The organism is Sphingobacterium sp. xlx-96 (genome assembly GCF_011007365.1).
GTDB lineage: Bacteria > Bacteroidota > Bacteroidia > Sphingobacteriales > Sphingobacteriaceae > Sphingobacterium > Sphingobacterium luzhongxinii.
Genome location: NZ_WFKM01000016.1, coordinates 57,672 through 115,342 on the forward strand (window position 1 = coordinate 57,672; position 57,671 = coordinate 115,342).

Consider the following 57,671-nt stretch of genomic DNA (forward strand, 5'->3'; position numbering starts at 1 on the left):
TATAATGCATCTTTGAGTGGAGATTTTGGAGGAGCAAGTGTTAACATCGGATCGAAAGATTTTAAGGGAGATCGCTTGTTTGAAGTTTCCGTAGGATCTTCTGTAAACACCAATGCACTACAGCAGTGGAATAAATTTTATTTGCAGGAAGGGCCTAATTTTTTCGGGTATTCAGATTATAAAGCACCAGAGGATGTAGAAGGAAGTTATCATTTCAAAAATGGTTGGGACCCTAAGAAGAAGACATTGCTTCCAATGAATTTTGCCGTAAAGGCAGGAGATTCCTTCAAAGTCGGTTCTGAGGGAAGAATGAGCCTATTTGCGATGGTGGACTTTGCGAATGGATACAATGCACGCGAGGGCGTGAACTCCAGTTTTAGTGCGCAGGGAGCACCATTAAAAGCCTTGAGCCAGTTCCAACAAAGCTATACGGCCAATACAACTGGAATGTTGAATGCCAACTATCAAATTAATGCCAAGCATAAATTGACGTATAACTTCATGTATGTCAATGCGGGTAATCAATATAGAGATGTGTTTTCTGGCTATATTAGAGATGCTGGAGTCGATGCCGAGGACTATCGTGGAACCATCAATCGTAGTACGTTTTCCAGTACGCAATTGTTTATTAATCAATTGTTAGGTAAACATACGTTGACGGATAAAATAGAATTGGATTGGGGATTAGCATACAATAATGTTAAAGGAGATATGCCAGATCGTTTGCAGAGTATGCATAGTGAGACTATTGGTGGAGACCATTATTTCATTCGAGTTAATGCAGGAGATAATCATCGGTATTCTCATTATCTTAAAGAGAATGAACTTGCTGCTAATATCGCTACATCGTATAAGTTAGGCGATAATAGAGGTAAACTAACCGTAGGTTACAGCGGAAAAATTAAAGAGCTTTCTTTTAACGTCATGCAATTGAACTTTAATATTTTGGACGGACAGCAGAATACCACCAAAATAGATCCTTCTAACCTAGATCAATACCTCGGAGCTTCTGGTTTTGGTTCATTTTATAATCTTATCGGCTTAGCTGGGAATGCTTTTCAATATTATAATGGAGATCAAGATATTCATGCCGGTTTTGCAACAATGGATTATAAGTTGACCGATCGGTTGACAGGAGTATTGGGGATGCGCTATGAAAATATTAAGCAATATGTTGACTTCTATAGCATCGAGTATTCAAGAGATAAAAGCACGTTAACGAAAAATGGATTATTGCCGAGCTTGAATCTAAAGTATGAATTAAATGCTAAGAATAATCTGCGACTTGGAGCAAGTAAGACCTATACATTACCGCAGTTTAAGGAACGAGTGCTATTCTCGTATGATGATGTGACGCAGCGATTCTTTGGTAATCCACATTTGTATGCATCAGACAACTATAATGTTGATCTAAAATGGGAAATGTTTCCTCGTGAAGGAGAACTATATTCTGTAACTGGTTTTGGAAAGTATATTGAAAACCCCATCAATGAGATTGTCGTGTCATCAACATCGAATGATATCTCTTATGCCAATACCGGTGATAAAGGATATGTTTATGGTATAGAACTGGAAGCTAAAAAATATCTGTTGAATTTGACAAATGATAAGCTTTCTATTGGTTTCAATACCGCGATTATGAAGACGGATCAAAAGTTCAATCCAAATAAAGTGCTCACTGAAACTGATGGATTGATCAATATCGATCCGACTAATATTTCATCAAAATTTACTGGAGCGTCGGATTTTATAATTAATGCTGATTTATCATATCTGAAAAGCTTTGATGCTAACCGAAATCTTTCAGCAACCATACTTTATAACTACTATTCGGATAAACTTAATGCCATTGGTACAGGAGGACGTGGCAATCTGGTAGATAAGGGGCTGGGTACGTTAGATTTTGTTTTGAAGTCTAAATTGACTAGGCATTTAGGTGTTGATTTAGCGGCACGTAATATCTTCAACCCATCCTTCGAAAGATGGCAACAAAATGAAACGCCTGTGATGGTAATGTCTTATAAAAGAGGAGCATCGTTTAGCTTGGGTGTAAATTATAAATTTTAAGTGTTAGCTTAACAAAAAGCTAATATAGAGTTAATTATAAGTAAATAACAAACATCTTTCTTTGTACTATCGAAAGAAGAAAAAATTAAAATTAAAGAAATGAAAAGATCTACTTCTACATTGTTAATGCTCGCTTTACTTGCGGCTACTCCAACGGTTTTTACAGCTTGTAGCGATAAAGATGATCCTACTGAAATTATCGATACCGATATTCGTACAAATCTGCAAGGAGAAGTTAAGGACGGTCAACATCTAATATTAGAAAGCGGTACTTACAAATTGAATGGTCCGTTGATTGTGAAAGCTGGAGGAAAGTTGACGATCAAACCTGGCGTAATTGTAGAGGCAACTCCTTTTAAAGGCGGAGAAGAGATTCGTTATATTGCAGTAGCTCAGGGGGGACAGATTTTTGCAGAGGGAACTAAGGAAAAACCAGTAGTTTTTACCGCGGTAAACAAAACACAACAAGCTTGGGGTGGTATTGTATTGTGTGGTAAAGCTCCAATTAATAAGGGCGCTACTGCATCAGCAGAAGTTTCTTCATTAACCTATGGGGGTAACGTGGCTAACGATAATTCTGGTGTGATTAAATATGCTCGTATTGAGTATTCAGGTTATTCTTATAACACAGAAAAGGAGTTTAACGGTTTGTCTATGTTTGGTGTAGGTAATGGTACTACCATTGAGTATGTTCAGGTACACGAGGGTTCTGATGATGGCTTTGAATGGTTCGGTGGTACTGTAAATACAAAATACTTGGTAGCGACTGCTAATGAGGATGATCAGTTTGACTGGACTGAAGGGTGGAACGGTACAAACGAAAACTGGTATGCTAAAGAAGTGGCTACTAAAGGAAATAGAGGTATTGAAGCGGATAATAATTCAAATAACCATACTGCTGGTCCGATCTCTAATCCAACGATAAAAAACTTAACGTTAATTGGTCGTGGTAATGCGGGATCAGAATTTCAAGCAATGAAGCTACGTGTAGGGACTAAAGCCAATATTGATAACGTCGTATTGAGTAACTGGCAAGTTGGGTTTGACGTCGAGCATAATGAAGGTATTGCTTACGTCGGAGATGGTACGTTGAAAGTTACTAATGTTAAGTTCGATAATGTCGTTACGAAGTCAAAAGGAACAACAACTAGTCCTGGAAAAGATCCAGTAACAGGAAAAGATCTTCCAGGTTTACCAGCTGATGTATCAAAAATCTATACTGAGAATGCTAATGCTACAGGTGCTGGTGCCGGAACAGCTACGCCAGAGTGGGCTAAAGGTTGGACTGTTGGTTTGTAATCAATAGTTTCTTAATAAATACAAAAGGTCGATTCATGGAGTCGACCTTTTTGTTTTTATCTTGGCTATAATGAAATCATACCATGAGACATTCATTGAGACTAGTTTTATTGTTTTTGCTTGTTAGTCTACAAGCTGGTAATGCATATGCTCAAGCATTATCTATTTCCAAATACAAAAAGGAACCACTCATCACTGTGCAAAAAGGGTTAGCAATTTTTATGTTGAGTAGTAGGGGGGATCTGCTCTATGTCACCACCAAGGTCGCATCTGATCTTGATTTTTCATACAATTTTGATGGTCATTTATCAAAAGTGGGAGACAAGGATGTCTCTTACAATTTTGATGGACTGTTAGTTCGCTTTGGAGAAATTAGTGTTGACTATAATTTTGAGAGAAAAGTGAGGGAAATCGACGATATACATATCGACTATAATTTAGATGAACAAATAAGAAGTTTTGGAAATGTTGATATAGACTATAATCTAGATAATAAGATACGTCGGATCGGAGAAGTTGAAATAGACTATGACATTCATGATCGCGTTTGGAGATTTGGAAAAGAAGATATAGGGTATAATTTAGATGATAAGGTTCGGCAGTTTGGTGAACAGCATGTGAGTTACGATCTGAATGGACGTATTCGTGAAATCGGAGAGAGTCGTTTTGATTATAATCTTGATGGATCGCTCCGTTCTGTTAAAAAAAGTTCGAGCAACATAGTAGAACAGGATATTATGTGGTATTATAATATGATTCAGCAATTAAATGGGGACTAGGATGAGCGTTGTTTTGGAAATCATTTTGTGTTGATATCATTGATTCTAAAAATTTAGGTAAATCGACTATCTCTTTTTTCTTATTTTTTGTCAACAATCTGTTTTGCTAGGAGCATAGCGTATTGCATATCAGGTATTCCATGCCCATAAGGAAGGATTGGTAAAGAATATCTGTCGGCAGATTTCAGTATCACGTCATACAACTCCCTATTGTTTAATTCTGGGTACGCTTGCCACAAGCAAGCGATCAATCCCGTCATAATTGGAGTACTAAAAGAAGTCCCATAGCGATCGGTAGATATACTTCCATCAGGCTCGACAAGATAAACTGGTGTTCCAAGAGATACCACCTCAGGTTTGATACGCCCGTCTTTTGTCAAACCAAAAGAGGAGAATCCAGCTATTGCGGAGTTATGGCTGACCGCACCCACCGCTAATATAGAGCGTGCATCAGAAGGTGGAGATACCCATCTTGATTTATTTCCGGCCGAGGTGACTATAAATATTCCTTTTTCAAAAGCTATATCTACTGCACGACTAGATATGGCTGTCTTTCCATCCGTATCCTCAAAGGTATATTCCTCGTTAGAACTTTCAAAATAGTCATAACTTAGCGATATATTTACTAGACTGACACCAGCGCTATCTGCGTATTCCAATGCATTCACCAAGTAATCCTCTTCCACCCGAAATTCTGTAGCCTTATCATCTGTGCTGAATAGCCAATAATCAGCCTCTGGTGCGGTACCAATATATACAGAAGGCTTGTTAACTGCCATCAAACTTGCTACATTAACACCGTGCTTATCCAATAGGTAGGGATCAGGTTGTTCAAAGATGAATGATTTGACTTCCTTGATCTTGCTGTTTGAAAATAATGGATTTATATCAAGTTTTTCATACCCTCCATCAATAACACCAATGGAGATTTTGTCCCCCTTAAACCCCTTTTGATGTAATACGCCGCCATTATTCAATACAATATTATTCCAGGATGCCATATATTTCTCTTGATCAAAAGAATATGATTCCGTATTCTGCTGTATGATAGGTCCCGTAGATGTGTGTACGCTAGTAGGCAAATTCTTCTCGCTATATTGGCTCCAGACCACTTCCACATCCTTCACAAACGTAAGTTTACGGTACCTATCCATCAGGAGGACATCGTTGCAATGGACAACTACGGTGTTCAACCATTTACTTTTCGCTACTACGACACCGCCGATCTGCTCCAGTTGTTTCAAATAGTCTGGCGAAATAGGTAGATCAGTCTCTGTAATTGAAATCCCTTGTCGATCCCTTCGCTCAATCGATCGCTTTGAAAGAAACTCTGTAGGCCGTCCTATATTATAGTTAGATTTTCCTTTGTCTCTGAGCGTTATTCGGAATTTGTAGAGTTTCTTGTCCCATACCGTTACCTTACATCTAGTCTCACCTTTACCATCACGCGATTTGGCTATGACGACCGTTTCTCCGGCCCACAATCCTTTCACCCAACCTTCTTTACTCACGGTAGCGATCCGTTCGTCGACCGAAGACCAATCAAACAACGAGGGGTCGAGGATCTTTCCGTGCTGTGATAGCTGTAACTGTGCTCCCGTAAGATAACTTTGCTGTATACTCAGCTCATTGGGAAGGATTTCTATCGCATCTGGGAGAGGTTCTAATTGTTTTGGAGTATCTTTTTTACAAGATATAGTTAGTGTCAGCAAAATAATATTTGTGACTAGGCCCCATAAAATTCTTTGCATATTTATAATTGAATAACGATAATGTCTAAAGGTATATTTATAAGTATTCGCTTGTAAAAATATTTGATCAATGTGTTGTTATCGTTTTATCAAGGTTATCATATGTTTAAGTTAAACAGTCACTAAAAAAAGAACCTGTCCATCCCGTAATATTGAGGTTTGTCCGATATGAAGATCGCACTTTATATTCGCCGATAGCATTACTTGTCGATATTGATCTGTCTTGTTAGTTCACAGTTAGAAATATGCTGACATTTTCCTGTATGACTTCTCTTTTACAACGGTCTTATCCTGTATAGGTATAATATATGTCTTTTAGATATCTTGAGCTACGCTGGATATGGTGACCGCTCAGTTTTCAAGTTTGTATTGGGATAGGGGTAATTTTTTAAAAGGAGAAACCGTGTATATGCTTGTTGTTTTTCTTATGGAGATCAACTTTATGGCTTTGGAATCTATTAACGAATTACTGTAAATGTAAAGACCGATCAGGTAATTTTATCTGATCGGTCTTTAATCTTTATAAAAGCTTCCTTTTTGGGAGATTTTATTGCAAACCTCTTTTGGATCAGCCTAGGAGGGAGCGTATATATAGCTTTCTCGGGGCAAAATATCTAGATAGTTTGATAGATGATGTATTTATAATACATGCATCTTATGGAGACATTCTGCATAGATATCAATAATCCCATGATTAAGATAAATTACATCTCTTTTGGAAGATTTATTCGCACTAATATTTAAATTAGGCATCCTTAACAGATGTAATCGATAGTCCCACTTTAATTTCTTTTCTAATATTTTTAACGAATTGATAATTATGAGTTAATGATATGTTTATTGCAAAATAGTTTTTTTGATAAACTAAAATTATAAATATGAGATCTGTTTTGTTTGCGGTATTCATTTTTGAATATTGGTGTTCAACAATTATTATTTTGACTGAAAATTGTGTCTCTTAAATTGAGCCTTCGATACTATTGAGCCGAAAGATGATGTGTACCCGATGTTTATAACCTAAGATGGAATAGAAAGCTATTAACTATAAGGGATAATTATGTTGCCTGTTAGACATCTAATTTTAATCTTATCTATTTCATTTTATTTTAATTGGATCTCTCAAGGGGTTAGTCGTGAATGTATCGAGTTTTGTATTCAGGATTCATCAAGATATGAATTTAGTCTCGCCAAGAAACCTAGCAACAATTTAATAAAAAAAATTGAACTTAATCATCAGTATTCATTGAGTTCATTTGATTGGTCTATCGCAGGGAACCAGAACAACCCTAATGTGTTATCAGAGTTGAATTGGAGAAATCTTAGGTCGTACGGGGTGCAGGCAAATATTGCGATGCAAGTTAGTAAGGTAATAAGACCCCTCTTTTCAATTGTTATTGAAAAGAACTTTAAAGGAATCGCATCTGATATTGATTATGCTGAGGATGATCGGGTAGGAATCCGCTATCAAAAAGATTTCGATAGCAAAGCAGGGTATTATAGTAGACTGTCCCTGTTACATCCTATAACAGAGTGCGGGAACTTTTTAGTGGGATTATCATCTTCTTTTCAAAAGCTGAATCTATTTCATGAGAATATAGGTCAAAGTAGTTTTTACAGAGCTGCATGGTTTGGGTTGGAAGGAAAATCAACAAATACAATTTATAACAAAAGGAGGTTTTCTGTGTATTTGGATAACCATATCAGGCTGTCAAGATATATTGCCAAAGCCAACTGGATAGGTAGAGCAGATCTTAAGCAGCCTGATAGTTTCATGCATTATACATACACTGGTGAACTTCAAAGTTCAGTCAGGTTTCTTTATAGGCTATGTAGAAACCTTTCACTTGGAGGCGGAGGACTATTTCAATTTCAAAAATCTCTGAAAGGATATGACTTATTATTCTTTTCTAATGGAGACGTTGCAAAGACCCAATTAAATGGTGTTAATGGCCGTCGGTTAACATGTTTTTTATCAATTAACATAAAATTATAACGTATGAGAATCAAGTTTTTAGGCTTAGGTGCCTTAATACTGTTAATGACAGTGAGTTGTAAAAAAGATCTTAGTAACCTAGTGGAGACACAGCCACGTTATGCCGACGCAGGAGATGGGGATTTGGATGTGTTGGGATATGGCTATGATATGCAGGGAGACTATACATCTTATACTGCAGCAAAAAGAAGAGTTATAGATGTTCGAAAAATGCGTACCAGTAGACCTTCAAAAATAGATGAACGAATAACAAATAGGCAGTATTTTGAAGGCAGAAGTGGATCTGATTTTAATGAATACACAAAAAGCCATTCTATTTCTGTTAAAGTAAATGGAGGTGTTAAAGTATTTGGACTGAAATTATTTGATTCAGAGTTACGTACAAAATTTGGTGACTCGTCGACTAGCTCTTCAACATTTTCATTTGCTACTATAGATATGATGGTTGAAAAGAAAACATTAGAAATTTTAGATGATGATTACATGGATATCAAGACTAATTTTTTGGATCAAGATTTTGTTAATGATTGTAATACACTTTCCGCTCAAGACCTGGTAAATAGATATGGTTTAGGAGTACTCAAAAAGATGAAACTAGGAGGAAAATTATCGGCAAGCTATCACAACCAATCAAATTCAGGTAATAAAAAATCTGACGTCGAAGCGGGGGCAAAGGCTAGTTTTCAATTTTTGTTTAAGTTCACTGTTGATTTTACAGGAAACTGGAATTCTTCAAGTTCTTATAGCACGAACAATCAACTTTTAAAATACGAAACAGTTGGAGGAAGCCCAGGACATTCAATAGTTGGTTCCTCTACTCTAGGTTCTCCCTCGAATATAGATGTTAATAATTGGTCTAGCACTGTAAAAACTGAAAATAGTTCATTAATAGGTTTTTACGATGATAGTTTTATTTTGCTTAGTGAATTAATTCCGAATGCTGATAAAGCTTCACAAGTTCGTGAGCTTATTTATGAAAAATTAGGACTTATCAGTTATGTTTATGCATCTAATGGTAAATTGCTCGCAAAGATATGGGGAAGCCCGAATTTGGATGATTATGCTTTTTCCTCTTTTGAGATTTTAAATGCAGCTGGATATAATAGCCATAATGAAGCAGATTATATTATGTCTCATAATGTAGTCTTAAATACAGGTGGTACTACATATGATAATGAATCTTCCTATACTGGTGATTATGCTTATAAGTTTTCCGAGTGGGAAGCACCTAGAACAATAGGTGTTGAAAAGAAGAATTTGAATCCAGCGCTCAGGTATAAGGTTGTATATAAATACAGCTCTTGGACTAGCAAACCAATCCCTAACTTTAGTAGTTATCAAATAACATCGTTGCCACCAGCAATGTGGAATGATGACGCGTGGTATCAAGCAACTAAAACTATCTCTGGTGTTACCTCTTTTGAAGAGTGCTGTTTTGTTGGTAAGATCGTTGATGATTATGTGGTGTATCCTGAAGGAAGTAAGGTAGAACTATATATTTACGATCGGGCTACGGGAAATGTAAAACAAACTTTAGTTTTTGATTAGTAATAAACATCTGATACTTATCTAACTATAAAGTCAATTAGAGTTTGGAATAAATACCTTCCGGTTTTTCATTTAGACGGGGAGAGCATGCCGAGTGAAATATACTTTTTATTCGGCATGTTTGGTCATCCTTACAGTTTTTTACCGCCAGTACTCCACTAATATAAATACAGTCCCAGCTCCCTGTGACGGTCTGACCAGCATCTGAAGCAGAGAAAAATTGCACATAGCCAGCAATCTTTCCTAATGCTTGAATATTTCTAACCTGTCTAGTTTGATCTTGTCCTAGAGCATTAAAAAAACTACAAGAAAAAAACACTAGTGCAATCCTAATTATTTTCCAAATTATGTAAATGGTATTATAATCTAATGTATAAATTGGTGTTATTTGAAAAAAAAGAGAGATCGCTAAACCGTCTATTCATGCTTTAATCTTAACCGGGAATAGATACCACGAGACACCCGCGACAACTCTTCTTTTTCTACCAATCGTTCCAATGCTTTGGATACGGCTTTAGAAGTGCCCAAATTAAGAAAATCTTCGATAAAGAATAGCGAACCCCTCTTGGCTTTTTTGATCTTTGCAATTGTTTTATTATCAACGCTTTCCAAGATTTATATTGATTATTTTGTCGTGAAAATAGTAAAAATTTGCGACAAAAATGGGTTGTGATTTTGATTTTTGATTCAGAACAAATGACGATACGGTTAGACGATGCACCCTCAAAATTCTGCCGATAGCAGAATAAGACACCTTTTTGTCGAGTAACTCTTGTCTTTTCTTTTCCTGACCGGTTAACTTTGTTTTTATTTTCTTGAGGAGTTTACCCAATTTTCGACGTTCTTGGCTCCTGAAATCGTTTCCTCTATCCATTTATTCACTAAAATCTCTTGTCTTTCGCAAAAATTATTGATTTCATAACGTTGATTCTCTGCTGTTTGCTTGTCTGTACTTACTCTAATGTATCCGTAAATCATTTTAAATTATTATTCAGTTTTGGTTTAAATTAAACGTAAGTTGTCTAAATTAAACCTATCCAATAAATTGGATAATTGATCGTGAGGAGTATTTTTTTTGAGTAAGTTTTTTTGACATGAACTTAGTAAAACAAGGCCTAGAAATAATAGAAATAATACACTTGATATTGCGGGCTCCCATAGTTGAAAGAAAGGAGGGGAAGGATTCTCCTACTGTGTGAAAGTTATTCTTAAAGTGGTGCAAGTTGGCCATGGAGGGTAAACACGATTCGCTTTAAGTAGCCGCTGTATCTGTATGCAGTGAAATTACAAAAATAATCATCGACGCGGCCGTCTTTTGAGACGGCTTTTTTGTTGGTCAATCGAGGGATGTCGTTAAGACCTTGTAGGGATTAGGGTATATATTAAGGTATCAATTAGCTAGTGTTAATATAGGGTTTGCATAGCCTTTACATAGCCAATAGCTATATTAAAACTATATTAACACTAATTAAAAAACATTTTAAGACATAACTTGTTATCAATAGTATACTAACTTGTTTTAAATCTGTAAACAACAAAATGACACTATGGCAATTCTAAATGATGGCCCCAACGGGACTATTCGAGGTAAGTTTGGTAGCGTATTCGCTTATATGTTGAACGGACAAAATGTAGTTCGTGGCGCTCGTAAGCCCCGGAAGACTCCTCCGAGTCAGGCCGAATTACTGAACCAAAAGAAGACTAAGGTCACCAATGATTTTCTGACTTATCTGTTTCCGATCGTGAAGTATGGATATAAGAATTTGCTGAAAGATCACCCCACAAAAAATGCGGCTAACCTAGCGCAATCCCATGTGAGGAGAGATTGCATAGCTATCGATGCCAATAATGAGCCTTATGTGAGAGCGGAATTGTTTAAACCATTCAGAGGGACGCTATTCATGCCCGAGAATGCACAGATGGAGTTGATGGATGATCATCTCCATATCACTTGGACACCAGTAAAAGACTTACAGGATTGGGTCAAATTGAATGTGGTGGTAGTGAATGTGGAAGAGTCGGCCGATATGCGGGGTACAATTGTACCTGCCTGTCTAGGAGAGTATCGCCTACAATCAGAATTACTTAACTGGCGTGGCGAGGGGCTGCATGTCTATATAGGCTTTGAAAATAGCTATACCGGCGAGCTGTCCGATTCGGTATATCTCGGGAAGTTAGATTAAAAGTAAATAGCGTGCTGGTAGAGAAAACTTATCTTGGTTTGTAATGATACACGATCTCGTATTTCTCGTGCTTATACTTATCTGCTACTTCACCAATATTTAGGTTCTGTCCTTGAGGGGTAGGTTCGCAGATGGAAAAATACTGTCCTTCGTATTTGATAGCAGTCCCTATCTTCTGTTCAAACTGTACTGCCATGGTAATGTGGGTAGGATACAGTATGGCGACCATAGGAAGGTTGTATAGCTCTTTTACCAAAAAGAAAAATAGCGCAGCTCTATCGTCACAATCACTGTAGTTGTTCAAGAGCGTCTGTTCTGGAGATAGTCGTTTTTCTTTACCGAAGTTGATATCGTCATTCTCGTACAAAAATGCGTATCGTGTAAAACGCATTAGGTAATCGACCCCGTCTTTCGTATTCATTCCTTTTACATTTTCTTTCAGTACCGGTATCAGCGATTGATAAGTTACTTGGGTGAGGGGAATATTGAAATACGTTTCGAAGTCCACGCCTGGATAGTTTTTGAAAATACTCGCTATATTGTCATTCACTTTGATATCAAACTCGTATACTTTGTCCTTGTACTGAAAATTTACATTCTTGACAGCATAAGAATCATCTTTAAATTCGGGCATAGCGGCTATCTTGTAGCTAAAGTCTTTGGTAGCACCTGGTATGAAGATCGATACAGGGCTATATGCGTCAGATTGCCGGAAAAGCTTACCATAATCGTGATAATTGAGACAGGTAAACTGTTGTCCATCTACCAGAAAGAAAGGGATGTCTGATATGTCTTCTTTGTTTTTAATGTAGAAAATAATCTGATCATTGCCTACGGCCAATCTTGCATCGTAGCCCGACTTGTTCATCAGATACCATTTGTATAAAGTATATCGGTGATAGTTGTCCGCTTTTGGACTGATCGACTCTGATACTTTTCGTACGAGCTGGTAGTATAGCCAGTCGTTTAAGCGTTTTTCGGTTTTAAAAGCTTCCAATTGACTGATGAGCCGGGTATAGGGGCCTGAATCAATCGCGTTGTAAAAATCCAGAATAGATTTTTCGGTTGTCTTTCCTTGAATCTGAATCTGCGGCGTTTCTGATTTGTCAAAAACAAATGGTTCTTTGAAGAAATCTATCGTATCTAGTTGTTGTGCCCACAGCACATTGCTATAGGTAAGACCTATGCAGAGTAACAGGATATAGCGAACCGTAGATTTCATTTGCTAACATTTGCTTAATATAAAGTTAATAAAAAAATAATATTATTTTTCACTCCGTTAAGACAAATAATACCGTGCCTTGATTTTAGAAGACAGAAACTCGGAAAAGTATCTTATATTGCGGTAGTAGCTATTTAAACAAGTGGTAAAGGCCACGTTATTTTTTATGAAGAAGGGGATCTTATTTCTGCTAATAAGCATAACAATGAGCTGGGCCAATGCACAGACTTCGAATTCTAAAGCTTTTATGGAAGCTTTTAAGCCACATCTTGGTAAATACTATGAAGGAGTTATTGTAGCAGGAGGGAAGGATGGAGATGGATTTACCGGGCAACGCTTGCTGATGCAAGTAATGAGTTGTGAGGATAGAGAAGTGAAAGTGCCTTTTTTCGTCGGGGAAGATAAATCCCGTACCTGGATATTTTCATGGAGTAATAATCGTGTCGAGTTGAAGCATGACCATAGAATGTCCGATGGTACACCGGATAAAGTCACTTATTATGGAGGTACTGCCCCTAACGAAGGACAGGCAGGTATGCAAATGTTTCCTGCAGATGCCGAGACGGCACAGCTTATCGATTATGCGGCGTATAATGTGTGGTGGGTGACTATTGATGCTAAGAAATTTACGTACAATTTGAGGCGCATAGGTTCGGATCGCTTATTTTCGGTGGAGTTTGATTTGACGAAGCCGGTCGCGTCGAATTTCAAACCTTGGAGATAGATTTTCAATTCTAATTCCATATCTTTGCAGTAATGGATAATTTCATTGTTTCAGCCCGTAAATATCGCCCAGTTACCTTCGACTCTGTAGTAGGACAATTGCATATTACAAATACGCTAAAGAATGCGATTCATAGTAATCAGCTGGCTCAGGCGTTTTTGTTTTGTGGTCCTAGAGGAGTAGGAAAGACGACCTGTGCACGTATATTAGCTAAAACAATAAACTGTGAAAATATCTCCTCCAATACAGAAGCATGTGGTGAATGTGAAAGCTGTAAGTCCTTTGCAGGAGGTACTTCTTTTAGCATCCACGAACTGGATGCCGCTTCTAATAATTCGGTAGATGATATCCGTAACCTGATCGATCAGGTACGTATACCGCCACAGACGGGTAAATACAAGATTTACATCATTGATGAGGTTCATATGTTATCACAGGCGGCATTTAATGCTTTCTTAAAAACATTAGAAGAACCTCCTTCGTATGCTATTTTTATATTGGCTACGACAGAGAAGCATAAGATACTTCCTACGATTCTGTCTCGTTGTCAGATTTTTGACTTTAATAGAATCCGTGTCGATGATATGGCAAGCCATCTGGGGTCAATAGCGACAAAGGAAGATATTACTTTTGAAATAGACGGTCTTCATGTTATTGCTCAAAAGGCGGATGGAGGGTTGCGTGATGCGCTATCCATGTTTGATCAGATTGTTAGTTTTTCAAACCGTAATCTGACTTATCAAGCGGTCATAGAGAATTTAAATATTCTAGACTACGATTATTATTTTAATATCGTCGATGCAATAGCTAAAGAGGACGCCGCTGAAACGCTATTGATCTTGGATAATGTGTTAAACCGTGGATTTGACGGTGGACATTTTATCGCAGGGTTATCAGGACATTTTAGGAATTTATTGATCACAAAAGAACCTAAGACATTAAAATTGTTGGAGGTAAGCGATAATATTAAAAAGAAATACCTTGAACAGTCTTCTTCGCTTAGTTCGGGACTGCTGTTGTCTGCATTGAACATAGCCAATCAATGTGAGATCAGTTATAAAAGCAGTAAAAACCAACGACTGCAGGTAGAATTGGCCCTGTTGAAGATGTGCCACCTAGCCGCCGCTATACAGCTCGGAATAAATGGTGTATCGACTCAGGTCGATCAAAAAAAAAAACAACCTGAGTCCGTAACTGCTCCAGTACAGCAGGTGGCCAATGTGGCTAGTCCTCCCATTGCTGTAACGGTAAATACAGCACCGCCTGTGGAGGCTCCCAAACCATCTATTCCGGTAACTAAGCCTGTCGTTGAGGAAAAGAAAAGTTTTGCCTCAGGAAAGGGTTGGGGAAATTTTAAATCTGCTGTAGAGGTGCCCAACTTAAATACGGTCTTTGAGGAGAAGGTTGTTGACGAGCAGCAGGAGAATGATCTTGTGCAGGGAACGGAATTTAGGGAGGTACATTTTAATACGTTCATTGGAAAATGGAATGAATTGGCTGAAAGAATGAAGACCAACAATCGCATTACAATCTATACACTGATGACGTCGACACCTCCGAGATTGAAGGGAAACATTATTGAGATCGATGTGGAGAATGCGATTCAAAGTGATCAACTTCGTGAAGGTAAGATTGATATGTTGAATTATCTGCGTCCAGAGCTTCAAAACTTCTCGTTGGATATTGTGACCATTCAATTGGAGCAGTCCGTAATTCGTAAAGCTTACACTGCTCAAGAAAAATATCAAGTAATGGCTGCCAAAAATCCAGCCTTGGAGGTCTTGAGGAAGACTTTTAATCTGGGACTTAGTTAAGTAATATTCTTGCCATTCGATATGAATGTTTTTTTAGTTTTTAATTTTTGTTTTTTAACCGAGCTTTTGCGAGTTCATCTTCAGATAATTTAAAACATGCAAAATAATTTCCAACGTCACGATAGGGGCGAAAAAAGAGAGACGAACCAAATGGTTTTTGGTATCCGTGCGGTAATCGAAGCGATTGACAGTGGAAAGGAAATAGAATCTCTTTTTGTACAACGCGGAATCAGCGGAAGCCTCTTTCTCGAATTGAAATCCATACTGAAAGAGCATGGGTTAGGTTACCAACAGGTTCCTATCGAGAAGTTGAACAGAATTACTAGAAAGAACCATCAAGGGGTGATCGCTGTTATCTCGCCGATAGTATATCATAATATTGAAGATTTATTGCCGCAGATTTACGAAAGAGGAGAGACACCCTTATTATTGATGTTGGATGGTGTGACGGATGTTCGTAACATGGGCGCTATTGCCCGGACAGCAGAATGTGCCGGTGTACATGCTATTATTGTACCCAAAAAAGGGTCAGCTGAAATCAATCCTGATGCGATAAAGACATCTGCCGGAGCGTTATACAAAATACCGGTCTGTAGACAAGAATCTTTAGGTAAGACCGGACGTTTTTTGATTGAATCAGGCATACAGTTGGTAGTCAGTACGGAGAAAACCAAAGACTCGGTGTATGATGTTGATTACAGTGTGCCAACCTGTATTATTATGGGAGCTGAAGATGTTGGCGTTTCGGACGAATTAATCCGGATCTCAGATAAGCTTGCTAAGATCCCAATGTTTGGGGAGATTGGCTCGTTGAATGTTTCGGTCTCAGCGGCAATAGTTATTTATGAAGCAATACGGCAGAGGGAGTTAGGAACTAGGGGTTAGAGACTAGGAATGAAGAGTTAGAACTGAAATCGTTAAGTAGTTAAAGCGTTTATTTTTTTAACCTTTTAACCTTTTAACCTTTCAACCATCTAACATTGAGTTTTTTTTATGTTGAAAAGGAAGATAGAGCGGCAGTTTAGAAAATATCGATATGTCATGTATCGGGAAACACTGATCGACCGTCGTGAACATTTCTGGTCGTTTGTAGGCGCTTTTGTAGGGATCGGAATTATTTCATATATTCAATCGTTGCATCTTTCTTCATTGGAGAATGTTTTTTTAATCGGTTCTTTTGGCGCATCCAGTGTGCTGGTGTATGGAGCGATCCAAAGTCCATTGGCCCAGCCAAGGAATTTGATAGGAGGGCATGTCGTATCAGCGCTAGTTGGAGTTACGGTGGCTACATTGGTTCCCAATATTATTTGGCTGACGGCACCACTGGCTGTAGCTTTTTCTATAGTCTTCATGCAGATTACCCGTACATTGCATCCTCCCGGAGGAGCGACGGCATTAATTGCCGTTTCAGGAGGTACAAAAATAACTTCTCTAGGATATTGGTATGTGTTGTGTCCGGTATTTGCTGGGGCTTTAGTACTTTTCTTGGTTGCGCTACTGTTTAATAATATTACTAAAAATAGGCACTATCCAGTAAAAGGGTCTCGTCTAAGGAGGTCTCGTAGAGAACATTTAAAAAGACGTTTTAGTCGTTAATAAAAAAAGCCTCATCCATTTGGACGAGGCTTTTTTTATTAACGATAATCTTGAAGATTAGTATTTTCCTTTTGATTCACGACGTTTGCCTGAGAAGTCACGGAATCCTCCACCGCTGTTTCCTCCACGATCACCTCTTCCACTTCCGCCAGCATATCCGCCACTGCGACGTTCACCGCCACCGTAACCTCCGCGCTCTCTGCGTTCGCCACCACCGTAGCTACTGCCACTATTGCGACGATCTCCACCTCTTGAACGGCCACCTCTATCCGATTGGCTATCCCCAGAAACTTCGATACGGACTTGACGCCCATTGAAATCAACAGCTTTGAATCCTTCAAACACCTTATTTACCTCTTCATCCTGAACTTCGAAGAATGTAAATACGCCCTTCATATCAATCTTGCCGATTGATTTTCCAGATATCTTGGCGTTGTTACAGATAAATCCTAACATGTCTCCACGAGAGAACTCGTCAACAGCACCTAAGTTCATAAATAAACGGGTGTATCCTTTTGATCCTGTACGAGAACCACGATCTCCACGTTCACCACGGTCACGATCTCTTCCATCTCTACTCTCACGAGCATCGATGTTTAGATCAGGTGCATTGTTGTAGTATTCAAGGAATCGATTAAACTCTAATGAAGCAAATCTTTTTACGATATCTTCTTTTGATAACGATTCAAAACCTTCCATAATAGCAGGTAAGAATTGATTGATTTGAGCTTCATTTACTTCAACATTCTGTACTTTATTGATGATCGTCAAAAGTTGTTTTTCAACAACTTCAGGCCCTTGAGGTACCTGTTTACGTTCAAAAGTTTTTCCGATCACTTTCTCAAGTTGACGGATTTTACTTTGTTCTTTGATGTTAATCAAAGAGATTGAAATACCTGTCTTTCCTGCACGAGCTGTACGACCTGAACGGTGTGTATAGTTTTCTATTTCGTCAGGTAAAGAGAAGTTGATAACGTGAGTGATGTTGTTTACATCTATACCACGAGCAGCAACATCCGTCGCGATCAATAACTGCAAGCTGCGGTCGCGGTAACGTTTCATCACCTTGTCACGTTGTTGTTGAGATAAATCTCCGTGTAGTGAATCCGCATTGTAACCATCTTTGATCAAAGCTTCAGCGATTTCTTGCGTCTCGATTTTAGTACGACAGAAAACAATACCGAAGATTTCAGGATTGGAGTCTACGATACGCTTGAAAGCGGCGTATTTATCTTTTGCTCTAATCAGGTAGTAATGATGCTCAATGTTTGCATTACCTGTGTTCTTCGTTCCGACAGTCATTTCTACCGGATCGGTCATATAGTTTTGAGCTATGCGACGCACTTCTTTTGGCATGGTTGCTGAAAATAACCATGTTTTTTTGTCATCTGGTGTCTCCGACAAAATGTTGTTAATGTCTTCTTTGAAGCCCATATTCAACATCTCATCCGCTTCATCCAATACAACATATTTTACTTGTGAAAAATCAATTGCATTTCTGCCAATGATATCCAACATACGACCAGGGGTCGCTACTACAATCTGCACACCACGTCTGATCTGACGTAATTGGTCAGAGATGTTTGCTCCTCCGTATACAGCTACAACATGTACATTGTCGATGTATTTTGCAAATTTTTCTAAATCTTTAGAGATTTGTAAACAGAGCTCACGCGTTGGACAAAGTACCAAGGCTTGCGGTTGTTTTTGAGAAAAGTCTAATTGCTCTAATAATGGAAGACCAAATGCCGCTGTCTTACCTGTGCCGGTTTGGGCTAATCCGACAAAATCGTCGTTGCCAGTCAATAATACAGGAATGGCTTTTTCCTGAATTTCAGAAGGTTTTTCGAAACCTAATTCTGAGATGGCATTAACAACTTCCTCACGGATTCCCAGTTCTAAAAATGGGTTCATGAAATAAATTATACAATAGGCACTATTGCCTAAGGCGCTGCAAAGGTACAATTAATATTTGATAATTCCTAGTGTGTAATGGGTTGTATTTTAATGAACTGCCCTTTTTTGTGTCAATAAAAGAGAATCTTCCTGTTAAATTTAAAATAATGAAGGTGTATTGGAAATAGCCATTTTTTTTTTAGGTTTGGGTTAACATTTAAACTAACTTACTAAATTATGTGGTACAAAAAATCAATAGACAAGCTGGTCGCGGAATCCGAGCAGAGCGGGGAAGGAACGTTAAAAAGAACACTATCCAGTTCGGGACTCGTCGCTTTGGGGGTTGGCGCGATAATAGGAGCAGGTTTATTCTCGCTGACCGGAATTGCTGCTGCAGAAAATGCAGGACCAGCGGTCATGCTTTCTTTTATTATCGCTGCTGTTGGTTGTGCCTTTGCTGGACTATGCTACGCTGAGTTTGCTTCTATGATTCCGGTAGCAGGAAGTGCTTATACTTATTCCTATGCGACGATGGGAGAGTTTATGGCTTGGATTATCGGTTGGGATCTTGTGCTGGAATATGCGTTGGCTGGAGCTACAGTTGCCGCCAGTTGGTCTCAGTATTTTAATGAATTGCTTAAGATATTTGGCATGGCGCTGCCCAATGAATTGTTGTATTCTCCTTGGGTAGAACATCACTTGGCGGACGGAACTGTGTTTTCTGGCGGTATTGTTAATTTGCCAGCAATAATCATCGTGTGTCTTTTGTCTTTGCTTTTGATTCGGGGTACACAAGAGTCTTCTTTTGTAAATAATATTCTGGTGGTATTGAAAGTAGCGGTGGTTGTGTTGTTTATAGCATTAGGATGGCAATTTATAGATCCAGCAAATCATACACCTTTTATTCCTGTGAATGAAGGAGAAGAGCTATTAAAAGAAGGAAAGATAGGAGTTTTTGATTTTTTTAAAGAAGGCTATTTTGGCCATTTCGGGATATCAGGGGTATTGCGTGCGGCTGGAGTTTTATTTTTTGCGTTTGTTGGTTTTGATGCGGTGAGTACGGCTGCGCAGGAAGCAATAAATCCCAAAAAAGGAATGCCCATCGGGATTATTGGATCGCTATTGATTTGTACATTATTATATGTCCTGTTTTCTTATGTAATGACGGGTTTGGCACATTATACAGATTTTAAAGGAGATGCAAAACCTGTAGCAACGGCTTTCGCCAAAACAGGGTATACATTTTTAAATACAGCAATGATTGTGACCATTATTGCTGGATATACATCCGTTATTCTTGTGATGTTATTAGGACAGAGTAGGGTGTTTTATTCTATGAGTAAAGATGGGTTATTGCCAAAGGCGTTTTCAGACCTTTCCAAACGTCAAACGCCCTGGAAAACAAACCTTATTTTTATGGTTTTTGTTAGTCTATTTGCGGGTTTTGTCCCTGTAGCTGAATTAGGGCATATGGTGAGTATCGGAACCTTGTTCGCTTTTACCCTTGTATGTATAGGTGTTATCGTGATGCGTAAACGTAATCCAGATGTGGAGCGACCGTTCAAAACACCATTGGTGCCTTTGATCCCAGTTTTAGGTATAATCGTATGTGTGTTGATGATGGCTTCATTGCCGTTAGAAAGTTGGGAGCGCTTGGGTATCTGGATGTTGATTGGCGTCGCTGTGTACTTTTTATACGGTAAGAAGCATTCTGTTTTACGGAAAGAAATAGAAAAAGGGGCCTAAGCCCCTTTTTTCTATTAGAATAACGTGAACTCTACACGGCGGTTTTGTTGACGACCTTCGGCTGTAGCATTGGTTGCTATCGGTTGGTTAGGACCGTAGCCAACAGCTTCAATACGTGAGGCATTTGCGCCTTTAGAAACCAAGTAGGCTTTTACTGATTCTGCACGTTCTTTGGACAGACGTAAATTGGTCTGTAAAGAACCGGTATTGTCGGTATGACCGGCTAATTTTAAACTGAAGTTCTTCTCAATTAATAAAGAAGCTACGCGATTTAACGAAGCATGTGATGTAGAACGTATAGTAGCTTTACCTAAGTCAAACTCTAGGTTTTTGATGGCTTCATCAACGACCTTTCTGTCTTCTTCGGTTACGATGATTTTCTCGATTACCTTAGTTTCATTTTTCATCTCAGGCAATGTACAGCCTGCACCATCAACTTTTACACCTGTAGGTGTGTTCGGACATTTGTCAAATTTATTAGCTACACCATCACCATCATCATCTCTTAGATCGGCAGCAAGTTCATCTAATTGTAGTTTTAGCTGTGCATTTGAAGCTGCTAAAGCGTCTTTTTCTGCCTTTAAAGCGTCGTATTTTTTGTTTGTATCATTCACTAGTGTTGCCACAGGGTTACTCTGCGCTAAAAATGGTTTTTCTTTTCCGCCAAGAGCGATTTCGATACCTGCATGCATGTAAGTGAACAGATCCTCTTTAATAGCCCCTGAAACGATACCGTTAAAATCTTTGTTAGCCCAGTTGATTTGATAACCAAGGTCTAGATTAATTCCTTTGGCGACCGCAAATTTCAAACCTGCATCTATAGGCACGTATAGTTTTGTCTTCGAATCGGAAATATAGGTTGCATTGCTGGCTATATTAGTGGTTTCATAATTTAAGGCACCCAAACCAATTGCCGCATAGGGTTTGATAACATTGTTTAAGAACATCCAGTCTGTGTTGGCCATGGTCCACTCCGCAGATAATGCTCCAGACCAAGGTGTCTTTGTCTCAAACTTAGAGAATTGGTTGCCTGAAGCATTCTCATTGGTACCACCTAATTTACCACCTAAGTATTGGGCTTTTAAGCCAAAGGATGGGGAAATATGTTTCTTAATGTAAACGCTGTATCCTACATTGTTGTCCATTTTATCAAAGCCTTCGCGGTTGAAGTGAAATAAGTTCGTCTGGTTTAAAAGACCTGCATTTACTCCTATTGACCATGTTTTGTAGGTGGATGAACCTGCGAACGGAGTCGAGCTGGCGTTGTTTAAAGTTTGTCCGTAAGATGTGCTACTGATTAATCCAGCTGCGATAACCCATGATAAATTGCGTAAATTTTTATTTTCCATATTTAATTTTTTAAAGATGATCGGGTAAAACTACTGCTTTGCCATAGACAAAGAACAAGTGGCTCACTTTAAAATAGCGACCTTGTGGATTGAAATCTACAAGGCAGTGGAGCGCGCGAAGAATTTTGGGATTTGAATCTGATAGGCCATCCGTTTAACGATGTTTTCTTCAACTATTTTTCTTAAAAATCCTTTTTTACTCTTGGTGACAAGTAAAACATCCAATAACTCGTCTGCGATTACAGAATCTATTGCCGATGAAATGTCTTCCTTATATTGGATAAAAAATGCTTGAGCTTTGATGATATAGGAGATATTGTCAATACCTGTTTCAGCAATGATGCGCTCGATAAATTGACCGAACTTGCTATCAAGATTTTTGATGCTATCATCAGAAGTATTGATATGTATTAATACCAATTCGAAATTTGTCCCGTAAAGTGCTGTTGCTTGTTTCAGAACTGCGATTTCACCATCTTTGAAATTGCACAATAGTCCTATTTTTTCAGTTTTGTATTTCTTTTCCTGAAATGGGATGGCTAGTACAGGTGTGTTTGTGTTGAGGAATACGTCAAACATGTTGGAGCCGATTAACATTGCGTCCAGGCCAGAAGAGCCTTTGGTCCCCATGATGATGGCATCGTAGGTTTCGGGGGAGACTATTTTTCCTATTTCTTCATAAAGGTTTCCGTTCGTAAAGATACTGCTCACCAAGACATCTGGTGCGTTCTCATTTAATTCAGCGATTAGTTTTTCCATCGCTCGCTTTGCAGAGCCTACTCTTGGGTCGACAAGGTTTATGTCCTCTGTCGAATTATGATATACATTACTGTGGTCTGTAAAAACATGAATCAACACGAAATCGTGTTTTGTTATTTTAGAAAGCTGAAGCGCGTATTCAACGGCTTTATTTGAATATTCTGAAAAGTCTACTGGGATAAGTATTTTTTTTACCATGGTATTTGAGTGTTAATTATTGTCAAAAAAAGTAGGACGTTCTAAATCAAGCACAATTTCTTTCGAGACCGATGTTCTGAAAAGTCGTTCAAAGAATGATTTTCGTGTTTTTGTAACAACAAGCATATCATAGTTGTTTTCTTTAATGATATGATTGATAACCTCGGGGATGCTGTCTAGATTTTCATCGTCGATGTGTATAGGTTGAGCCAGACTCCTTACATTTTCAGTGCCATCTAAATTTTTGATGTTAAAAGACCATGTGTCTAGATGTTGCTCAATTTCGTTGCTGTCTTTTGAATCTCTAAAAACGTGGATGATGTCAAGGTTTTCTATTGGGCCTACTAAGGTTAAGTATTCTTTTAAAGTATCTAATTCCTCTACCTTGAAATTAGTGAGCATTCCTACATGCTGTAAAGCGAAGCTATCTGTGTTATTGGGTATGGCTATCACCGGAACCTTTGCTTTGGTGGTAATACTACTTGTATTACTGCCCCATACGATAGATTTTCCTTTTCCAGTGCCGGTGGTACCCATAACGATTAATGCGTATTGAGGGGCCACAGCAATGGTTGGCAGGACTTCCGCTATAAGGCCGCTGGTGCAGGTGGTTTCAAAGTTAACCAAGGGGTATTCTTTTTGTAAAAGCTCTTTGAGCTCCAATATCAATATATCTGCCTTTAATAAAGGTATATTGGTTTCATTGTTTTCCTTTTCTTCTTCAAACAGAGCAGAGTTAGAAGTGTAACAATGGAAAAGGTGAACGGCATAATTGTTTTGAACGGCGAGCTTACACGCGTATTTTGTGGCGCTTAAAGCGTTGTCTGAAAAGTCTGTAGGGACTATTATTTTCTTTATCATATTTCTGCTAACTATCTACATCGTAAGAAAGAATAAATTTACTAATATAAATTGACTTTTTAGTGATTAGGGTTAGCTTTAAAAGAGATATTAATCACATTCGCTAAGATGTAAATGTATTGAGGTAAGATCGATCCGTGATAGATGTTTGCTATTTCTAATAGGGGGCTGGAAATATTTTGTTGTTTTGATGTAAAGCGATATAGGAGCTGAAAAAATCAATTGTAATAGCGCTCTATTTTGAGTAAATTTGGCGTCTTATAAAATAAAGTTACAATGGTGACAGAGGTTACGACGGTTATGAAAGACACCTTCATCACTTACATCACTTTTATAACTACTATAACTTTAAAATAAATTTCATGACCAGTAGAGAAATACGCGAGGCGTTTTTAGAATTTTTCAAAAATAGATCCCATCATATCGTTCCATCAGCACCTGTAGTGGTGAAAAATGACCCGACATTAATGTTTACCAACGCTGGAATGAATCAGTTTAAAGATTTGTTTTTAGGTGAGGCTGTTGTTAAATATTCGCGAATAGCGGATACACAGCGCTGTTTGCGGGTATCTGGCAAGCACAATGATTTGGAGGAAGTAGGTATCGATACCTACCACCACACCTTATTTGAGATGTTGGGGAATTGGTCTTTTGGGGATTATTTTAAGAAAGACGCGATTGCATGGGCTTGGGAGTTGTTTACCTCGGTGTATAAACTTGATAAAGATAGATTGTATGTGACGATTTTTGAAGGAGATGATTCAGAGGGGTTGGTCCGTGATCAAGAAGCCTATGATTTTTGGAAAGAATTTATTGCTGAAGATCGTATTTTATTGGGGAATAAAAAGGATAATTTTTGGGAAATGGGGGATATGGGGCCTTGTGGACCGTGTTCTGAAATCCACTATGATATGCGGACGGATGAAGAGCGTACTAACCAAAAGGGACAGGAACTCGTTAATGCAGACCACCCACAGGTAATTGAGGTCTGGAACCTGGTTTTTATGCAGTTCAACCGTTTAAAAAACGGAACGTTGGAACCACTCCCTGCAAAGCACGTAGATACTGGTATGGGATTCGAACGATTGGTACGCGCTATTCAGGGCAAAACTTCGAACTATGATACCGATGTATTTCAACCTTTAATCTCTTTTATTGCAGAGAAATCAGGAATAGCGTATGGTGCGGATGAAAAATCGGACGTTGCTATGCGGGTGTTGTCTGACCATATTCGTGCCGTTAGTTTTGCAATCGCCGATGGACAACTGCCTTCAAATAATAAAGCAGGATATGTTATCCGTAGAATCCTGAGAAGGGCGGTACGTTATGCGTATACCTTCCTTAACTTTAAACAACCATTTTTCCATGAACTGGTGCCTGTTTTGGCGGGACAATTCAAAGGTGTCTTTGATGAGTTGTACCAACAGCAGGACTTCGTCGAAAAAGTAGTGCTAGAGGAAGAAATTTCATTTTTGCGGACTTTGACAACAGGCATACAGCGTTTTGAAAATTATACTGAAGGACATCAGGTCATTGATGGTGAGTTTGCCTTCGAGCTATTTGATACTTATGGTTTTCCAATCGATCTGACGGAGCTTCTAGCACGCGAAAAGGGCTTAGCTGTCGATATGGAAGCATTTGACCGTGCTTTGCAAATTCAAAAAGAAAGATCAAGAGCGGCTACCGTGATCGATACGGGCGATTGGATTGTGGTCAATGAAGAAGATGATATTGAATTTGTTGGGTATGACAGTCTGCAGGCGAATACGGAAATATTGAAGTATCGTAAGGTCAGCGCCAAAGGTAAGGATCAGTTTCAGTTGGTGTTGTCTGTTACACCATTTTATGCAGAAGGAGGAGGTCAGGTCGGAGATTCAGGACTCTTAATTTCAGCGCGTGGTGAGAAAATAAAAGTAACCGACACCAAGAAAGAGAATGGACTTATCGTACATTTTGTAGATCAGCTTCCCGAGGAAATAGACACAACCTTCGAAGCTCAAGTTGATGTAGCTAAGCGTATCGATACAGCTAGTAACCACTCGGCCACCCATTTGCTACATGCTGCATTGAAAGAAGTATTGGGTGAGCACGTAAATCAAAAAGGATCATTAGTATCTGCGGATATTTTGCGGTTTGATATTTCGCATTTTGCGAAAATAACTTACGAAGAGATAAAAGCAGTTGAAGATATCGTAAATGCTAAAATTCGTGCTAATATTCCGTTGAAGGAAGAAAGACAAGTGCCGTATCAAGAAGCTGTTAATTCGGGTGTCACAGCTCTTTTTGGAGAAAAGTATGGCGATTATGTGCGCGTTATAACTTTTGATGATCAATATTCCAAAGAACTTTGTGGGGGAACGCACGTTAAGGCAACAGGTCAGATTGGTTTCTTTAAAATTGTTTCTGAGTCTGCGGTAGCCGCAGGTGTTAGGAGGATAGAGGCAATAACAGGAACAAAGGCTGCAGCTGTTATCCGCGAACATTTTGAGCTTTTCCAGCATATGAAGGAAATATTAAACAATCCGAAAGATTTTGTTTCAGCTGTAACCAAGATTATGGAGGAGAATGGATCGTTGAAAAAGGAAATTGATAATTTCTTAAAGGAGCGTTCGCTGTCTCTCAAAAATGAATTGAACGAAAAGCTAGAGGTTATTAATGGTATTAACTTTTTGGCAACACAGGTAGACCTACCAACTGCTGATGCGGTTAAGACATTAGCCTACGCATTGAAGGGGGCTATGAACAACCTCTTCGTAGTTTTGGGAGCGAGTATTGATGGTAAACCTAGTCTGACTGTTGTAGTCTCTGAAGAATTGGTGAAAGAGCGCGGGTTGAATGCAGGTGCTATCGTACGTGATCTGGCAAAAGATATCCAAGGTGGTGGGGGCGGACAACCTTTCTTCGCAACTGCAGGAGGCAAGGATATAAGTGGTTTAGCAAAGGCAATAGGACGTGCTAAGGATTTTATCGTTTAGTGTTTTATAATATATTGTATGAACAAGTTTTGCATTTTTCTATTTTCCATTGTAGGGATTGGCCTATGGGGATGCTCTAATAAGGAAACCATAGCCATTTCTGGCGAAATATTGAATCCAGGGAATGTTAAAGTTGTAGCATTTTATGAAGGTGATCGTAAGCTGGATTCTGTTTTTTTGAGCGATCAAAATAAATTTAAATTTGAACGGACAGCAACACAACCTCGTCTATTGACATTAGAAGTGGGAAAAAATAGATATCCGGTTATTATCTCTCCGGGGGAAAGCCTGATTTTTAGATCTGATCTTCAAAATAGCCCTGAAACTTATCAGGTGGATGGTTCGGAGCTTTCGGCAGTATTGCGGGATTTTGCTCCAATAAAGCAGCGGAAGGAGTTTTTGGAAGATTCATTACAAGGGGATTTTGTAAAGCGGATGGTCAACAAGACCGAAGTAGAAATTGAAAGCTTACGTGCAGATTATATGGCGCAGTATCGCAATGAAATGGCTTCTTTCACACAACAGGCAACGGCTTTTGCTAAAGCGAATAAGGATAATTTAGCTGGTTTTTACGCTATGAGTAGCCTTGATCCAGATGTCGCAGAAAATGAGTTAATCGCTTATGTGGATGAGTTGGGCGATCTTTTTTCGGATAATGGAACAGTGACTCAATTTAAAGAAGAAGTAGCTAAATTGCGTAAGCTAGCAATAGGTCAGCCTGCTCCGGAAATTGTGGCCTACACCCCTGATAACAAAACCGTCAAACTTTCCGATTTTAAAGGAAAGTATGTGCTCGTAGATTTTTGGGCATCCTGGTGCGTACCTTGTCGTAAGGAAAATCCAAATATTGTACGGGTGTACAACAGCTATAAGGATAAGAACTTTACAGTTCTTGGAGTCTCTCTGGACAACAACCCGGGCTCTTGGATGCGCGCAGTAGAGGAGGATAAATTAACATGGACCAATATCTCAGATCTTAAGGCTTGGAGTTCTGATCTCGTGATAAATTATCGGATAAAAGCGATTCCAGCTTCCGTTATTGTGGATCCGGCCGGTAATATCGTAGGGAAAAATTTGAGAGGGACCGATTTGGAAGCATTCTTAGAGCAGACTTTGAATTAGACGAAGTTTATTAATTTATTAAGTTATTTTTAATGGTTAATAATTTCATAACATTTGATTAACTTTATCTTACCATAAAGTACATACTTTAGCAAAAAAACTAATATGAGCGCCAAGCAAAAAATACTTGTGGTGGATGATGAGCACGATATCTTAGATCTCATTTCCTACAACTTAAATAAGGAAGGCTACCAGGTCTACACGGCATCGAATGGTAAACTAGCAATTGATAAAGCAAAAGAGGTTAGTCCTGACCTGATCATTTTGGATGTTATGATGCCAGTGATGGATGGTATAGAGGCATGTAGAATCATGCGTTCGTTGCCCGAATTCAAACATACGTTTATGGTGTTTTTGACTGCCAGAAGTGAAGAGTATTCTGAAATAGCTGGTTTTCATGTTGGAGCGGATGATTATATTGCAAAACCGATCAAACCTAGAGCCTTAATGTCCAGAATCAATGCGATCTTAAGACGAAATTCACAAGAATCTGTCGACGAACCATCGGATAAATTGGAGATAGCAGACTTAGTCATCGATCGGGATTCTTTTTTAGTATATCGAGGCGAAGATAAAATCGTACTCGCAAAAAAGGAATTCGAATTACTTTATCTATTGGCTTCTAAGCCAAATAAAGTGTATACGCGTGAACAGATATTAAAGGCTATCTGGGAAGATTCTGTAGTAGTCACCAATAGAACTATCGATGTTCATATCCGAAAGCTCCGGGAAAAAATAGGTGACAATTATGTGTCAACGGTAAAAGGTGTAGGATACAAGTTTGACCTTAGTTAGCTGTGCTTAACTAAATATATGGGAAGGGTAAAATTATAAGAGATTTATAATTTTACCCTTTATTTTTTTATCGGGTCGCTAATTTCTTTCGAAAAAGACTTTAATTCTTCTATCATCAATTGAAAAACAGGTTTTATCTCTTCAAATTTTTCCTGTATCAATTCGATTTTTAGATCGGATTTACTCATGTTTTCTAAATCTTGAAAAGCTACCCGAAGAGAAGATGCACCAATGTATTCCATCGTGGGTTTGATATGATGCGCGTTGTCACCTATCGCCTGTTTGTCACTTGCCGTTAAGCTCAACTCGAGTGTTTGAAAATCGATAGGGCTTTGTTCCAGATAAATAGCAATAAACTGTTTTATCATTTCAGGGTTTCCCATCATTGATTTCTGGATAGTCTCTGGTTTTATGATTTTATAGTTCATGATACAGTCGTTTTTATGCTATTGTTTTACTCTATGGACAGGTAGCTTGTCTTTAGATGTCGCTAGTAACTGTCCTGTAGTCTTCAACAGGACGGGGTGTAGGTAATTTTCAGCAATCTCGCAAAGAGGAATCAGTACGAAATTCCTGAATTGTAAAAGAGGATGTGGGATGCGGAGATTTTCGGACTCATATACCTCTTCATTGAAGTATATGATATCAATATCTATCAGTCTGGCTCCCCACTTGACTAGACGCACCCGTCCCAATTCTATTTCTATTTCTTGGCAAACCCTAAGACACTCATGCTTGTCAAGGTTCGTTTGGATGATCAAAGCTTGATTGTAGAACAAAGGCTGGTCTTCGACCCCCCATCCTTGTGATTCATAGACAGAAGATTGCGTAATTACCGGGCCAATTTTATCCTTCAAAAGGACGGATGCTTTTGCGAGTTGAGCGATAGGATCTCCTAAATTGGCACCCAATAAAATATAGATTTTATTCATGCGCTACTAAAATACGATATTGGTGCTTTATATTCTGCAAAATCAAATTAATACAGTAAATTTAGTCTGTAAAAAGATAATTTATGAAATGCGCCTGTATTAAGCACAGATATATCAATAAGCATTCCATACGGGCTTTAAAAGACAAAATATATGAATTTTATTAAACAAGTGCTAGCTACTATCACGGGGATACTAATTACGAGTGTCATCTTATTCTTTCTGTTTTTGGTATTCATTGGTGTGTTGGTTCAACAATCTTCCGAGCCCACCACAACGGTCGCTCCCGCCAAATCGGTCTTGTATCTTTCTTTCGATTATGATATTGTGGAGAAGACGGAGAGTAATCCCTTTGGAGATTTAAATCTTCCATTGTATAATATAGAGAGGTCAATCGGTCTAAATGATATAGTTGCACGGATAAAGGCCGCAAAAACAGACGTTAACATAAAAGGAATATATCTAAATCCAGCCTCGGTAGGAGTGGGCTTTGCGAGCTTAAAGGCTATAAGAGATGCATTGTTGGATTTCAAAGAGTCTAAAAAGTTTATTGTAGCTTACAGTGAGGGGTATTCTCAAAAGGCGTATTACCTATCTACAGTTGCGGACAGTATTTATATTAATCCACAAGGGGCGTTGGATTTTCGAGGGCTCAGTTCATCGGTAGTATTTATGAAAGAAGCGATGGATAAGCTGGGGGTAGAGATGCAAGTGATTAAAGTTGGGACATATAAATCTGCTGTCGAACCTTTTATGCTTAATGAAATGAGTCCTGCAAATAGAGAACAGGTCACTTCATATTTAGGAAGTATTTATGATTCTTTTTTAACGGACATTGCGCAGTCGAGAAAGCAATCTGTGGATTCGTTAAAGCGTATTGCAGACGATTACCTGATCCGAAATGCAGATGACGCCATTCGATATAAGTTTGTTGATGGGAAATTATATAAAGATGAACTGCTTAGTGCATTGAAGAAAAGACTAGATATCGCTGAAGATAAAGATATTTCATCGGTCTCTATATTGAAGTATAGCGGTAGTTCGAAAGGGAATTCTGCTGCGGCTAAGATAGCTGTGCTATATGCTTATGGAGATATTGTCGATGGTGAAGGTACTATCGGACAGATTGGTGGCGATAAATTATCTCGGCAGATACGCAAATTACGTCGGGACAAAGATATTAAAGCGGTGGTGTTACGTGTCAATTCTGGAGGAGGATCTGCTTTGGCTTCAGATATCATATGGAGAGAGGTCGAGCTTACTAAAAAAGAGAAGCCTGTTATCGTATCTATGGGGGATTATGCGGCTTCCGGAGGCTATTATATTGCTGCAGCAGCAGATTCTATCTTTGCAGAGTCAAATACATTAACGGGTTCTATCGGTGTTTTCGGTCTGATTCCTAACTTTAAAGGTCTATTAAATAATAAGCTTGGTATCCACATTGACGAAGTCAATACGGGTAAATTCTCCAGTCTAATGTCTAATCCAGATAAACCGCTATCAGCGGAGGAACGTTCGATAATACAAATGGAAGTGAATAGGACTTATGCTACGTTTATGGAACGGGTTGCGAATGGTAGGAAGATGGCCTTTGCGGAGGTGGATAGTATTGGTCAGGGGCGGGTCTGGACCGGCAAGCAGGCGCTTGAGTTGGGTTTGGTGGACGCAATCGGTAATTTACAGCGTGCCATTGGCGCTGCTGCTGCTAAAGCTAAACTGGAGGATTATCAAATTATAGAACTCCCGGAAAAAGAAGACCCTTTTGCCAGTATATTATCCTCTTCGAAGGACAAGGTTAAAATGTGGTTGTTTGGCGAGGAATTGGGTGAATATCAGAAATATTTATTGGATGTGAGCAAGGTGTTAAAAAATACCGGTATACAGGCGCGCTTGCCGTACAGTATAGAAATTTATTAATCTGTTTTTTTTTATGGCGTACTGGTGAATGCAATACATTTTTTCTAAGTTTACGTCTTAAATCAACTTAATTCTGAAATATATTCGAATGAAATACTCCTGTTTAGCGAAGCACAGAGACCAGGAGTATTCCATATGACCATTAAAAAACAATTCGAGTGAAACGAGCTCATTTATACAGATGAAAACAAGCACGCATAAATAATTATACACATATGAAAACAATTGACGATTTAAATTTTTCTGGTAAGAAGGCATTAATCCGCGTTGACTTTAATGTTCCTTTGGATGAAAATTTTAATATTACGGACGATAATAGAATACAGGGCGCTACGCCAACGATTAAGAAAATTCTTAACGATGGGGGAGCTGTGGTATTGATGTCTCATTTAGGTAGACCAAAGGATGGCCCGACTGAAAAATATTCACTGAAGCATATTGTGTCTCATCTTTCTAAAGTGTTGGGGGTAGAGGTGCAATTTGCGAATGATTGTATCGGAGCAGAAGCTGTTGAGAAGGCTTCCAGTCTGAAAGCAGGAGAGGTTTTGTTATTGGAGAATCTCCGCTTCCATAAAGAAGAAGAAAAGGGAGACACAGCATTTGCTGAAAAGCTCGCGCAATTAGGAGATGTATACGTAAATGATGCATTCGGTACGGCACATCGTGCGCATGCATCTACAGCAATCATAGCACAGTTTTTTCCAGAAGCGAAGTATTTTGGGTATCTAATGGCTGGAGAATTGAATAATGCAGAGAAAGTTCTTAATCATCCAAATAGACCGTTTACAGCAATCATGGGTGGAGCTAAGGTTTCTGATAAAATACAATTGATTGAAGCACTTTTGGATAAGGTGGATAATCTTATCATCGGCGGCGGGATGGCTTATACATTTGTTAAAGCTAGAGGCGGTGAGATCGGGAAGTCTTTAGTGGAACTGGATAAATTAGATCTAGCTAATGAGTTGGTTAAAAAGGCGGAGGAGAAAGGTGTCAATTTAGTTCTGCCCACAGACGCGCAGATTGCCGATGGTTTCTCTAATGACGCTAATACATATGACGGTCCAAATGATCAGATTCCTGCCGATCGTGAGGGATTGGATATCGGTGCCGAATCATCTAGACATTTTGCAGAAGTAATTTCAGCATCCAATACCTTATTGTGGAATGGGCCGATGGGGGTTTTTGAGTTTGACACCTTCGCTAAAGGTACAAAAGCTGTTGCCGATGCGGTGGTAGCTGCGACAGAACGAGGTGCTTTTTCTTTGATTGGTGGTGGAGATTCTGCTGCTGCGGTAGCAAAATTTGGGATGACTGAACATGTCAGTTATGTGAGTACAGGTGGCGGTGCTTTGCTGGAATACATGGAAGGTAAGGAACTTCCTGGAGTTGCTGCAATTAACAAATAAGCAAATAAATAGATAGCAATCTTAAGGTCATTTCGATTGAACTTCGGAACAATCGAAATGACTTTTTTTATGCAGTTTTTCGTTCGGAGGAGGTATAAAAGAAAAGGGATATATCAATGTGATATATCCCTTTTCTTTTATCTTTAAATTGAGCTTATTTAGCCTCAGCAGCTAATTTATTTAAGATCTCGTCATTTTTAGTAATTTGGCTATGCTTAGGCATTTTTGAACGTGAACCTAGTTCAATGTTACGACCTAAACTTAGAAACTGAACTTCAACACGTGAAACAGTTTTGTTTCTTCTGTCTTTTCTTTTTAAACGTGTAACTCCCATTTTATTATAATATTTTATTGTACGTTGAAAACGAGGTCGGAAGCGGATTCGAACCGCTGTAGGAGGTTTTGCAGACCTCAGCCTAGCCACTCGGCCATCCGACCCTTTACCCTTACTGGGCATGCAAAAGTAAACTTAAAATTTGAAAAAGCAAAATTAAATATAAAAACATTTTTTGGTATCAAATTTGAATAGATAGATCCGTAGAGTTGTCTGTTCAACTCATTATTTATAATTGAATTTTAAAAAAATGGTTATGAAAAAAGTTTTACTAACATTAGGAGTTGCATTATTGACAGCAGTTGGAGCTCAGGCCCAAATTGGTTACGGCGTGAAAGCAGGAGTAAATCTGGGTAAATACTCAAACTGGGCAGATCAACAGAAGAATAATACTTCCTTTTACGTAACAGGTTTTGCAGATTTACCAGTTGCATCTCAGTTTTCGATTCAGCCAGGGGTATCTTTACAAGGTAAAGGCGCTAAAGTTGAAGTAGGGAATAGTGATAATACACTTACAAGAAATGTGATGTCGATTGAAGTTCCTGTTAATGCTGTGTATTATATACCAACTGGAGCCTCTGGTTCGGTATTTTTGGGAGCGGGTCCTTATGTAGGATTTAATGTGAGTGGAAAAGATAAAATTAAAGGAAATGTAGGTAATCTAGTATCCTATACTGGAGATACAGATTTGAAAATTGGCAGTGATAAGGATATCAAGTTATTTGATGCTGGAGCAAACTTCATGTTAGGTTATAAAATGAATAATGGTTTTCTTATTAATGCAGGTTATAACTTAGGAATGACCGATATTAACCCAAAAGTTTCAGATACTCAGTCGAATCGGGTTTGGTCTTTTGGTATAGGTTTTCAATTGTAGTAATTACGCTCATTAAAGGGGAAAAGCCTCTTGGACTAAATCCAAGGGGCTTTTTGTTTTAAAGGGAATATGATATAAGACTAACAAATCTTGTCTGTTAGATTAAGCGATTTTTTTTTTCATGTTTCGAAAAATTTAGCCTGATATGCAGAAAAAACTTAATCCTGCTTTTCATCGGCTTTATTTAAAAGTTATACTTTCCAGTAAAGTATCGATCAGATTATGTGCTTTTTGATGGTCCAGGCTATAAACTGTTCCAAAGACTTTATACCGATTTTGGTTATCCTGAATTTGAAAATTTTTTTCAAAAGATTTTGTTCTGTAGTAATGGATCAACACTTCGAAATTGTTGATATTTTTCACGTCATCAAAATGATCATCGTAATAAGTCCTTTTTTTGGGGTGTCCTACCATGGTAGAAATATCCGGCCGCATGGAGTATCTTTTTTTACCTAGATCATCTGCCTTATAGGTCGGTGTTAGCTTCCTGCTTATCAACTGAACCAGCATCCCGTCGATCCACCAGAATTCACCTGCCATTTCTGCGGCATTTTTTGGGTAGGCTTTAATACCTAGCGAGTCCAATTTTGCAAATGCCATATCCATATCTAATCTATTGGACTCAGGGAATAGCTGGCTGTTTGCAATACTGTTAAAGGGAATTACATTTAGCCCTTGTAAAAATATCTGTGCATTTGCGGACAGGCCTAGAGCGAGTATGATGGTCAGTGTCAAAATTATTTTTTTCATCTTTCGAAAAATTTAGCCAAATATTCAAAAAAACTTAATCCTGCTTTTCATCGGCTTTATTTAAAAGTTATACTTTCCAGTAAAGTATCGATCAGATTATGTGCTTTTTGATGGTCCAGGCTATAAACTGTTCCAAACACTTTATACCGATTCTGATTATCCTGAATTTGAAAATTTTTTTCAAAGGACTTTGTTCTGTAGTAATGGATCAACACTTCGAAATTGTTAATATCTTTCACCTCATCGAAATAATCATCATAGTTCGTTCTGTTTTTGGGGTATCCTACCATGTTAGACATTTCCGGCCGCATGGCGTATCTTATTTTACTTAGATCATCCGCTTTATAGGTCGGTGTCAGCTTCCTGCTTACCAACTGCACCAGCATCCCGTCGATCCACCAGAATTCACCCGCCATTTCTCCTGCATTTTTTGGATAGGTTTTAATACCTAGCGAGTCCAATTTTGCAAATGCCATATCCATATCTAATCTATTGGACTCAGGGAATAGCTGGCTGTTTGCAATACTGTTAAAGGGAATTACCGCTTGCCCTTGTAAAAATATCTGTGCATTTGCGGACAGGCCTAGAGCGAGTATGATGGTCAGTGTCAAAATTATTTTTTTCATGATTTTGTTTTTTAAATTAAATACAGAAATTATAAGTTGGTATCCCATTCGGGTCCAGCTTCAGGTTTTTAAAATCGGTGTTTTGATTGGCATCTGTACTTCTATTGGTTTTGTATAGGTTTATCAGATCACCATACATTGTTAGAAGTGCCTTTTCCTGTGCTTCGGTGTGGGGTAATAGCAAATTTTTTTATAGCCGTCAGTCAGGATTTTATACTCCTCTTTTTTGTCTCGATCAAAGTACTTGCTGCCGCCCATTGATTAGGATCTTTGATCGTAATGACATATACATGTTCGGGAGTAATTAAGGTAGAGGTAAAATAGCGCAGGAACGTACTTTTCATAGTCGCTGTCATCGCATTTGGGCCAGTTGTTAAATAACCATTGGCCCCCATAAAGATATCCTGTGGCGAAGGGGCACTCGAAAAAGGATGGGTATGTATAAAGCCTACCGTCAGCATGTTTAGTTTTGAATCCCAAATCATATTGTGCTCCACCTAGTCACGTACAGTATCTGTCCTGCATTCCGATGTTTTAATTTGCTTTGTGACCCAATGCATGTCTAGCCGGTAGAAATGTTCATAGTCTGTGCTCAAATCAAACAACGTTTTATTTTGCTTTCTCACCTGCTCCAAATTCATCCTTTCATTTACAGCTGCCTTACCGGCACAGGGGTCTGTTGAAGGTGATTTTGTCAGTTTATTCGTGACTTGCTGACCCGCTCCCCCAGGTTCAGTACCACCAGACAAGCCGCCATCATAATCCGTATTTAATACAAAATAGGGGTTAAAACTATAATTATTGGAACTCCAGTTATACAAAGAATACCTGCTGATGACTACTTCTTCAATTACAATCCCCGGATTTAGAATAGGTTCATTATTTTCATCCAGTATGATGTCATTGTTGTCATCAAGCATAGGTTCGTATAATGGCCGCAATTCGTAGGTAAAACCTTCTTCTCCTTCGTACCAGATCTGCCAGTATGCTGGGGAGACATCTATGTTAAATTGACCGAATTCTTGATCAAAATAGAAGAGCCCACCGTTAGTATATTGAAATATGAGACTTGGATCAAAAGAGCTATGTTGGGTGCAATGCTTACAAGCTTTTGCTTCCAGGTCAAAGTAATTCTGTGTTTCTTGACATACCAACTGTTGTGCAAATAGGACATTCTTGTACATATACATGGAAGGTGTCCCCATGAGAAGCTTATCTTTTAAGTTTGCAAAGGGGCTTTGTTTTGGTGGTATTAATTTACCTTTAAAGTCATAGGCTATATATCCCCCCTGCCCATTGAACACTCCCTTTATCCGGTATTTGATCATTCCCGATATCTGATTGTTCATATCTTTGCTGAAGTATAGTTCATAATGACCTACCAATTTAGAACCTTGGTTATTGCCCGAACCGGATTTTATTTTGGTGGTAACCCGTAGATCTCCTTTCTCTGTGTACATAAAATCGGACCAGTCAACCACGAGATTGTTTAGCTGAAAGATAAAGTTATCTCCCCCCTTCTGATTTGGAAATTGGATTAACTGGGATTCATAAAAGGTTTTTGCTTCCGCAAGAGTGAGTTTGTACGGTATGGATGGTTCCTCTTTTCGACATCCATGAAACAGTATCAATAGGTATGTTAGAGATAATATTGGTTTACATTTCATAGGTAAATAAGTTAATGGTCAGATGTATTCATTAAGTTATGGTTTTACAAAGTAATAGGAAACAATACTACCTATATGATGTAAAAATAAAATAGATTCCATAAAATATTTAAATTCAGTTATGCTAATCGATTCTGCAATACTGTTCCCCATGTGTCAAACCGGATTGTTTAAATTGATTTTTCACCGGGGATATCGCACTTTTTTTGGTTCCTGACAGGTTCTTGCAGCTATAACGGGTACATAAAGGGGGAATCAGAAATGATATTGGGATAACAATTTCTTTCCTTAAGATTAAGCGAATAATATTTATCTTTGTACTATGATAGAATTACCTGTTATACCCGTGAATCCAACGCAGCGTAAACCCGATTGGTTACGTGTGAAACTTCCAGTAGGGAAAGAGTACAGACATGTGCGTAGCTTAGTCGATGAGCATAAGCTTCATACGATTTGTGAAAGTGGGAACTGTCCGAATATGGGGGAGTGTTGGGGGGCTGGTACGGCGACTTTCATGATTTTGGGTAATATCTGCACACGCTCTTGCTCGTTTTGTGCGGTAGCAACTGGAAGACCTCTTCCGGTAGATGTAGACGAACCAAATAGGGTGGCTACTTCAGTGAAGCTGATGGGGGTCAAACACTGTGTTATTACTTCGGTGGATCGTGATGATCTGAAAGATGGTGGTTCGACAATTTGGGCAGAGACAATACAAGCTATCCGTAAAGAGAGCCCTGAGACGACGTTGGAGACTTTATTACCGGATTTTAAAGGGCAGTGGGATAATTTAGATCGCGTTATTGCCGTAAGGCCTGAAGTCGTGTCGCACAACCTGGAAACTGTTCGTCGCCTGACTCGGGAAGTACGTATCCAAGCAAAATATGACCGTTCGTTGGAATGTCTCCGTCGTATTTCGGAAGCTGGCTTGCGAACGAAATCGGGGATTATGTTAGGCTTAGGCGAAACGGAGGAAGATGTTATTGAAGCGATGCAGGATTTGTATAATGTGGGCGTGCATATTTTGACATTGGGACAGTATCTGCAACCTACAAAAGCACATCATCCTGTTGTTGATTGGATCACACCTGCCCAATTTGAGAAATATAAAGAAATAGGCCTGAAAATGGGCTTCAAATATGTGGAGTCTGGACCATTAGTCCGTTCATCCTATCATGCTGAAAAGCATTTGTTTGACATGCAATAATAGTTAATAAAAAGAACACAAAAAAATGGGGATAACCGTATAGTTATCTCCATTTTTTTGTGTTAGATATATTGGTAAATACAGTCTCTCCTGCGATAACAGTGCGTAAAGTCTTTACCTCTCTTAGCTCTTGTTCTGGGATTGCCATAATGTCTTTTTCAAGGATCACAAAGTCAGCATCCTTACCTTTCTCTATGGAGCCTCTCTTTTTTTCCTGAAAACAAGAATAAGCCGCCCATATAGTCATACCCCGTAGTGCTTCTTCCCGTGATAAAGCATTTTTCATTTGAAAGCCACCCGTAGGAAAACCAGTCTTATCTACACGAGCTACAGCCGCGTGAAATCCATAAAGCGGGTTGAAGTGCTCTATTGGAAAGTCAGAACCTATTGCCACCTTTCCATATTGTTTTAAAAGATCCCGATAGGCATAGGCTCCTTTGATCCGTTCATCACCCAATCTTTGGGTAGCCCAGTACATATCCGAGGTCGCATGCGTGGGTTGGATAGATGGTATAATCTTAAACTTATTAAATTTGATGAAATCTTCAGCGGCGATGATCTGTGCATGTTCAATACGCCATCTTCGTGTTTTGTTATCCGTAAGGTATTTGCCATATACATCTAGAATAAACCGGTTGGCCGAGTCGCCGATAGCATGGGTGCTGACTTGATAATTGCTGTTTGCTAGCTTTTTGATCGCATCGTCGAATTCCTGAGGTGGATGCAACAGAAATCCCTTAGTCGCCGCATCCTGATAATTTTCCAGTAGACATGCCCCCCTGGATCCTAAAGCCCCATCTGCCAATAGCTTTATCGATTTTATTGTTAGCCTCTCACTGTCAAAGGTGTCTTCTTTGATATAGTGGTCGACCTGAGCGGGCTCTGCAAGAACCATTGCATAATCTCTAATTTTAAGCAAGTTTTTTGAATAAAAGGTCTTTAAGAAATCGATTTGTTCATCCGTAAGCCCGGCATCGACAATACTTGTCAATCCAACAGAGACAAGAGAGTCTTGTGCCTGTTGGAGAAATTTTAGTGTATTGGCTTCATCGTGTTTCGGCAGGTATTTACTGACTAAGGTCATCGCATTATCGATCAGCAATCCGTCAGGTTTGCCGTTTATGGCTTTGGAAATAAGCCCTCCTTGCACCTCATAGACGGAGTCTACACGAGCTATCCGTAATGCCGCCGAATTAACTAGGGCGGCGTGATAATCAACACGTAAGAGATAAATCGGGATGTCTGGAAAATATTTGTCCAAGCTGTCCTTTGTTGGGAAGGCCTTGTTTGTCCAGAGGTTTTGATCCCATCCTCCTCCTATGATCCACTTTTTGTCGGGATGGGTATACCTGTACTTCTTTAATCTATCGATCACCTCATCCATAGATTTGGCGCCATTAAGGTCAACTTCCTGAAATAGATTCGCAAGATCGAAATAGTGGGCATGTGCATCGTAAAAACCCGGGTAGACAGGCGATTGATTGGCGTCTATTGTTTCTTTTGCCTTGTAACGTCGTAGGATATCTTTTGATGAACCTATATCTATAAAAATGCCATTTTTTACGGCAACAGCTTCTTGTATACTGAACGTCGAGTCTACGCTATATATCTTGGCATTATAGACAATAAGATCTACTTCTGTATTACTGGTACAACGTGTCAATAAAAGGGCCGTTAAGAGAATAAAAAAGGTGTATTTCATATGTCGGATAGTTTGATTTTCAACTGTCATATGGAATATCCAAACTAAACTCATTTATGATTGTACAGCCTGTGCTACATGGATATTTCATAACTGGTTACTTTTAAGTACTTTCTCTTAAAAATAGTCTTTTTTTGTGATAATTAAAATTGATTACCGGTAAAGGCGTTTAAAAGCAAAGAGCTCAATGTTTGTGTCATTGAGCTCTTTAGTATCTTGTATTGGATGTAGATTATAATGCTTCCGCAACAACTTCCTGTACTTCTGGTACCATACGTTTAAGAAGTCCTTCTATTCCGGCTTTCAGGGTGATCGTCGATGAAGGACAACCACTACAAGAACCTCTTAACTCGACGGTGACAATACCTTCCTGAAAAGATTTGTAAGCGATAGCACCTCCGTCTTGTTCTACAGCAGGACGGACATAGTCATGAAGGACCTGTTGGATTTTTATTTCCGTTTCAGTTCCCTCAAATGACGTGTTTTCGTCACTGATAACTTCCTGTACCTTAAGTTCAGATTCTACAGCACCTTTAACAAAGTCCTTCAAAAGAGCTTCGATATCTTCCCATTCTGCATCTTCTGATTTTGTGATCGTCACAAAATTACTAGCGAAAAAAACACCATTTACAAAGTTGAATTTGAATAACTCTCTAGCAAATGGAGATTCCTGAGCTTTTTCTCTATCCGGATAATCTACACTCCCATTGATAAGTAATTTGTTGACCAAAAACTTCATGGTTGCTGGATTCGGGGTACTTTCAGTATATACGTTTATTGTAGCCATTGTTTCTATTTTATTGCGTCAAAGATAGTGTATAACTGCTTGATACGCGTCATTATTTCGTAAAACCTAAACAGCTTTATAGTACACTATACCCAATTATAAGGAGACTCCTGTATAATTGGATGGGCTTATATTCTTAATTTCTTGCTTAACTTCTTCGGACACATTAAGACTGTCGACAAATGCGGCAATAGTATCTTGTGATACCTGTGTGTTTGTTCGAGTAAGGTCTTTTAAAGCCTCATAAGGCTTCGGATATCCTTCGCGACGCAAGATGGTTTGAATTGCCTCGGCTACTACAGCCCAGTTATTTTCTAAATCTTTCTGAAGAGCAGCCTCGTTTAAGATTAGTTTACCCAAACCTCTTAAGGTAGATTTGATTGCTATTAAGGTATGGGCCATCGGAACGCCGATATTGCGAAGTACAGTAGAATCTGTGAGGTCACGTTGCAATCTGGAGATCGGCAATTTTGCTGCTAGATGCTCGAACAATGCATTCGCAAGGCCAAGGTTTCCCTCTGCGTTTTCAAAATCTATTGGATTGACTTTATGGGGCATGGCCGAAGAGCCGATCTGCCCTGCTGTGATCTTTTGTTTGAAATAATCCATCGATATATAGGTCCAGATATCACGGCATAGGTCAATAAGAATGTTGTTGATACGCTTTAAAGCATCACAACTGGCGGCAAAGTTGTCGTAATGTTCGATTTGAGTCGTTGTTTGCGAACGGTCTAAACCAAGCTGTTCGTTTACAAAGCTGTTTCCAAAGGCAACCCAGTCATGTGTTGGATATGCTACAACATGTGCATTAAAATTACCCGTTGCTCCACCGAATTTGGCAGAATGAGGTACTGATTTTAAGTTGTTGATCTGCTTTTCTATTCTTTCTATGAAAACTTTAATCTCCTTACCTAAGCGCGTTGGCGAAGCCGGTTGTCCATGTGTGCGGGCTAGCATTGGGATGTCTTTCCATTGTTCAGCAAGACTACGTAATTCACGGACTACATTTTCAATACCCGGTAGATAGACCTGATTCAAGGCCTCTTTCCAGGAGTAGGGGATAGCCGTATTATTGATATCTTGCGATGTTAATCCAAAGTGGATGAATTCTAATGAGTCATGTAGACCTAATTTTTCAAACTCATTTTTTAAAAAATATTCTACTGCTTTGACGTCGTGATTTGTTACTTTTTCGGTGTCTTTGATCCATTGGGCATCTTCAAGGGTAAACTCTTCATAAATTTTACGAAGCTTTTCGTTAAGAGATCCGTCGAAGTGTGCCAATTGGGGAATTCCCGATTGGGTAAGGGCAATAAAATACTCTACTTCAACCAATACGCGGTATTTGATTAATGCAAATTCGGAAAAATAATTCGAAAGTTCCTGGGTGCTATTGTGGTACCGTCCGTCAATAGGACTGACGGCTGTTAGTGCTGATAATATCATTGTATGTGAAAATTAAAAAAGTCAACTATATTTCAAAGATGATCCCTCAGTTGTTGGATCTTATAAAACTGGTGCAAAAATACAAAAAGAAGAAGTTTTTTTAGAATTATAGCTTAATAAAAAAGCCTGTGTCATTAAGAACACAGGCTTTTGTAGGAGTATTTTAACTCTTTTTCGGATTATTGAGCGTTTTTAGTAGAATCGATAACTTGTGCAGTTGAATCGATTGCTTTGTTAGCTGAATCAGCAACATTGTTGATTGAATCAGTAAGAGCGCCAGCTGTTGAATCAACGATTCCTTTTAAAGAATCAGCATTTTCTTCAGTTTTAGAAGCGTTGTTACCACATGAAGCTACTGTTAAAGCTAATGCTAAAAATCCGAATGCGAATAAATTTTTCATCTTTTTAATTTTCTATTTAATTGAAACAAATATTGTTTTTATATCCTTTAATACCGGTATCCTAAAAAGGTAACCCAAAAAATAAAAATTTTTTATTTTAATATTAACATTCTGATTTACAGGAGTTAAAAATCTTTAAATTTTTATTTCGGATGCAAATATAGTATTGTTTTGTTGAAATGCAACAATAAAAAACTATTTTAATTTAAAAATGTTGTTATTCTAGAAATAGAGCTTATGCTAGGAAAGATTAAAAATATACTTAAACTCATAAAAACGATTGATTTTGAGCAGATTGAAAAGATCTCAAGGAAAGTGGATCTGTCGGAGGTAATGAATGCCGTTTCGAAAATGGATGAAAAGCAACTTCAGATGGCGATGAAACTGTTGACCGGAAGTAAGAAAAAGAAAGAACCCCCACCTATCGATGCCGATTTTTATGATATATCGGAAAAGCTATCTCTTAAGGATCGTGCCCTTCAGTTACGAATTCGTTCCTTCTTGGAAGCAGAAATAAAGCCTATAGTAAACAAATATTGGCTGCATGATGAGTTCCCGTTCGAAATAATACCCAAGTTAGCCGAGCTAAATGTGTGTGGGTACGTATACCAAGGATATGGATGTGCAGGAGGTACTTCGCTGATGGATGGTGTCATTGCCAGTGAATTTGGTCGTATCGATCCTTCTATAGCAACTTTTTTAGGCGTTCAAAGTGGGCTGGCTATGGGATCGATATATATGTGCGGATCGGACGCGCAAAAGGAGGAATGGTTGCCGAAAATGCAGCAACTAAAAATTATTGGTGCATTTGGCCTTACAGAGCCAGAAGTAGGTTCAGGAACTGCTGGCGGGTTGACAACAACCTGTAGACGTACTGCTAACGGTTGGGTATTGAACGGACAAAAGAAATGGATCGGCAATTCGACGTTCTCTGATATCACCATTATCTGGGCTAAAGATGTAGAAGATAATCAGGTAAAAGGATTTATTGTAAGAAAGGATAATCCCGGCTTTTCTGTTGAAAAAATAAAAGGGAAGATGGCCTTGCGGATTGTACAAAATGGACTGATTACTATGACCGAATGCCTTGTTCAAGAGGCAGACAGGCTTCCGCATGCACAATCTTTTAGGGATACCGCAAAAGTGTTGCAGATGACCCGTGCGGGGGTCGCATGGATGGCTGTCGGTTGTGCTCGAGGAGCCTATGAGAATGCACTGGCCTACACCCTTGAAAGGGAACAATTTGGTAGACCTATTGCATCTTTTCAATTGATTCAAAATCATCTGGTAGAGATGTTGTCCAATTTAACGGCTATGCAGACCTTGGTTTTTCGTCTTTCGGAGCTTCAGGACGAAGGAAAGCTGAAAGATGAACACGCTTCCTTGGCAAAGGTGTTCTGTACGCTGCGTACGCGTGATATTGTGTCTCGAGCTAGAGAAGTAATGGGAGGTAATGGGATTCTTTTAGAATATAATGTTGCCCGCTTTCTGGCGGATGCGGAAGCTATTTATTCTTATGAAGGTACAAAGGAGATTAACTCTTTAATTGTCGGGCGAAGTATTACCGGGCATAGTGCTTTCGTGTAAAAAGTGGGATAAATAAAAGAAAGGCATCTAATTTAGATGCCTTTCTTTTATTTATTTTTTCTTAGCTTGTTGAGCGGCCTGTTGTTGCCTCATCATTTCCTCCATTTTTGTCTGAAAAGATGATTTTTTAGCTACTTTAGGGTTTTTCTGATTCTCTTCTAGCTTCGCTAATATCTTGTCATCATCGATAGACTGACGAATGATGAATTGCGTTAAGAAGGTGAAAACAGCTCCTAAGAAATAGTAGTAGTTTAATCCTGAAGGGAAGCTATTCAACATAAAGAAGAATAATAACGGCATGATATAGCCTATATACTTCATTTGTGCGCCCATTCCGGAAGTTGCTCCCGAAGTCGCATTGTTATACCAAGTTGTCAGTAGTGTTACCGCTGTCATCAAAACACACATTAATGAAATGTGATTGATTCCGAAAATAGGGTTAAAGGTGATGAATGTATCGTACGTAGATAAATCTTTCATCCACAGAAAACTTTGTCCTCTCAATTCGAATAGATTCGGGAAGAAGAAGAAGAAAGCGAGGGTAAAAGGCATCTGTAATAGCATCGGTAGACAGCCTCCTAATGGATTAACACCAGCCTGCTTATACAGTTTCATTTGCTCCTGCTGCAATAGCATAGGGTTATCCTCTCCAACTTTTTCTTTAATCTGGTCCAATTGTGGTTTCAAAACACGCATCTTAGCCATAGAAAGATAAGACTTACGTGTTAATGGGAACATGGCTCCTTTTAAAAGTAAGGTTAAGATTAAGATCACGATACCATAGCTCATATGGTAGCCATCTAAGAAATCAAACAACGGCACAGTAATGAATCTGTTGATCCAGCCCATAGGTCCCCAACCCATATTGATAATCTTCTCGTAGTTGTTGCCTTCTGCTTTTAACGTTTTATATTGGTTAGGCCCGAAAAAGAAGCTGAATTCAAAATGATTGTTAGACTGTGTATTAAAAGCTAACTCAGCTGTTGTTTTATAATTTTTAACAATATTTTCTTGATCTGAAAAAGTAACCTTAAGATTGGTGTTCTCAAAAGCTTGCTTTGAGGAAAGGATTGAAGAAAAGAAGTGTTGTTTGAATGCAACCCATTCCACTTTTGTTTTCTCTACTTTTTCTTCTTCATCACTTGTTTCTGATAGATGATCTATAGTACCTTCTGTATCCTTGAAAAAGATCGTGGATTTTTCACGTTCAGATTTAATGTTTTGCTCTTTTTGAAGTAGATTGGTCTCCCAATCCAAAAGAATTGTTTTTTGTTTGACATCAATTAAGTTCTGGATACCGACAGCATTTACCTGTAAAGCTAAGTTGTATCCATTTTGTAATGAATAGTTATATTCCAGGTATTGGTTGTCATTATATTTTAAACGGAATGATGCCGTATTTGGAGAAGCTGCTTTAGGAGCAAAGTACAGGTCATTTGTGTTGATGTTTTGACCACTTGCATTAAAAAGAAAACCAAAATTATTATTATCGCCTTCGAGAAGATTAAGTGGGGTGCCATCGAAATTCTTTTCGCCTTTCAGTTGTACGGATTTTACTTTACCACCTTTAGAAGATAATTGAACGATTAATTGTTCATTTTCTAAAGTGATTAGTTGCTCTTGTCCGATTTTAGCTGTCCCAAAAGGTTTACTTAACGCTGCTGAATCAAGTAGCTCGTTTGTTTTAGAAAAAGCTAAAGTGTCGGTCGGCACTATGCCATTTTCGGCATTTTTTCGGGAATCCTGTAATTTTTGCTCGTTTTTGAGTTCTTGTTCTGTAGGTTTTAAAAAATAAAATGAACCTGCAAAAATTGCAAAAATCAGCACTAGTCCTATAATGTTATTTCTATCCATCTATTATAAATTATTCCATTTCTATTTTTCTCTTTCTTACTTTTGTCAACCGGGATGAAGAAGATTACTTCGTAACCACTTTCTTGTTTGCTAAAGAAGCGGCTACAAAACTAACAAAAAGTGGGTGAGGATTTGCAACAGTTGACTTTAATTCTGGATGAAATTGTCCTGCAACAAAGAAAGGGTGATCTTTAAGTTCAACTATTTCTACCAATCCTGTTTCTGGGTTGAAGCCAGAAGCAATCATTCCGGCCTTTTCGTAGTCTTTTAGATAAGCATTGTTGAATTCATAGCGGTGGCGGTGACGTTCTGAAATCTTTGTCTTACCGTAGATGGCAAAAGCTTTTGTGCCCTTTTTGATATCACAGTCGTATGCTCCCAAACGCATAGTTCCTCCCATGTTTGTAATGTTCTTTTGTTCTTCCATTAAATTAATGACAGGGTGTGGTGTGTTCTCGTCCATTTCGAAGCTGTTCGCTCCTGTTAACCCCAACACATTACGGCCAAATTCGATTACGGCACATTGCATACCTAAGCAGATGCCGAAGAAAGGAATTTTATTCTCCCTAACATATTTAATAGTGGTTAGTTTTCCTTCTAATCCACGTTCACCAAATCCTGGAGCTACCAATACACCATCCAGACCTTTTAATTTGTCTACCACATTTTCAGGAGAAACGCTTTCTGCGGCTATGTACTTTACTTTTACCTTCGTTTCATTTGCAGATCCGGCATGGATAAATCCTTCTACAATTGATTTATAAGCATCAGGGAGTTCAACATATTTACCTACTAACCCAATATTGACCTCTGTAGTCGGGTTTTTAAGACGGCCAAGGAACGCTTTCCAGTTGTCCAAATTGGGTTCATTCTTAGTTGAAAGCTTTAGCTTAGTCAATACCGTTTTGTCCAATTGTTCTTTAAGCATTAATAGAGGGACATCATAAATAGTGGATGCATCGATCGATTCCACGACAGCATTGATGTTTACATTGCAAAATAGAGCCAGTTTTTTACGGATTTCTGGAGTTAGTTTATGTTCTGTGCGGCATACTAAAATATCTGGTTGTACACCATATTCTAATAAGGTCTTTACAGAATGTTGGGTAGGTTTAGTTTTTAATTCGCCAGCCGCCGCAAGATAAGGTACCAATGTTAAGTGGATGACCAGAGAATCATTATTACCTAATTCCCAACGAAGTTGACGCACAGCCTCTATAAATGGCAGAGACTCGATATCACCAACTGTGCCTCCTAATTCTGTAATGATAATGTCGTATTCGCCATTTTGGCCTAAAAGCTGCATACGACGTTTTATCTCATCTGTAATATGGGGGATTACCTGGACGGTCTTTCCAAGGTAAGCACCCTCTCTTTCTTTTTCTATAACGTGCTTGTAGATACGACCTGTAGTAACATTGTTTGCTTGGGACGTAGGGACATTTAAAAAACGTTCGTAGTGACCTAAATCCAAGTCTGTTTCAGCACCATCTTCTGTAACATAGCACTCACCATGTTCATAGGGATTAAGCGTTCCTGGATCGATGTTGATGTAAGGGTCGAACTTTTGAATGGTTACTTTAAAGCCACGTGCTTGTAAAAGTTTAGCAAGGGAAGCTGCAATAATACCTTTCCCTAACGACGAGGTTACGCCGCCCGTAACAAAGATGTATTTAGTCATAGCAATTAATGGAATTTTCTACGAAAGATGAATGAATTGTGTCTCCAAACATCTGCCTTATGTACGGGGTACAAAGATACTATATTTTTCGGAATTGGTGTTATTAAAAAAATAATCTTAAAATTTATTAATGCTATATGTTCTAACAATGGACCGTGTATTGGGACAAAGCCAATACACAGGGGCATAAAGAAGTGTCTTAACGAATAGATTGTAACAAAGCTATCGTTTGAGCATCAAAGTCCGTCTCGCCAAAAAGAGAGATGCCTGCCGCCCCGTTTTCTTTAGCTAAAAGGATGCCTTGTTTGAGTTCGTTTAAGTTTTTAAAATCAGGTAGATATAGGCCTGCATAAAGGGGGAACTTGCCATGTAGCCCTTCTACGCCTTCAGCGACCGCTGTACCGATCCAGTGTATAGGCTCTTTGTAGAAGCCATGGTAGATCATCGGGAATACACCGGATAAGTTCCAGTTTGTCCAGTCTTGTCTTACAATGCGACGAGCTAGATCCGGTGTGGGGAATACCGCTGCCGTAACCGGCTTCTTATAGTCTTTAGCTGCTTCACAAATTCTGTTTACAACTTTGTTGATTTGCCTGTATCGGAATGACCTCCAAGAAAGGCTCTGTTCGGGACGTTCGACTTTATCGATATCTATACCCGTTTCTTTCAGGAAAGCCTCTTTGCTGAATTTGCTATAACAGAAATCATAATCTGCTAGTTCAGTAGATTGATCTAGATTGTAGTTGTCCCAGAGGTTGACCGGAAGTACCACATCCGGATAACGGATGTAGTCAAGGTGTAGCCCATCTACATCTTCTTGCTCGAGCTGTTCTCTAGCCTTCTCTTCGAGGTATTTTGGTACATCAGGATGAGATGGGCACAAAAAGCGGTAGTAATCTACGTATGGAGGGTTGGTGGCACAGGATTTACCAGATCTACTAACGGCATAGTATTCCGGATGAGCATTTAGTAGTTCTCTTTCACCTCTATTCATGGTCCACATCCAGCGATGCGTTTCTAGGCCATATTGCTTTGCCAATTGAAAATGTTTGGGAATATAGCTTTCGAAAAAAATCCCTCGCACACCAGCATCTTTGTAACTTTGATATCTTTTATTTAATACGGATTCCGATTCCGAGGCATTAGGGCGTGCCCATAACCAGAAGTCAAATAACAATGGTACCGAAGGCCGCTGTGCCAGTAGCTGCTGCGGTGTCAGGTGTAGTGAAGCCAATCCCAAACTGGCGGCTTTAATGAAATTTCTTCTGCTATTCATGTGTAAATAATTATTTCATGAGCTCGCAAGCTCGGTTTGTTTTTTAAAGGCCGTATGGAATATCCAATGTGTTTTTTATCTGTTTTTTTGTAGGTTTTGCTACAGGGATGTTTCATGAGATATGTTATAATTGCCAAAGTTGTCGATGGTAACTTTGAGGTGATTGATTGTATCGGTTAACTCTATTTTGTAAAGTGTTTTACTTTTATTGATGGTTAAAGCATGTTTAATCCCTGCCATTTTGTTTTTCAGAACACTGTCGAAGCCCGGTAACAACTCTAATTTATCACTATATTTTGCTTGGGTACGTTCGGTATATAATTGTTGAAGATAATAAAAGTCCCAGGCGATCTGTTCGATTCGATGTGATTTTGGAAGTTCATTGGTTTCTATATCGTCCGTAAACTGAATGTATCCCCATTTTTCCGGGTAATGCATATTGATTATTCCTATAGGAGTCCACACCCAGTTATCTTCTGTTAGTCGTTTTCTGTTTTCTACTTTTCGTTTGTATTGTCCATTTTCAATCGAGTGCTGCCATTGTACCCTTGAAAAGTTAATGTGCCAAAAATCATTAACCTTTGGCGTAGAGGCCCTGCCGAACGAGGTTATGGAGGCAAAAGGTATAGCCATCTCGACACTCCAGTATTGGTCTATGTCATTAGGGGTGTTCAATGTGCCCTCGATATGTACGGCAGATTTTAGGTTTTTGACGTCCCAATGCATAATAGCTTCGCCCCCTAGTCGGTAGGGTTTGGCCATCATGAGGTCCATGGTAGTGTTTAGGGCATTAACTTCAATCTCATAGTATAACGACTGATGTTGGCTCGGTTTTAAGAATACCTCAAAGTCATTATCATGGTAGATAATAGCATCATGCTCTGTTAAGGTGCTCCATATGTGTGGTTCCTCTAATTGTGCGTATAAATATAGGTACGTGTCGTCCCACAGCATTTTTACTTTGGTGTTGAATCTTGGTTTAGGTTTAACATTCCCTTCAATATCGATAAAGTCATCTGACCAAAGAGCGTCTTTCCAGGTAGCTTCATCAGCTATGCCATCAATGAGTATAGGTTCTTTTGTTTTTTTTGCTGCATATATCTTCGGAGAAGATTGCATGTTTAAGATTTGCTCAAGATTTTGCTGGCCATAGGTGTATGCTCCGATGGTTAAAAAAGTGATGAGTGTGTAAAAAGGTTTTAGCATAATCAATATGAATATACATAATAAACCTGTTTTAAAAATTAAAATGTAAAATTAATTTAATCGAACGTTGGAGGGGGCATCAAATAAAAAAAAGGATGCAAACATTGTTTGCATCCTTTTTTTATTTGACTATCCCGTAAATCTAAACTATTTAGCGATACGCTTAGATTTGATACGAGCAGCTTTACCAGTAAGTCCACGTAAGTAGAATAACTTAGCGCGACGAACTTTACCGTGGCTGTTTATTTCAATTTTATCAATGTTCGGAGAGTTTGCAGGGAAAATACGTTCTACCCCAATACCGTTAGAGATTTTACGAACGGTAAAAGTAGCGTTAACACCTACGCTGTTTAATTGAATGACTACACCTTGGTACACCTGAACACGCTCTTTGTTTCCTTCGCGAATTTTATAATGCACGCTGATGGTATCTCCTGCCTTGAAAGCGGGAATCTCATTCTTTACGACCGCTTGTTCTTCTACAAATTTTACTAAATCCATGATTTTGAGTAATTATAAACGATTTATATCCTGTAAAAATCGGAATGCAATATTACAGCTTTTTTATTTAATTTAAAAATCTTTTTTTTAAAACTTCTGCCACTATTTCTAGAAGCGAGTGCAAAGGTATAAAAAAAAAATAAAGTAGACGATAAAGCGCTTTGATTATTTTCCACATCTGCGCATATGTTGTTTGTAAAAATATCTTGCATCAAATCAGTGTGTTAGTTTGTTCTTGAAAAAAAGTCCTTGTTTTAATTGTAAAACGATGTATATTTGCATCACTGAAAACAAAAGGTGATACCTTTTCGGGGTGTAGCGTAGCCCGGTATCGCGCCACATTTGGGATGTGGAGGTCGTAGGTTCGAATCCTGCCACCCCGACAGAAAATAAAAGCTCGACGAAAGTCGAGCTTTTATTTTTTTGGGTGTGTCAGATTCGAACAGGGGTTCGATCCGAAGGAGACTCAGGGATGCGCTGGGGGTCATTGGTACTGAGGCAATCCTGCCACCCCTACAGAAAAGAGTTCTAACGAGAGTTAGGACTCTTTTTTAGTTTATAGGGGAAAGCGGGATGAGGACCCTGGTTCGATCCGAAGCAGCTTTAGGGGCAGCTAATTTTGCGACATGCCATAATTAGTAAATAAAATAATAACAAAGCCATGGTAGCGGGATGATTATCAGGTTTTTTTGCGTTTTAAGTATACGGGAATACATGCTTCAGTATTCTTTTTTCGATCGAAATAGACCCTGACTAAACAAAAAGGACTAGCTCGGATTTGTTTGTTAGGAGTCTTTTGTTAGGAGTCTATAAATGATAGTCAGGTAGAATTCCTTAAGCCAAATGTAGTTGTTTCGAAGTGTGATATTGCCAAATGCAGGTTTAAAGTTGTTACATAAGAAGCGGAGTAGTGGAATGACATTGGACAAAAACGTTGATCTATGTAAGAGAAAAAGCCTGACATTAACAATGAATATGAAATTGGAAGAAAGGGTTTTTGAAAGTGAAAAAACATTCTTATTTTTAAGTGTCAAAGTATTGAAATACAATTGATTTAATTCCCCGGTTGCTGCATGTGATCCTATGGTTAATAAAGTATGATAGATTGAAAAAAGCAATTAATATCCACAATAATGATTGAAATCATGAAATCAAAACTAACATTTCTGCCCATTTTAGTAGGGCTCATTTTCATTTCTCACAATGCCTGGAGCCAGGGTTTTACTCTTCAAGAAGTTATTAAGGAGACCGCTCCTTTGCAACAGGTAAGAATTTACACTGCCAAAGAAATCATTACGTTGAATCCCGAAAAACCCTACGCAAATGCTGTTGCTGTTGTAGGAGACAGGGTGCTTGCCGTAGGGTCGCTCGATGAGTTAAAAGGTGCTGTAGGAGACCAAAAGTATACCGTCGACAATACTTTTAGTGATAAAGTGATTGTTCCCGGTTTTATTGCGCAACACGACCATCCGCTGTTAAGTAGCTTGGCCATGATCTCTGAAATTATAGCCATTGAAGATTGGGTATTGCCCAATAAAACGTCCCCCGCTGCCAATAACCAGAAAGAGTATCGCCAACGTTTGCTGGAGGCCAACAATAGCTTAAGAACAAAAAAAGAGGAGTTACTCTTTACCTGGGGCTATCATCCATCTTTTCACGGTTCGCTAACCCGGGCAGATCTGGATAAGGTAAGTGCAACGCGCCCCATTATTGTATGGCATCGCTCTTGTCATGAATTTACGTTGAATTCTGTTGCCCTGAAACTGCTGGGCATAGAACAAGTTTTTATAAATAAATTTTCGGAATCGGCGAAAAAACAGTCCAATTTTGCGGAAGGGCATTTTTGGGAACAAGGCATGTTTGGCATCATCTCCAAAATAATACCCTATATAGCTACCCCCGAACAACTTCAGAAAGGATTGGAGCTTACCCAGCAATTCTATCATTCAAGTGGAGTTACTTTAGCCTGTGAGCCCGGCGGATTGTACTCTAGGCAATTGCAGGAATCAGAAAATGCCGTTCTATCCAAATCATCCAGCCCTTTCCGGTTCTATTTTATCCCCGATGGGAAATCTATTTACTCGCTTTACCCCGATAATGCGATCAGTGAAACAGAAAAAACGCTCGATTGGTGCCATGGCATGACAACCATGCTCCCCAAAAAGGTGAAGTTATTTGCAGATGGTGCAATCTATTCATTGGCGATGAAGCTACGTGACCCTTATATCAACGGTAACTTCAAAGGCGAATGGATTATGGATCCCGATCTCTTTGCAAAGGCTTTCAAACTATATTGGGACGCCGGCTATCAGATTCATGTACATGTAAATGGCGATGCCGGCCTAGATATGCTGCTGAATAATTTGGAAGACAATATGCGAAGAAAACCGCGCTATGACCACCGTATGGTTGTTATACATTTTGCTGTATCGGAGAAAGATCAGGTAGACCGGATTAAACGTTTAGGAGCTATTGTTAGCGCAAATCCCTACTATATTACCGCATTGGCCGACATGTATAGTATTAATGGACTGGGGCCTGAAAGAGCAGACAATATGGTGCGTATGGCAGATGTCGAAAAGGCGCATATTCCTTTCTCTTACCACTCTGATATGCCCATGGCACCTGGACAACCCCTGTTTCTGATGGATTGTGGTGTTAACCGGACAACAAAATCAGGCCGTGTTGCCGGTGCCGATCAACGCGTGAGTCGCCAAGGAGCGTTGCGAGCCGTTACCATCGAAGCTGCCTATTCACTGGGGCTGGAGAAAGAAGTAGGTAGCATTGAAAGTGGTAAACTGGCCAATTTCACCATTTTGGGGGATAACCCGGTTACCTGTAAAGCTTCCGAAATTAAGAACATCGCTGTCTGGGGGACGATTCATGAGGGGCGTATGCTGCCGCTTGGAAAGTCTACGAATTTAACTGGAAGAACAGGCCCGATTCTAAACAAGAATTCGTATGCTGCAATGGACGAAATGGACAAAGAACACGACCACGACCACGACCATGTCGGTGCGAGTTGTGTGTGTACACTAAGCCGTCTTTTCTCCAGTGCATTGGCGAATCAACTGAAATGATCCTCGAACGTGCATGCCATGAATAGGTGTTGACTCAATAACGAACCGAAGGTCTTGCTTCAGATAGAGCATTGTTTAAACAAAGTCTCGGATAATCTGACAGAAGGCACTTTTTTTATAAGTAGATATAATACCAACTAAAAGATATTTGAGATGAAAATTAGATTATGCATTTTAACACTCCTGATTCTATTGAGTTCCGCTGTATACAGCCAGGAGCGTAAGAATCAGAAAGAGATGATTGACCCAACGATCAATACGTTTTGTAAACCGGTCAATGAGCGAGGTGAAAAACTGTTTGAAGAGATAACGCTTCCCAATGGCAAACAGAAGGTAACCATTGACAATTTTGTGCGTGCTGAAACAGACAACTGTTTTAAAATCAGAACAGAGGATGGTTGTTTTGGCAAGTTATGCCACAACAGTGGTCCGGCAGATGTGAATCATCAGTCCATCATTCGTACCAATCGGGATACGAGGTATTCCTACGGGATTTTTGACCTAACCTCCCCGGTGACGATTACAATGCCCGATACCAAAGGACGCTTTCAGTCCATGATGGTTATCAACGAAGACTCTTACATTCGAGTATTTTATGAACCTGGTTCCTATACTTTTACAAAAGAGAATGTAGGCACCCGGTTCATTCATATTACCATCCGGACGCTGGCCGATCCCAATAGTGCAGAAGACAATAAAATTGTAACTGCAATTCAAAAATCTATTGGTGTCCAACAAGCAAATGTCGGTAAATTGGAAATCCCCGATTGGGATCCGGAGAGTTTGACCAAGACCCGTAATTTACTCTTAGCATTGGCCAAAGATCTACCCAACAGCAAAGCGGCTTTTGGTACCGAGTGGGAAGTAACTCAGGTGCGCCAGCTTTTAGGTACGGCCGGTGGTTATGGCGGCAATCCGGAAAAAGATGCTATTTATTTCAATTTCAATCCACCCAATGCTGATGGTGTAACTCCTTATACACTCACGCTGAAGGATGTGCCTGTTGATGCATTTTGGTCAGTTTCACTGTACAATGAAAAAGGGTATTATGAGGTGAATAAATACAACAGCTATAATTTCAACTCTATTACATCCAAGAAGAACGCAGACGGCAGTGTAACCATCCATTTTGGAGGCGATCCTAAAAAACCCAACTTTTTATACATTACGAAAGGGTGGAACTATATGATACGCCTCTATAGACCTCGTCGGGAAGTTTTGGATGGAACTTGGAAATGCCCTGAACTGGTAGAAGTGAAAAAGAAATAAGGTGCATTTAAATAATTAAATCATATACGAAATGAAAATAAATTATTTTTTTGTTTTCCTGTTGATGGCTTTTTCAACAAAACTATCCGCACAGGACGATGCTGCAGAGTTAGCCAAGAAACTCTCCAACCCGGTTGGGGCATTGATCAGTGTTCCCCTGCAGAATAACTTGGAGCATGGTATAGGTGTACACAAAGGAAGTCGTTATACCCTCAATGTTCAGCCGGTGATCCCCTTCGTGATCACTGAAAATCTTAACTTGATAACAAGAACCATCATACCGGTTGTGTCGCAGTATAATGTTACTGGCGCTTCCACAGCAGAATCGGGACTGTCCGACATTGTAGCAAGTGCTTTTTTATCGCCCCGAAATGCAAAAGGCCTTATTTGGGGAGCCGGACCGGTGTTTTTGATTCCCAGTGGTAGCCATGAATATCTGACAGGTAAAAAAATCGGTGTAGGGCCAACGGCTATCTTACTCAAACAAGCGAACGGATGGACTTACGGAACATTGATCAACCAGATCTGGAGTGTGGCAGGTTCGTCATCCCGTAACGATATCAGTAGGATGTACATGAATCCTTTTATTAGTCATAACTGGAAAAGTGGGGCGGGTATGAATCTAAATGTCGATTGGACTCAGGACTGGAAAGACAATACCGGAAATGTATCACTCACAACGATGTTCACGGGAGTCACCTCTTTTGGTAATCAAAGAGTGAGTTTAGGCGTTGGCCCTCGCTTTAATCTATATGCACCTGAGGCTGTTAAATCACGGTTTGGAATACGTGCCAATCTTGTATTCATTTTCCCCAAATAAATGGAGGATACGCCAAACGAAATATTATGTAAAAAGGATAAAAAATTAAAATGAAGTATTATGAAAAGAAAGGATTTGTTATTAGCTGTGCTCTTTTTGACGAGTCTCATCGGCTGCCAACAGAAAGCGAGTAAAGAAACCGCTGCCGATGCCATTTATACGAATGGCGATATTATCACCATGGAGGGAGATAGTGCGAACTATGCTGAAGCAGTTGCACTCAAAGCGGGAAAAATTGTGTTTGTTGGCTCTAAGACGGAAGCTGAGAAGTTGAAAGGCGACAGTACAAAATTAATTGATCTACAAGGTAAAACTCTGCTGCCGGCATTTTTAGATGGTCATGGGCATTTCTATAATGTTGGCTTTGCAGCTTCTTGTGCCAATATATTGCCTCCCCCAGATGGCGCCGGTAAGGATTTCGCATCCATCATTGCTGAACTGAACCGATATAAAGATACAGAAGATGGCAAGTTGATGATCCAGAAGTTCGGATGGATCATCGGAAATGGGTATGATGATTCACAATTAACCGAGAAAGATCACCCCAAGGCAACCGATCTGGATAAGGTCAGCACCGATGTTCCGGTTGTTATTATTCACCAGTCGGGCCATTTATCGGCAATCAACACCAAAGCGATGAATCTGCTAGGGTATACCAAAAATACGAAAGATCCCAAAGGTGGAACATTTAGAAGGGATGCCTCTGGTACACCCAACGGGGTACTCGAAGAGAATGCTGCCTTTGCCGTTTTATTTACGATTTTGGCAAAAACTGATGCAGAAATGTCGGATAAATTCATACAACGAGGACAGGAAGAATATGCCAAAAAAGGGTATTTAACAGCCCAAGACGGGCGGACAACCGTGGAGCAAATGGCAGCCTTAAAGTCGGCCGCCGACAGAGGGCTGTTTTACCTTGATGTAGTCTCCTATCCGGACATAGCCCTGGGCACAGAATGTATGAACGATGGCTACTATAACCACGAGCATGTATATAAAAACAAGTACCGGATTGGGGGGGTAAAATTGACACTCGATGGTTCTCCTCAAGGCAAAACAGCTTGGTTGACACAATGCTACCATGTTAATCCTGTCGGTCAGAAAGGTTGTTACAAAGGTTATCCGGTAATGAATGATGCGAAAGCCGATGAATACGTTGAAATGGCTTTTAAAAATAAATGGCAGATACTTTGTCACACCAACGGTGATGCAGCTATTGATCAATATTTAAGAGCGGTAGCAGGTGCCGAGGCAAAATATGCTTACGACGACCACCGTACGGTGATTATCCATGCCCAGACTTTGAGAAAAGATCAAATCCCAACACTGGTTAAGTTAAAAATACTGCCTTCTCTTTTCCCGATGCATACCTATTACTGGGGCGATTGGCATGCCGAATCGGTTTTGGGTGAACCAAGAGCCGACTATATTTCGCCTTGTAGAGACGTGATAGATGCCGGGCTCACAATCACTTCACATCACGATGCGCCGGTGACCTTTCCTAATTCGATGCGTGTGATGGATGCTACTGTAAACCGGGTTACCCGCAGTGGCAAAATACTAGGTGCCGATCAGCGCATTACCCCTTACGAAGCGCTCGAATCGTTAACTAGCTGGGCTGCATATCAGTATTTTGAAGAAAAATCAAAAGGTACGCTCACCGTTGGAAAG

47 protein-coding genes and 2 tRNA genes (2 of these 49 cut by a window edge) are annotated in these 57,671 nt (G+C 39.2%); 24 read left to right on the top strand and 25 right to left on the bottom strand.

The features are described 5' to 3' along the window. The 3 genes from G7B20_RS18600 to G7B20_RS18610 all read left to right on the top strand — a co-directional run. On the top strand, nt 1–2,067 hold the 3' portion of the coding sequence (locus G7B20_RS18600; protein WP_164112928.1) for a TonB-dependent receptor. The gene continues 789 nt to the left of window position 1, outside the view; 2,067 of the gene's 2,856 nt are visible here — the last part of the coding sequence; its start codon lies off the left edge, out of view; its stop codon occupies nt 2,065–2,067. A gap of 99 nt (nt 2,068–2,166) precedes the next feature. Next, nucleotides 2,167–3,366, top strand: a complete 1,200-nt coding sequence (locus G7B20_RS18605; RefSeq protein WP_164112929.1) for a hypothetical protein — start codon at nt 2,167–2,169, stop codon at nt 3,364–3,366. A gap of 83 nt (nt 3,367–3,449) precedes the next feature. Continuing rightward, the gene (locus G7B20_RS18610) at nt 3,450–4,145 is read left to right on the top strand and encodes a hypothetical protein (RefSeq protein WP_164112930.1); all 696 of its coding nucleotides are present in this window, start codon (nt 3,450–3,452) and stop codon (nt 4,143–4,145) included. Nucleotides 4,146–4,225: 80 nt separating this feature from the next. Here G7B20_RS18610 and G7B20_RS18615 read toward each other — a convergent pair whose 3' ends face one another. Further along, a complete protein-coding gene (locus G7B20_RS18615; protein ID WP_164112931.1) occupies nt 4,226–5,896 on the bottom strand; it encodes a S8 family serine peptidase in 1,671 nt (556 codons plus the stop codon). A gap of 1,057 nt (nt 5,897–6,953) precedes the next feature. Here G7B20_RS18615 and G7B20_RS18620 point away from each other — a divergent pair. Together G7B20_RS18620 and G7B20_RS18625 are read left to right on the top strand one after the other, a co-directional pair. Further along, complete coding sequence (locus tag G7B20_RS18620) at nt 6,954–7,889, top strand: hypothetical protein (RefSeq protein WP_164112932.1); 936 nt, start codon at nt 6,954–6,956, stop codon at nt 7,887–7,889. A 3-nt stretch (nt 7,890–7,892) separates the two neighbouring features. Then, nucleotides 7,893–9,437, top strand: a complete 1,545-nt coding sequence (locus G7B20_RS18625; protein WP_164112933.1) for an MAC/perforin domain-containing protein — start codon at nt 7,893–7,895, stop codon at nt 9,435–9,437. A 417-nt stretch (nt 9,438–9,854) separates the two neighbouring features. Here G7B20_RS18625 and G7B20_RS18630 read toward each other — a convergent pair whose 3' ends face one another. Both G7B20_RS18630 and G7B20_RS19545 read right to left on the bottom strand, forming a co-directional pair. After that, the gene (locus tag G7B20_RS18630; protein WP_164112934.1) at nt 9,855–10,049 is read right to left on the bottom strand and encodes a DUF6088 family protein; all 195 of its coding nucleotides are present in this window, start codon (nt 10,047–10,049) and stop codon (nt 9,855–9,857) included. A gap of 195 nt (nt 10,050–10,244) precedes the next feature. Beyond that, complete coding sequence (locus G7B20_RS19545) at nt 10,245–10,415, bottom strand: recombinase family protein (protein WP_240466037.1); 171 nt, start codon at nt 10,413–10,415, stop codon at nt 10,245–10,247. A gap of 569 nt (nt 10,416–10,984) precedes the next feature. Between G7B20_RS19545 and G7B20_RS18640 the strand changes: the two genes are divergently transcribed. Beyond that, nucleotides 10,985–11,620, top strand: a complete 636-nt coding sequence (locus G7B20_RS18640) for a hypothetical protein (protein WP_164112935.1) — start codon at nt 10,985–10,987, stop codon at nt 11,618–11,620. A gap of 28 nt (nt 11,621–11,648) precedes the next feature. Here the strand turns inward: G7B20_RS18640 and G7B20_RS18645 are convergent, their stop codons facing one another. Continuing rightward, nucleotides 11,649–12,842, bottom strand: a complete 1,194-nt coding sequence (locus G7B20_RS18645) for a hypothetical protein (RefSeq protein ID WP_164112936.1) — start codon at nt 12,840–12,842, stop codon at nt 11,649–11,651. Nucleotides 12,843–13,008: 166 nt separating this feature from the next. Between G7B20_RS18645 and G7B20_RS18650 the strand changes: the two genes are divergently transcribed. The 4 genes from G7B20_RS18650 to G7B20_RS18665 all read left to right on the top strand — a co-directional run bounded on the left by G7B20_RS18650 (nt 13,009) and on the right by G7B20_RS18665 (nt 16,976). Then, nucleotides 13,009–13,566, top strand: coding sequence for a hypothetical protein (locus G7B20_RS18650; RefSeq protein ID WP_164112937.1), 558 nt, complete (start codon nt 13,009–13,011; stop codon nt 13,564–13,566). A gap of 32 nt (nt 13,567–13,598) precedes the next feature. Beyond that, a complete protein-coding gene (locus G7B20_RS18655) occupies nt 13,599–15,380 on the top strand; it encodes a DNA polymerase III subunit gamma/tau (RefSeq protein WP_164112938.1) in 1,782 nt (593 codons plus the stop codon). A 96-nt stretch (nt 15,381–15,476) separates the two neighbouring features. Beyond that, entirely contained in the window at nt 15,477–16,265 is a 789-nt protein-coding gene (gene rlmB / locus G7B20_RS18660; RefSeq protein ID WP_164112939.1) for a 23S rRNA (guanosine(2251)-2'-O)-methyltransferase RlmB, read from the top strand. Nucleotides 16,266–16,373: 108 nt separating this feature from the next. Further along, complete coding sequence (locus G7B20_RS18665; protein WP_164112940.1) at nt 16,374–16,976, top strand: HPP family protein; 603 nt, start codon at nt 16,374–16,376, stop codon at nt 16,974–16,976. A gap of 57 nt (nt 16,977–17,033) precedes the next feature. Here G7B20_RS18665 and G7B20_RS18670 read toward each other — a convergent pair whose 3' ends face one another. Further along, nucleotides 17,034–18,890, bottom strand: a complete 1,857-nt coding sequence (locus tag G7B20_RS18670) for a DEAD/DEAH box helicase (RefSeq protein WP_164112941.1) — start codon at nt 18,888–18,890, stop codon at nt 17,034–17,036. Between the two features lie 219 nt (nt 18,891–19,109). Between G7B20_RS18670 and G7B20_RS18675 the strand changes: the two genes are divergently transcribed. Further along, nucleotides 19,110–20,618, top strand: coding sequence for an amino acid permease (locus tag G7B20_RS18675; RefSeq protein ID WP_164112942.1), 1,509 nt, complete (start codon nt 19,110–19,112; stop codon nt 20,616–20,618). A gap of 14 nt (nt 20,619–20,632) precedes the next feature. Here the strand turns inward: G7B20_RS18675 and G7B20_RS18680 are convergent, their stop codons facing one another. The 3 genes from G7B20_RS18680 to G7B20_RS18690 form a co-directional block, all read right to left on the bottom strand. Continuing rightward, nucleotides 20,633–21,967 (bottom strand): OmpA family protein, encoded by a 1,335-nt coding sequence (locus G7B20_RS18680; protein WP_164112943.1) that lies wholly within the window; start codon nt 21,965–21,967, stop codon nt 20,633–20,635. Between the two features lie 96 nt (nt 21,968–22,063). Then, nucleotides 22,064–22,924, bottom strand: a complete 861-nt coding sequence (locus G7B20_RS18685; RefSeq protein ID WP_164112944.1) for a universal stress protein — start codon at nt 22,922–22,924, stop codon at nt 22,064–22,066. 12 nt (nt 22,925–22,936) lie between these two features. Then, nucleotides 22,937–23,785 (bottom strand): universal stress protein, encoded by an 849-nt coding sequence (locus G7B20_RS18690; protein ID WP_164112945.1) that lies wholly within the window; start codon nt 23,783–23,785, stop codon nt 22,937–22,939. 362 nt (nt 23,786–24,147) lie between these two features. Here G7B20_RS18690 and alaS point away from each other — a divergent pair, with 362 nt between their 5' ends. The 3 genes from alaS to G7B20_RS18705 all read left to right on the top strand — a co-directional run bounded on the left by alaS (nt 24,148) and on the right by G7B20_RS18705 (nt 28,677). Continuing rightward, the gene (alaS, locus tag G7B20_RS18695) at nt 24,148–26,760 is read left to right on the top strand and encodes an alanine--tRNA ligase (RefSeq protein WP_164112946.1); all 2,613 of its coding nucleotides are present in this window, start codon (nt 24,148–24,150) and stop codon (nt 26,758–26,760) included. A gap of 18 nt (nt 26,761–26,778) precedes the next feature. Beyond that, entirely contained in the window at nt 26,779–27,882 is a 1,104-nt protein-coding gene (locus G7B20_RS18700) for a TlpA disulfide reductase family protein (protein ID WP_164112947.1), read from the top strand. Between the two features lie 105 nt (nt 27,883–27,987). After that, nucleotides 27,988–28,677 (top strand): response regulator transcription factor, encoded by a 690-nt coding sequence (locus G7B20_RS18705; RefSeq protein ID WP_164112948.1) that lies wholly within the window; start codon nt 27,988–27,990, stop codon nt 28,675–28,677. Nucleotides 28,678–28,736: 59 nt separating this feature from the next. Here G7B20_RS18705 and G7B20_RS18710 read toward each other — a convergent pair whose 3' ends face one another. Continuing rightward, nucleotides 28,737–29,105 carry an Hpt domain-containing protein gene (locus G7B20_RS18710; RefSeq protein WP_164112949.1) on the bottom strand — a complete coding sequence of 123 codons (369 nt, stop codon included), beginning with the start codon at nt 29,103–29,105 and terminating at the stop codon, nt 28,737–28,739. A gap of 18 nt (nt 29,106–29,123) precedes the next feature. After that, nucleotides 29,124–29,609, bottom strand: a complete 486-nt coding sequence (gene folK / locus G7B20_RS18715; protein WP_164112950.1) for a 2-amino-4-hydroxy-6-hydroxymethyldihydropteridine diphosphokinase — start codon at nt 29,607–29,609, stop codon at nt 29,124–29,126. 153 nt (nt 29,610–29,762) lie between these two features. On the opposite strand from folK, the gene sppA reads away from it, so the two are divergent. Both sppA and G7B20_RS18725 read left to right on the top strand, forming a co-directional pair. Further along, the gene (gene sppA, locus G7B20_RS18720; protein WP_164112951.1) at nt 29,763–31,526 is read left to right on the top strand and encodes a signal peptide peptidase SppA; all 1,764 of its coding nucleotides are present in this window, start codon (nt 29,763–29,765) and stop codon (nt 31,524–31,526) included. Nucleotides 31,527–31,741: 215 nt separating this feature from the next. After that, nucleotides 31,742–32,932, top strand: a complete 1,191-nt coding sequence (locus tag G7B20_RS18725; protein WP_164112952.1) for a phosphoglycerate kinase — start codon at nt 31,742–31,744, stop codon at nt 32,930–32,932. A 154-nt stretch (nt 32,933–33,086) separates the two neighbouring features. Here the strand turns inward: G7B20_RS18725 and G7B20_RS18730 are convergent, their stop codons facing one another. Both G7B20_RS18730 and G7B20_RS18735 read right to left on the bottom strand, forming a co-directional pair. Beyond that, on the bottom strand, nt 33,087–33,266 hold the full coding sequence (locus G7B20_RS18730) for a spore protein (protein WP_164112953.1): 180 nt from the start codon (nt 33,264–33,266) through the stop codon (nt 33,087–33,089). Between the two features lie 33 nt (nt 33,267–33,299). After that, a tRNA-Cys gene (locus G7B20_RS18735) sits at nt 33,300–33,370 on the bottom strand. Between the two features lie 152 nt (nt 33,371–33,522). Here G7B20_RS18735 and G7B20_RS18740 point away from each other — a divergent pair. Then, nucleotides 33,523–34,143 (top strand): porin family protein, encoded by a 621-nt coding sequence (locus tag G7B20_RS18740; protein WP_164112954.1) that lies wholly within the window; start codon nt 33,523–33,525, stop codon nt 34,141–34,143. A 180-nt stretch (nt 34,144–34,323) separates the two neighbouring features. Here G7B20_RS18740 and G7B20_RS18745 read toward each other — a convergent pair whose 3' ends face one another. The 4 genes from G7B20_RS18745 to G7B20_RS18760 all read right to left on the bottom strand — a co-directional run bounded on the left by G7B20_RS18745 (nt 34,324) and on the right by G7B20_RS18760 (nt 37,186). Next, on the bottom strand, nt 34,324–34,893 hold the full coding sequence (locus tag G7B20_RS18745; protein ID WP_164112955.1) for a hypothetical protein: 570 nt from the start codon (nt 34,891–34,893) through the stop codon (nt 34,324–34,326). 56 nt (nt 34,894–34,949) lie between these two features. Continuing rightward, the gene (locus G7B20_RS18750; RefSeq protein WP_164112956.1) at nt 34,950–35,519 is read right to left on the bottom strand and encodes a hypothetical protein; all 570 of its coding nucleotides are present in this window, start codon (nt 35,517–35,519) and stop codon (nt 34,950–34,952) included. 203 nt (nt 35,520–35,722) lie between these two features. Next, entirely contained in the window at nt 35,723–36,004 is a 282-nt protein-coding gene (locus G7B20_RS18755; protein WP_164112957.1) for a hypothetical protein, read from the bottom strand. 12 nt (nt 36,005–36,016) lie between these two features. Further along, a complete protein-coding gene (locus tag G7B20_RS18760) occupies nt 36,017–37,186 on the bottom strand; it encodes a peptidylprolyl isomerase (RefSeq protein WP_164112958.1) in 1,170 nt (389 codons plus the stop codon). A gap of 322 nt (nt 37,187–37,508) precedes the next feature. On the opposite strand from G7B20_RS18760, the gene lipA reads away from it, so the two are divergent. Next, nucleotides 37,509–38,390 carry a lipoyl synthase gene (lipA, locus tag G7B20_RS18765; RefSeq protein WP_164112959.1) on the top strand — a complete coding sequence of 294 codons (882 nt, stop codon included), beginning with the start codon at nt 37,509–37,511 and terminating at the stop codon, nt 38,388–38,390. A 43-nt stretch (nt 38,391–38,433) separates the two neighbouring features. On the opposite strand, the gene G7B20_RS18770 is transcribed toward lipA, so the two are convergent. The 4 genes from G7B20_RS18770 to G7B20_RS18785 all read right to left on the bottom strand — a co-directional run bounded on the left by G7B20_RS18770 (nt 38,434) and on the right by G7B20_RS18785 (nt 42,726). Continuing rightward, complete coding sequence (locus G7B20_RS18770) at nt 38,434–40,092, bottom strand: amidohydrolase (RefSeq protein ID WP_164112960.1); 1,659 nt, start codon at nt 40,090–40,092, stop codon at nt 38,434–38,436. Nucleotides 40,093–40,324: 232 nt separating this feature from the next. Continuing rightward, complete coding sequence (locus G7B20_RS18775; RefSeq protein WP_164112961.1) at nt 40,325–40,879, bottom strand: NifU family protein; 555 nt, start codon at nt 40,877–40,879, stop codon at nt 40,325–40,327. 96 nt (nt 40,880–40,975) lie between these two features. Next, nucleotides 40,976–42,325, bottom strand: a complete 1,350-nt coding sequence (gene purB, locus G7B20_RS18780) for an adenylosuccinate lyase (protein ID WP_164112962.1) — start codon at nt 42,323–42,325, stop codon at nt 40,976–40,978. 179 nt (nt 42,326–42,504) lie between these two features. Further along, entirely contained in the window at nt 42,505–42,726 is a 222-nt protein-coding gene (locus G7B20_RS18785) for a hypothetical protein (RefSeq protein WP_164112963.1), read from the bottom strand. A 237-nt stretch (nt 42,727–42,963) separates the two neighbouring features. Here G7B20_RS18785 and G7B20_RS18790 point away from each other — a divergent pair, with 237 nt between their 5' ends. Continuing rightward, the gene (locus G7B20_RS18790; protein WP_164112964.1) at nt 42,964–44,313 is read left to right on the top strand and encodes an acyl-CoA dehydrogenase family protein; all 1,350 of its coding nucleotides are present in this window, start codon (nt 42,964–42,966) and stop codon (nt 44,311–44,313) included. Between the two features lie 51 nt (nt 44,314–44,364). Here the strand turns inward: G7B20_RS18790 and yidC are convergent, their stop codons facing one another. The 5 genes from yidC to rplS form a co-directional block, all read right to left on the bottom strand. Continuing rightward, nucleotides 44,365–46,167 (bottom strand): membrane protein insertase YidC, encoded by a 1,803-nt coding sequence (yidC, locus tag G7B20_RS18795; protein ID WP_164112965.1) that lies wholly within the window; start codon nt 46,165–46,167, stop codon nt 44,365–44,367. Between the two features lie 64 nt (nt 46,168–46,231). Further along, nucleotides 46,232–47,848 (bottom strand): CTP synthase, encoded by a 1,617-nt coding sequence (locus G7B20_RS18800; protein ID WP_164112966.1) that lies wholly within the window; start codon nt 47,846–47,848, stop codon nt 46,232–46,234. A 199-nt stretch (nt 47,849–48,047) separates the two neighbouring features. Beyond that, nucleotides 48,048–49,124, bottom strand: coding sequence for a family 10 glycosylhydrolase (locus G7B20_RS18805; protein WP_164112967.1), 1,077 nt, complete (start codon nt 49,122–49,124; stop codon nt 48,048–48,050). 99 nt (nt 49,125–49,223) lie between these two features. Next, on the bottom strand, nt 49,224–50,330 hold the full coding sequence (locus G7B20_RS18810; RefSeq protein WP_164112968.1) for a carbohydrate-binding family 9-like protein: 1,107 nt from the start codon (nt 50,328–50,330) through the stop codon (nt 49,224–49,226). A gap of 147 nt (nt 50,331–50,477) precedes the next feature. Next, the gene (rplS, locus tag G7B20_RS18815) at nt 50,478–50,831 is read right to left on the bottom strand and encodes a 50S ribosomal protein L19 (RefSeq protein WP_164112969.1); all 354 of its coding nucleotides are present in this window, start codon (nt 50,829–50,831) and stop codon (nt 50,478–50,480) included. A 309-nt stretch (nt 50,832–51,140) separates the two neighbouring features. On the opposite strand from rplS, the gene G7B20_RS18820 reads away from it, so the two are divergent. From G7B20_RS18820 to G7B20_RS18840, 5 genes are all read left to right on the top strand, one after another. Continuing rightward, nucleotides 51,141–51,214: transfer RNA gene (locus G7B20_RS18820), tRNA-Pro, on the top strand. Between the two features lie 762 nt (nt 51,215–51,976). Further along, entirely contained in the window at nt 51,977–53,911 is a 1,935-nt protein-coding gene (locus G7B20_RS18825) for an amidohydrolase (RefSeq protein ID WP_164112970.1), read from the top strand. Between the two features lie 153 nt (nt 53,912–54,064). Further along, a complete protein-coding gene (locus tag G7B20_RS18830; protein ID WP_164112971.1) occupies nt 54,065–55,180 on the top strand; it encodes a DUF1214 domain-containing protein in 1,116 nt (371 codons plus the stop codon). A gap of 31 nt (nt 55,181–55,211) precedes the next feature. Next, complete coding sequence (locus G7B20_RS18835) at nt 55,212–56,000, top strand: hypothetical protein (RefSeq protein ID WP_164112972.1); 789 nt, start codon at nt 55,212–55,214, stop codon at nt 55,998–56,000. Nucleotides 56,001–56,060: 60 nt separating this feature from the next. After that, nucleotides 56,061–57,671 carry the 5' portion of an amidohydrolase gene (locus G7B20_RS18840; protein ID WP_164112973.1) on the top strand. The gene runs 114 nt beyond the window's last position, so 1,611 of the gene's 1,725 nt are visible here — the first part of the coding sequence; the start codon lies at nt 56,061–56,063; its stop codon lies beyond the right edge, outside the window.

Coding starts and splice junctions, on each gene's coding strand:
- G7B20_RS18605 (WP_164112929.1), top strand. CDS start 2,167: ATGAAAAGATCTACTTCTACATTGTTAATGCTCGCTTTACTTGCGGCT.
- G7B20_RS18610 (WP_164112930.1), top strand. CDS start 3,450: ATGAGACATTCATTGAGACTAGTTTTATTGTTTTTGCTTGTTAGTCTA.
- G7B20_RS18615 (WP_164112931.1), bottom strand. CDS start 5,896: ATGCAAAGAATTTTATGGGGCCTAGTCACAAATATTATTTTGCTGACA.
- G7B20_RS18620 (WP_164112932.1), top strand. CDS start 6,954: ATGTTGCCTGTTAGACATCTAATTTTAATCTTATCTATTTCATTTTAT.
- G7B20_RS18625 (WP_164112933.1), top strand. CDS start 7,893: ATGAGAATCAAGTTTTTAGGCTTAGGTGCCTTAATACTGTTAATGACA.
- G7B20_RS19545 (WP_240466037.1), bottom strand. CDS start 10,415: ATGATTTACGGATACATTAGAGTAAGTACAGACAAGCAAACAGCAGAG.
- G7B20_RS18640 (WP_164112935.1), top strand. CDS start 10,985: ATGGCAATTCTAAATGATGGCCCCAACGGGACTATTCGAGGTAAGTTT.
- G7B20_RS18645 (WP_164112936.1), bottom strand. CDS start 12,842: ATGAAATCTACGGTTCGCTATATCCTGTTACTCTGCATAGGTCTTACC.
- G7B20_RS18650 (WP_164112937.1), top strand. CDS start 13,009: ATGAAGAAGGGGATCTTATTTCTGCTAATAAGCATAACAATGAGCTGG.
- G7B20_RS18655 (WP_164112938.1), top strand. CDS start 13,599: ATGGATAATTTCATTGTTTCAGCCCGTAAATATCGCCCAGTTACCTTC.
- rlmB (WP_164112939.1), top strand. CDS start 15,477: ATGCAAAATAATTTCCAACGTCACGATAGGGGCGAAAAAAGAGAGACG.
- G7B20_RS18665 (WP_164112940.1), top strand. CDS start 16,374: ATGTTGAAAAGGAAGATAGAGCGGCAGTTTAGAAAATATCGATATGTC.
- G7B20_RS18670 (WP_164112941.1), bottom strand. CDS start 18,890: ATGAACCCATTTTTAGAACTGGGAATCCGTGAGGAAGTTGTTAATGCC.
- G7B20_RS18675 (WP_164112942.1), top strand. CDS start 19,110: ATGTGGTACAAAAAATCAATAGACAAGCTGGTCGCGGAATCCGAGCAG.
- G7B20_RS18680 (WP_164112943.1), bottom strand. CDS start 21,967: ATGGAAAATAAAAATTTACGCAATTTATCATGGGTTATCGCAGCTGGA.
- G7B20_RS18685 (WP_164112944.1), bottom strand. CDS start 22,924: ATGGTAAAAAAAATACTTATCCCAGTAGACTTTTCAGAATATTCAAAT.
- G7B20_RS18690 (WP_164112945.1), bottom strand. CDS start 23,785: ATGATAAAGAAAATAATAGTCCCTACAGACTTTTCAGACAACGCTTTA.
- alaS (WP_164112946.1), top strand. CDS start 24,148: ATGACCAGTAGAGAAATACGCGAGGCGTTTTTAGAATTTTTCAAAAAT.
- G7B20_RS18700 (WP_164112947.1), top strand. CDS start 26,779: ATGAACAAGTTTTGCATTTTTCTATTTTCCATTGTAGGGATTGGCCTA.
- G7B20_RS18705 (WP_164112948.1), top strand. CDS start 27,988: ATGAGCGCCAAGCAAAAAATACTTGTGGTGGATGATGAGCACGATATC.
- G7B20_RS18710 (WP_164112949.1), bottom strand. CDS start 29,105: ATGAACTATAAAATCATAAAACCAGAGACTATCCAGAAATCAATGATG.
- folK (WP_164112950.1), bottom strand. CDS start 29,609: ATGAATAAAATCTATATTTTATTGGGTGCCAATTTAGGAGATCCTATC.
- sppA (WP_164112951.1), top strand. CDS start 29,763: ATGAATTTTATTAAACAAGTGCTAGCTACTATCACGGGGATACTAATT.
- G7B20_RS18725 (WP_164112952.1), top strand. CDS start 31,742: ATGAAAACAATTGACGATTTAAATTTTTCTGGTAAGAAGGCATTAATC.
- G7B20_RS18730 (WP_164112953.1), bottom strand. CDS start 33,266: ATGGGAGTTACACGTTTAAAAAGAAAAGACAGAAGAAACAAAACTGTT.
- G7B20_RS18740 (WP_164112954.1), top strand. CDS start 33,523: ATGAAAAAAGTTTTACTAACATTAGGAGTTGCATTATTGACAGCAGTT.
- G7B20_RS18745 (WP_164112955.1), bottom strand. CDS start 34,893: ATGAAAAAAATAATTTTGACACTGACCATCATACTCGCTCTAGGCCTG.
- G7B20_RS18750 (WP_164112956.1), bottom strand. CDS start 35,519: ATGAAAAAAATAATTTTGACACTGACCATCATACTCGCTCTAGGCCTG.
- G7B20_RS18755 (WP_164112957.1), bottom strand. CDS start 36,004: ATGATTTGGGATTCAAAACTAAACATGCTGACGGTAGGCTTTATACAT.
- G7B20_RS18760 (WP_164112958.1), bottom strand. CDS start 37,186: ATGAAATGTAAACCAATATTATCTCTAACATACCTATTGATACTGTTT.
- lipA (WP_164112959.1), top strand. CDS start 37,509: ATGATAGAATTACCTGTTATACCCGTGAATCCAACGCAGCGTAAACCC.
- G7B20_RS18770 (WP_164112960.1), bottom strand. CDS start 40,092: ATGAAATACACCTTTTTTATTCTCTTAACGGCCCTTTTATTGACACGT.
- G7B20_RS18775 (WP_164112961.1), bottom strand. CDS start 40,879: ATGGCTACAATAAACGTATATACTGAAAGTACCCCGAATCCAGCAACC.
- purB (WP_164112962.1), bottom strand. CDS start 42,325: ATGATATTATCAGCACTAACAGCCGTCAGTCCTATTGACGGACGGTAC.
- G7B20_RS18785 (WP_164112963.1), bottom strand. CDS start 42,726: ATGAAAAATTTATTCGCATTCGGATTTTTAGCATTAGCTTTAACAGTA.
- G7B20_RS18790 (WP_164112964.1), top strand. CDS start 42,964: ATGCTAGGAAAGATTAAAAATATACTTAAACTCATAAAAACGATTGAT.
- yidC (WP_164112965.1), bottom strand. CDS start 46,167: ATGGATAGAAATAACATTATAGGACTAGTGCTGATTTTTGCAATTTTT.
- G7B20_RS18800 (WP_164112966.1), bottom strand. CDS start 47,848: ATGACTAAATACATCTTTGTTACGGGCGGCGTAACCTCGTCGTTAGGG.
- G7B20_RS18805 (WP_164112967.1), bottom strand. CDS start 49,124: ATGAATAGCAGAAGAAATTTCATTAAAGCCGCCAGTTTGGGATTGGCT.
- G7B20_RS18810 (WP_164112968.1), bottom strand. CDS start 50,330: ATGCTAAAACCTTTTTACACACTCATCACTTTTTTAACCATCGGAGCA.
- rplS (WP_164112969.1), bottom strand. CDS start 50,831: ATGGATTTAGTAAAATTTGTAGAAGAACAAGCGGTCGTAAAGAATGAG.
- G7B20_RS18825 (WP_164112970.1), top strand. CDS start 51,977: ATGAAATCAAAACTAACATTTCTGCCCATTTTAGTAGGGCTCATTTTC.
- G7B20_RS18830 (WP_164112971.1), top strand. CDS start 54,065: ATGAAAATTAGATTATGCATTTTAACACTCCTGATTCTATTGAGTTCC.
- G7B20_RS18835 (WP_164112972.1), top strand. CDS start 55,212: ATGAAAATAAATTATTTTTTTGTTTTCCTGTTGATGGCTTTTTCAACA.